The sequence below is a fragment of the Acinetobacter sp. UBA1297 genome (assembly GCF_002307755.1).
Classification (GTDB): Bacteria; Pseudomonadota; Gammaproteobacteria; order Pseudomonadales; family Moraxellaceae; genus Acinetobacter; species Acinetobacter radioresistens.
The window spans coordinates 230,687-288,357 of the sequence record NZ_DBUF01000028.1; the positions used below are offsets into that span (position 1 = coordinate 230,687).

The 57,671-nt window shown below is 42.4% G+C and carries 55 protein-coding genes and 1 pseudogene (2 of these 56 running past the window's edge); 38 read left to right on the top strand and 18 right to left on the bottom strand.

What is annotated here, in order from left to right:
• On the bottom strand, positions 1-2,340 hold the 5' portion of the coding sequence (gene ponA, locus B3R63_RS13055; RefSeq protein WP_286731753.1) for a penicillin-binding protein PBP1a. 207 nt of this gene lie to the left of the window's left edge; the window shows 2,340 of its 2,547 coding nt (coding positions 1-2,340); the start codon lies at positions 2,338-2,340; its stop codon lies beyond the left edge, outside the window.
• Between the two features lie 161 nt (positions 2,341-2,501).
• Here ponA and B3R63_RS13060 point away from each other — a divergent pair, with 161 nt between their 5' ends.
• From B3R63_RS13060 to tfpZ, 17 genes and pseudogenes are all read left to right on the top strand, one after another.
• Positions 2,502-3,560, top strand: a complete 1,059-nt coding sequence (locus tag B3R63_RS13060; protein ID WP_286731756.1) for a pilus assembly protein PilM — start codon at positions 2,502-2,504, stop codon at positions 3,558-3,560.
• On the top strand, positions 3,560-4,219 hold the full coding sequence (locus B3R63_RS13065) for a PilN domain-containing protein (RefSeq protein WP_005018044.1): 660 nt from the start codon (positions 3,560-3,562) through the stop codon (positions 4,217-4,219). The genes B3R63_RS13060 and B3R63_RS13065 overlap by 1 nt, the downstream gene beginning before the upstream one ends.
• Entirely contained in the window at positions 4,216-4,926 is a 711-nt protein-coding gene (locus tag B3R63_RS13070; RefSeq protein WP_111282513.1) for a type 4a pilus biogenesis protein PilO, read from the top strand. The genes B3R63_RS13065 and B3R63_RS13070 overlap by 4 nt, the downstream gene beginning before the upstream one ends.
• Positions 4,923-5,450 carry a pilus assembly protein PilP gene (locus B3R63_RS13075; protein WP_005018049.1) on the top strand — a complete coding sequence of 176 codons (528 nt, stop codon included), beginning with the start codon at positions 4,923-4,925 and terminating at the stop codon, positions 5,448-5,450. Before B3R63_RS13070 ends, B3R63_RS13075 begins: the two co-directional genes overlap by 4 nt.
• 17 nt (positions 5,451-5,467) lie before the next feature.
• Positions 5,468-7,648, top strand: a complete 2,181-nt coding sequence (locus B3R63_RS13080; protein ID WP_286731761.1) for a type IV pilus secretin PilQ — start codon at positions 5,468-5,470, stop codon at positions 7,646-7,648.
• Positions 7,649-7,684: 36 nt separating this feature from the next.
• Positions 7,685-8,236 carry a shikimate kinase AroK gene (gene aroK, locus B3R63_RS13085; protein WP_286731763.1) on the top strand — a complete coding sequence of 184 codons (552 nt, stop codon included), beginning with the start codon at positions 7,685-7,687 and terminating at the stop codon, positions 8,234-8,236.
• An 18-nt stretch (positions 8,237-8,254) separates the two neighbouring features.
• A complete protein-coding gene (gene aroB, locus B3R63_RS13090; RefSeq protein ID WP_286731765.1) occupies positions 8,255-9,340 on the top strand; it encodes a 3-dehydroquinate synthase in 1,086 nt (361 codons plus the stop codon).
• A 7-nt stretch (positions 9,341-9,347) separates the two neighbouring features.
• Positions 9,348-10,211 (top strand): hypothetical protein, encoded by an 864-nt coding sequence (locus B3R63_RS13095; protein ID WP_286731767.1) that lies wholly within the window; start codon positions 9,348-9,350, stop codon positions 10,209-10,211.
• Positions 10,212-10,679: 468 nt separating this feature from the next.
• Positions 10,680-15,149, top strand: coding sequence for a glutamate synthase large subunit (gltB, locus tag B3R63_RS13100; protein ID WP_005405250.1), 4,470 nt, complete (start codon positions 10,680-10,682; stop codon positions 15,147-15,149).
• Between the two features lie 72 nt (positions 15,150-15,221).
• Entirely contained in the window at positions 15,222-16,643 is a 1,422-nt protein-coding gene (locus B3R63_RS13105; RefSeq protein WP_119879663.1) for an FAD-dependent oxidoreductase, read from the top strand.
• Positions 16,644-17,013: 370 nt separating this feature from the next.
• Positions 17,014-17,877 carry a metal-dependent hydrolase gene (locus B3R63_RS13110; RefSeq protein WP_286731967.1) on the top strand — a complete coding sequence of 288 codons (864 nt, stop codon included), beginning with the start codon at positions 17,014-17,016 and terminating at the stop codon, positions 17,875-17,877.
• Positions 17,878-18,097: 220 nt separating this feature from the next.
• Positions 18,098-18,688 (top strand): LemA family protein, encoded by a 591-nt coding sequence (locus tag B3R63_RS13115; RefSeq protein ID WP_005018078.1) that lies wholly within the window; start codon positions 18,098-18,100, stop codon positions 18,686-18,688.
• A 21-nt stretch (positions 18,689-18,709) separates the two neighbouring features.
• Complete coding sequence (locus B3R63_RS13120) at positions 18,710-19,774, top strand: TPM domain-containing protein (protein ID WP_286731775.1); 1,065 nt, start codon at positions 18,710-18,712, stop codon at positions 19,772-19,774.
• On the top strand, positions 19,768-20,328 hold the full coding sequence (locus B3R63_RS13125) for a TPM domain-containing protein (protein WP_286731777.1): 561 nt from the start codon (positions 19,768-19,770) through the stop codon (positions 20,326-20,328). The genes B3R63_RS13120 and B3R63_RS13125 overlap by 7 nt, the downstream gene beginning before the upstream one ends.
• Positions 20,329-20,528: 200 nt before the next feature.
• Positions 20,529-21,050 (top strand): pilin, encoded by a 522-nt coding sequence (locus tag B3R63_RS13130; protein ID WP_101159781.1) that lies wholly within the window; start codon positions 20,529-20,531, stop codon positions 21,048-21,050.
• Between the two features lie 190 nt (positions 21,051-21,240).
• Positions 21,241-21,600, top strand: a pseudogene (locus B3R63_RS13135) (pilin); the annotation flags it as partial.
• Positions 21,601-22,049: 449 nt separating this feature from the next.
• A complete protein-coding gene (gene tfpZ, locus B3R63_RS13140; protein ID WP_101159787.1) occupies positions 22,050-22,784 on the top strand; it encodes a TfpX/TfpZ family type IV pilin accessory protein in 735 nt (244 codons plus the stop codon).
• Between the two features lie 43 nt (positions 22,785-22,827).
• Here tfpZ and bfr read toward each other — a convergent pair whose 3' ends face one another.
• The 6 genes from bfr to gmk form a co-directional block, all read right to left on the bottom strand.
• Positions 22,828-23,292: a heteropolymeric bacterioferritin subunit Bfr gene (gene bfr / locus B3R63_RS13145; RefSeq protein ID WP_286731780.1), complete on the bottom strand. Its 465-nt coding sequence runs from the start codon at positions 23,290-23,292 to the stop codon at positions 22,828-22,830.
• A gap of 306 nt (positions 23,293-23,598) precedes the next feature.
• Complete coding sequence (locus B3R63_RS13150; protein WP_005018142.1) at positions 23,599-23,793, bottom strand: bacterioferritin-associated ferredoxin; 195 nt, start codon at positions 23,791-23,793, stop codon at positions 23,599-23,601.
• A gap of 222 nt (positions 23,794-24,015) precedes the next feature.
• On the bottom strand, positions 24,016-24,399 hold the full coding sequence (locus B3R63_RS13155) for a RidA family protein (protein WP_286731784.1): 384 nt from the start codon (positions 24,397-24,399) through the stop codon (positions 24,016-24,018).
• Positions 24,400-24,487: 88 nt separating this feature from the next.
• Positions 24,488-26,587, bottom strand: coding sequence for a RelA/SpoT family protein (locus B3R63_RS13160; RefSeq protein ID WP_005024275.1), 2,100 nt, complete (start codon positions 26,585-26,587; stop codon positions 24,488-24,490).
• A 204-nt stretch (positions 26,588-26,791) separates the two neighbouring features.
• The gene (rpoZ, locus tag B3R63_RS13165; protein WP_005024277.1) at positions 26,792-27,073 is read right to left on the bottom strand and encodes a DNA-directed RNA polymerase subunit omega; all 282 of its coding nucleotides are present in this window, start codon (positions 27,071-27,073) and stop codon (positions 26,792-26,794) included.
• Between the two features lie 76 nt (positions 27,074-27,149).
• Complete coding sequence (gmk, locus tag B3R63_RS13170; RefSeq protein WP_005018152.1) at positions 27,150-27,773, bottom strand: guanylate kinase; 624 nt, start codon at positions 27,771-27,773, stop codon at positions 27,150-27,152.
• A 133-nt stretch (positions 27,774-27,906) separates the two neighbouring features.
• Here gmk and ispH point away from each other — a divergent pair, with 133 nt between their 5' ends.
• The 12 genes from ispH to rplS all read left to right on the top strand — a co-directional run bounded on the left by ispH (position 27,907) and on the right by rplS (position 38,809).
• Complete coding sequence (gene ispH / locus B3R63_RS13175) at positions 27,907-28,857, top strand: 4-hydroxy-3-methylbut-2-enyl diphosphate reductase (RefSeq protein WP_119879648.1); 951 nt, start codon at positions 27,907-27,909, stop codon at positions 28,855-28,857.
• 152 nt (positions 28,858-29,009) lie between these two features.
• Positions 29,010-29,468, top strand: coding sequence for a GspH/FimT family pseudopilin (locus B3R63_RS13180; protein ID WP_265768541.1), 459 nt, complete (start codon positions 29,010-29,012; stop codon positions 29,466-29,468).
• Positions 29,465-29,962, top strand: a complete 498-nt coding sequence (pilV, locus tag B3R63_RS13185) for a type IV pilus modification protein PilV (protein ID WP_265768542.1) — start codon at positions 29,465-29,467, stop codon at positions 29,960-29,962. The genes B3R63_RS13180 and pilV overlap by 4 nt, the downstream gene beginning before the upstream one ends.
• Before the next feature lie 2 nt (positions 29,963-29,964).
• A complete protein-coding gene (locus B3R63_RS13190; protein ID WP_286731789.1) occupies positions 29,965-30,957 on the top strand; it encodes a PilW family protein in 993 nt (330 codons plus the stop codon).
• A complete protein-coding gene (locus B3R63_RS13195; RefSeq protein WP_286731790.1) occupies positions 30,954-31,724 on the top strand; it encodes a pilus assembly PilX family protein in 771 nt (256 codons plus the stop codon). Before B3R63_RS13190 ends, B3R63_RS13195 begins: the two co-directional genes overlap by 4 nt.
• Before the next feature lie 12 nt (positions 31,725-31,736).
• A complete protein-coding gene (locus B3R63_RS13200) occupies positions 31,737-35,546 on the top strand; it encodes a pilus assembly protein (RefSeq protein ID WP_286731792.1) in 3,810 nt (1,269 codons plus the stop codon).
• Between the two features lie 10 nt (positions 35,547-35,556).
• Entirely contained in the window at positions 35,557-36,042 is a 486-nt protein-coding gene (locus B3R63_RS13205) for a type IV pilin protein (protein WP_265768546.1), read from the top strand.
• Entirely contained in the window at positions 36,036-36,497 is a 462-nt protein-coding gene (locus B3R63_RS13210) for a type IV pilin protein (protein WP_286731797.1), read from the top strand. Before B3R63_RS13205 ends, B3R63_RS13210 begins: the two co-directional genes overlap by 7 nt.
• Positions 36,498-36,640: 143 nt before the next feature.
• On the top strand, positions 36,641-36,898 hold the full coding sequence (gene rpsP, locus B3R63_RS13215) for a 30S ribosomal protein S16 (protein WP_005018185.1): 258 nt from the start codon (positions 36,641-36,643) through the stop codon (positions 36,896-36,898).
• 20 nt (positions 36,899-36,918) lie between these two features.
• Positions 36,919-37,467 carry a ribosome maturation factor RimM gene (gene rimM / locus B3R63_RS13220; RefSeq protein ID WP_005404607.1) on the top strand — a complete coding sequence of 183 codons (549 nt, stop codon included), beginning with the start codon at positions 36,919-36,921 and terminating at the stop codon, positions 37,465-37,467.
• A gap of 43 nt (positions 37,468-37,510) precedes the next feature.
• Positions 37,511-38,260 carry a tRNA (guanosine(37)-N1)-methyltransferase TrmD gene (gene trmD / locus B3R63_RS13225; protein ID WP_248085130.1) on the top strand — a complete coding sequence of 250 codons (750 nt, stop codon included), beginning with the start codon at positions 37,511-37,513 and terminating at the stop codon, positions 38,258-38,260.
• Between the two features lie 174 nt (positions 38,261-38,434).
• Positions 38,435-38,809, top strand: a complete 375-nt coding sequence (rplS, locus tag B3R63_RS13230; protein ID WP_005024307.1) for a 50S ribosomal protein L19 — start codon at positions 38,435-38,437, stop codon at positions 38,807-38,809.
• A 59-nt stretch (positions 38,810-38,868) separates the two neighbouring features.
• Here rplS and B3R63_RS13235 read toward each other — a convergent pair whose 3' ends face one another.
• The 3 genes from B3R63_RS13235 to B3R63_RS13245 all read right to left on the bottom strand — a co-directional run bounded on the left by B3R63_RS13235 (position 38,869) and on the right by B3R63_RS13245 (position 42,385).
• Positions 38,869-39,840 (bottom strand): lipase family alpha/beta hydrolase, encoded by a 972-nt coding sequence (locus tag B3R63_RS13235; protein ID WP_286731804.1) that lies wholly within the window; start codon positions 39,838-39,840, stop codon positions 38,869-38,871.
• Positions 39,841-39,941: 101 nt separating this feature from the next.
• The gene (locus B3R63_RS13240) at positions 39,942-40,886 is read right to left on the bottom strand and encodes an esterase/lipase family protein (RefSeq protein WP_422652248.1); all 945 of its coding nucleotides are present in this window, start codon (positions 40,884-40,886) and stop codon (positions 39,942-39,944) included.
• A 470-nt stretch (positions 40,887-41,356) separates the two neighbouring features.
• Positions 41,357-42,385, bottom strand: a complete 1,029-nt coding sequence (locus B3R63_RS13245; RefSeq protein ID WP_286731810.1) for a lipase secretion chaperone — start codon at positions 42,383-42,385, stop codon at positions 41,357-41,359.
• Positions 42,386-42,534: 149 nt separating this feature from the next.
• Here B3R63_RS13245 and truB point away from each other — a divergent pair, with 149 nt between their 5' ends.
• From truB to B3R63_RS13260, 3 genes are all read left to right on the top strand, one after another.
• Positions 42,535-43,440 carry a tRNA pseudouridine(55) synthase TruB gene (gene truB / locus B3R63_RS13250; RefSeq protein WP_026056638.1) on the top strand — a complete coding sequence of 302 codons (906 nt, stop codon included), beginning with the start codon at positions 42,535-42,537 and terminating at the stop codon, positions 43,438-43,440.
• 37 nt (positions 43,441-43,477) lie between these two features.
• Positions 43,478-44,254: a sulfite exporter TauE/SafE family protein gene (locus B3R63_RS13255; protein WP_286731811.1), complete on the top strand. Its 777-nt coding sequence runs from the start codon at positions 43,478-43,480 to the stop codon at positions 44,252-44,254.
• Positions 44,255-44,446: 192 nt separating this feature from the next.
• Positions 44,447-44,902: a hemerythrin domain-containing protein gene (locus B3R63_RS13260; protein WP_151984571.1), complete on the top strand. Its 456-nt coding sequence runs from the start codon at positions 44,447-44,449 to the stop codon at positions 44,900-44,902.
• 47 nt (positions 44,903-44,949) lie between these two features.
• Here B3R63_RS13260 and B3R63_RS13265 read toward each other — a convergent pair whose 3' ends face one another.
• The 3 genes from B3R63_RS13265 to serA all read right to left on the bottom strand — a co-directional run bounded on the left by B3R63_RS13265 (position 44,950) and on the right by serA (position 48,172).
• Positions 44,950-45,831 carry an EamA family transporter gene (locus tag B3R63_RS13265; protein ID WP_026056639.1) on the bottom strand — a complete coding sequence of 294 codons (882 nt, stop codon included), beginning with the start codon at positions 45,829-45,831 and terminating at the stop codon, positions 44,950-44,952.
• Positions 45,832-45,926: 95 nt separating this feature from the next.
• A complete protein-coding gene (locus B3R63_RS13270; RefSeq protein WP_111282459.1) occupies positions 45,927-46,832 on the bottom strand; it encodes an EamA family transporter in 906 nt (301 codons plus the stop codon).
• 107 nt (positions 46,833-46,939) lie between these two features.
• Positions 46,940-48,172 (bottom strand): phosphoglycerate dehydrogenase, encoded by a 1,233-nt coding sequence (gene serA, locus B3R63_RS13275; protein WP_286731816.1) that lies wholly within the window; start codon positions 48,170-48,172, stop codon positions 46,940-46,942.
• Between the two features lie 400 nt (positions 48,173-48,572).
• Here serA and B3R63_RS13280 point away from each other — a divergent pair, with 400 nt between their 5' ends.
• The 3 genes from B3R63_RS13280 (at position 48,573) to B3R63_RS13290 (ending at position 52,064) form a co-directional block, all read left to right on the top strand.
• Positions 48,573-49,982 carry an FAD-binding oxidoreductase gene (locus tag B3R63_RS13280; RefSeq protein WP_075040494.1) on the top strand — a complete coding sequence of 470 codons (1,410 nt, stop codon included), beginning with the start codon at positions 48,573-48,575 and terminating at the stop codon, positions 49,980-49,982.
• A 78-nt stretch (positions 49,983-50,060) separates the two neighbouring features.
• Entirely contained in the window at positions 50,061-50,426 is a 366-nt protein-coding gene (locus B3R63_RS13285; RefSeq protein ID WP_286731820.1) for a hypothetical protein, read from the top strand.
• A gap of 408 nt (positions 50,427-50,834) precedes the next feature.
• Positions 50,835-52,064: an MFS transporter gene (locus tag B3R63_RS13290; protein ID WP_034669866.1), complete on the top strand. Its 1,230-nt coding sequence runs from the start codon at positions 50,835-50,837 to the stop codon at positions 52,062-52,064.
• A gap of 74 nt (positions 52,065-52,138) precedes the next feature.
• On the opposite strand, the gene sodC is transcribed toward B3R63_RS13290, so the two are convergent.
• The 3 genes from sodC to B3R63_RS13305 all read right to left on the bottom strand — a co-directional run bounded on the left by sodC (position 52,139) and on the right by B3R63_RS13305 (position 54,687).
• A complete protein-coding gene (sodC, locus tag B3R63_RS13295) occupies positions 52,139-52,687 on the bottom strand; it encodes a superoxide dismutase family protein (RefSeq protein WP_005018214.1) in 549 nt (182 codons plus the stop codon).
• 109 nt (positions 52,688-52,796) lie between these two features.
• Entirely contained in the window at positions 52,797-53,915 is a 1,119-nt protein-coding gene (locus B3R63_RS13300; protein ID WP_005024339.1) for an AI-2E family transporter, read from the bottom strand.
• Between the two features lie 127 nt (positions 53,916-54,042).
• Positions 54,043-54,687: a ParA family protein gene (locus tag B3R63_RS13305; RefSeq protein WP_034671866.1), complete on the bottom strand. Its 645-nt coding sequence runs from the start codon at positions 54,685-54,687 to the stop codon at positions 54,043-54,045.
• Between the two features lie 123 nt (positions 54,688-54,810).
• On the opposite strand from B3R63_RS13305, the gene B3R63_RS13310 reads away from it, so the two are divergent.
• Positions 54,811-55,281: a Holliday junction resolvase-like protein gene (locus tag B3R63_RS13310; protein ID WP_286731826.1), complete on the top strand. Its 471-nt coding sequence runs from the start codon at positions 54,811-54,813 to the stop codon at positions 55,279-55,281.
• Positions 55,282-55,424: 143 nt separating this feature from the next.
• On the top strand, positions 55,425-55,985 hold the full coding sequence (locus tag B3R63_RS13315) for a hypothetical protein (RefSeq protein WP_005018223.1): 561 nt from the start codon (positions 55,425-55,427) through the stop codon (positions 55,983-55,985).
• A gap of 139 nt (positions 55,986-56,124) precedes the next feature.
• Here B3R63_RS13315 and B3R63_RS13320 read toward each other — a convergent pair whose 3' ends face one another.
• Together B3R63_RS13320 and B3R63_RS13325 are read right to left on the bottom strand one after the other, a co-directional pair.
• Positions 56,125-56,706 (bottom strand): hypothetical protein, encoded by a 582-nt coding sequence (locus B3R63_RS13320; RefSeq protein WP_286731829.1) that lies wholly within the window; start codon positions 56,704-56,706, stop codon positions 56,125-56,127.
• Positions 56,707-56,740: 34 nt separating this feature from the next.
• Complete coding sequence (locus B3R63_RS13325) at positions 56,741-57,523, bottom strand: class I SAM-dependent methyltransferase (protein WP_286731831.1); 783 nt, start codon at positions 57,521-57,523, stop codon at positions 56,741-56,743.
• A 125-nt stretch (positions 57,524-57,648) separates the two neighbouring features.
• Between B3R63_RS13325 and B3R63_RS13330 the strand changes: the two genes are divergently transcribed.
• On the top strand, positions 57,649-57,671 hold the 5' end (the start) of the coding sequence (locus tag B3R63_RS13330; protein WP_286731833.1) for a hypothetical protein. Its footprint extends 1,246 nt past the window's final position; 23 of the gene's 1,269 nt are visible here — the first part of the coding sequence; it begins with the start codon at positions 57,649-57,651; its stop codon lies beyond the right edge, outside the window.

Below are 57,671 nucleotides of genomic sequence, written 5' to 3' on the forward strand. Positions count from 1 at the left end.
AGGAGGGGAAGCACGATCAACCTTAGGTTCTACTTGGCCCGCTGTTTCTTGTAGTCGGGGAGCTTTGGCATTTTTGTCTAGCTGTACCCAGGATGCTGGAGTACCCTTGAGCGCATTACCCATGAAGTTAATCCAAATCGGTAAAGCTGCTACCCCGCCATATTCACGACGGCCCAGAGTTGTTGGCTGGTCAAAGCCAACCCAGGCCACAGTCACTAGTTTGCCGTTAAAGCCCGCAAACCACGCATCTTTAGCATCATTTGTAGTACCGGTTTTGCCTCCAATATCACCACGGCCAATTTTTAAAGCAGCGCGTCCTGTACCATGCTGGATCACATCCCGAAGAATATTGGCCATATCATAAGCTGAGCTCGATTTTAAAATGCGCTGCGCCTGACGATAATCTGATTCCGGTTCTTTCTGCTCGCTAATATTATTCTTTGATTGCTCTAAAGACTGATTAGTCACTTCAATGACTTCATCATCAGGCGTCTGTGGAGTGTCTTCTTCAGTATCATCTTTGGCATTAATGCAAGGAATACAAGCATATTCCGGGTCAGCCTCAAAAATCACTTTGCCATAGGCATCTTCAATTCGACTAATAAAATGAGGCTGTATTCGGTAGCCTCCATTGGCAAAGGTGGCATAACCGGTTGCCATCTGTACAGGTAGAACCTGTGGTGTTCCTAAAGCAATCGTATAGTTACGTGGAATCTGGTCATCACGTAAACCAAAGTCCATAAGTAACTGTCGCGCACGCTCAATTCCTACATTTTGTAGTAAACGTACAGAGACCGTATTACGTGATAAATAGAGTGCACGGCGTAAAGGAATCATTCCCAGATATCGACCATCCGAGTTTCTGGGTGTCCATTTGCCGATCGTAATCGGACTGTCATTTACCATCGTATAGGGGGTCATTCCACGCTCTAAAGCCAGAGCATAAATAAAAGGTTTAATCGTGGAGCCAGGTTGACGCCAGCCTTGTAAGGCCCGGTTAAACTTGGACTGATAAAAACTGTAGCCCCCTACAACTGCTTCAATCGCTCCATTATTTGGATTAATTGCGATCAGCTGGCCCTGTACTTTTGGTAACTGGACCAGTGCCCATGAAGTTTTACTTTCATTCGGGCGCAACCGGATAATATCTTTAACTTTCACAATCTGAGAGGCACGACTTGGCGCTCCCCCTACACTGTTAGCATTGCGGTAAGGCCTTGCCCAAGACATGCCAGACCATGGTACTGTCACTGTAGAACCATCCTGCATCAGTGCTTCAAATGAGTTGGAATTGACCTTGACTACCTGTGCAGGGTAAGTATTTGCAAATGCCCGAAATTTGTTTAAAGGCTCATCATGTGCCTCGGCCCCGCGCCAGCCATGGCGACGGTCATAATCTTCCAGACCATTCTGCACTGCCTGTTCGGCATAGGCCTGACGTTTACTGTCAATGGTGGTGTACACCTTATAGCCTGAATCAATGGCCAGATCACCAAAGCGTTCTACCAGTTCAGAGCGAACCATCTCACCTACATAGGGAAAGCGGTTACTGATTCCACGATCAGGCATGTCCAAGTTGATCGGCTCAGCCACGGCAGCCTGATATTGTGACTGGCTGATATATCCAAGCTGTAACATACGGCCCAGAATCCAGTTGCGACGTTCCAATGCCCGTTCAGGGTTAGCAACCGGATTATATTTTGATGGAGCTTTAGGCAGGCCGGCCAGCATTGCCATTTGTGCCAGACTTAGCTCATCCAGACTTTTGTTATAATAAATTTTGGCAGCTGCGGCGATACCATAGGCATTTTTACCCAAGAAAATCTTATTGACATATAAGGTCAGAATTTCTTCTTTACTCAGGTTTTGCTCGATTTTTCGTGCCAGAAAAATCTCTGTCAATTTACGTTTTAAAGTACGCTCCGGGCTTAAATAATAGTTCTTGGCCACCTGCATAGTAATAGTTGAACCGCCAGTCTGCACGTCAGATCCGGTAACACTCTCTGTAACAGCACGCCCCAAGCCTTTAAAGCTGATGCCACTATGCTCAAAAAATGAGGAGTCTTCTGCGGCAAGAAAAGCATGAATAAAGGCTGGCGGAATCTGTTTATATTCAACCGGTACAGACAATTTTCCACCGTACTCAGCCACCAGCTCGTTATCGGCAGTATAGACCTGTAACGGCTTAAGTAAAGGTGCTTTTTTGAGCGAACTCATTTCAGGCAGTGAAGGGGCAATATAAAGATAAATACCATAAAACCCTATTGGTATTGAGACTAGAATGATAATTAAAATAGAAAAAAAGGGGTGAACACGGCCTGAACTGGATAGCTTTTTCATAACAAGTAAGTTTTAATAAGAGCTAATGGCAAACTAATTGATGGTCAGTATAGCCGTTAGATAAACGGATTGTTAGATTAGATATTGTATCCGTGCAAAATTATACGCTGACTATTAGTTCGTTATTTTTTTTGGGGATAAAAAAATAATAGGAAAGCATTGTGCTCAGGTTATATCGTAAACCAAATAAAGGATTAGTCGGAATAGATGTAAGTTCTACTTCGGTTAAATTGTTAGAGCTCTCTGTAAAAGGTGGCAGATACTGGGTTGAAAGTTACGGGCTTTATCCGCTTTCCGATGGAAGTGTCGTTGAAAAAAATATTCTGAATCCTGAAGCGGTTGCCGATGCTTTAGAGCGCGTAATTGACATTGCTAACCCTCAGGCGGCTAGTGCGGCTTTTGCAGTACCTACTTCGGCGGTGATTAATAAAGTCATCGAGATGGATGCAGACATGAACGATGATGAACGTGAAGTTCAGATCCGTATGGATGCAGAGCAATATATTCCTTTTCCTTTAGACGAAGTCAGTCTTGATTTTGAAGTGTTGCCAGATATACTGGCAAATCCTGATCGAGTAAATGTACTGCTGGTGGCCACCCGTACTGAAAATGTAGATGCACGTGTCGAAGTGCTGGAAATGGCCGGTCTAACCGCGAAAATTGCTGATGTAGAAAGTTATGCGCTAGAACGTGCGTTTAAAGTGTTCGCTGATACATTGCCTATAGGGGTGAATACTGTAGGTATTCTAGATATCGGCCACACCATGACAACTTTGTCTGTCATGCAGCATGGCAAGATTATCTATACTCGCGAGCAGGTTTTTGGTGGAAAGCAGCTGACTCAGGACATCCAGAATCGTTATGGCCTTTCCTATGAAGAAGCTGGCCGGGCCAAAAAAGAGCGTAATTTGCCAGATGATTATGATATTGAAATACTCGAGCCTTTCTTAGAGGCCTTAGTGCAACAGGCTGCTCGTTCTTTGCAGTTTTTTTTCTCGTCTTCACAGTTTAATGAGATTGATCATATTTTATTGGCAGGTGGAAATGCCAACATACCGGGACTGGCCAAACTACTCCAACAAAAGCTGGGCTACCGGGTAACAATTGCCAATCCATTTTTACAGATGGGTTTTGCGCCGCAGGTTGATGTACAAAAAGTTGAAAAAGATGCATCTTCACTCATGGTGGCTTGTGGTTTGGCGCTGAGGAGTTTTGATTAATGACAACAATTAACCTGCTCCCTTGGCGTGATGAGCTAAGGGAACAACGGAAAAAGCAATTTATTATTATTTGTATTGGGGTGGCATTACTAGGTTTAGCCGGAGTGGTACTGACCTGGATGTACTATGACCGCAAGCTGGATGATCAGGAACAAGCTAATCAACTGATTATCAGTACTAACCAGAACCTGGATATACAGCTTAAATCTCTAGATGGCCTGCAAGAACAGCGTGATGCCATTATTGAGCGCATGAACCTGATTCAGGGCTTACAGGGTAAACGTCCGGTTACTGTTCGTTTGGTGGATGAGCTGGCACGTGTAATCCCAGCCAATATGTATCTGACCAAATTTGCACGGACTGGTGATAAATTCACTCTCGAAGGGAAGGCAGAAAGCCCGAACACTGTAGCTGAGCTTTTGCGTGGTCTAGAAGCTTCACCTTGGTATCGTAATGCCTTTATGAACTCATTCCTTGCCGCGGAAGAAAAGAAAGAGCAGACCCCAACTTCGCTGATACCCCGACCAGAAGAAAACTATGGCAGTTTTGTTGTAACTGTAGACGCAGGTGAGATTGCTGCTGATAGTCCGCCATCGGCTGATCCCAATGCACCAACCAATACAGCAGCAACGGGTCCTGCAGCGGGAGCAGCACAATGAGTCGTGAAGAATTTGATGATTTAAACCAGGAAGATGCTAAACCTGCTAAAAGAAAAATGACGCTAGAAGCCTTCCTGCAACAGTTTAATACTCTGGATACACATAATTACGGCAGCTGGCCTTTTTCAGTCAAACTGACCTGCTGGGTATTTCTGTTTCTGCTGGTTTGTGCAATTGGCTATTTTTTAGCAATTCGCCCCAAACTTGAAGCTATTTCTAATGCGCAGGCACAAGAACAGAATCTGTTAAACGAGTTTCGTGAAAAGGACTCTAAACTGCGTAACTTGCAGCAATACCAGGCACAACTACAGGAAATGGAAGCGAATTTCAATGAGCAACTGGAACAGTTGCCTAAAGAAACCGAGATTCCTGGACTGGTTGAAGATATTAACGTTGCAGGAGTAAGTTCTGGCCTGAAATTTAAAAATATTCGTCTGGAAAGTGAAATCCGGCAGGAATTCTTTATTGAACAGCCAATTGATATTCAGGCAACAGGTGATTATCATGCCTTTGGTTCTTTTGTGAGCACTATTGCGGCGCTTCCACGAATTGTAACCCTGCATGACTTTGAAATTACCAGTACACAGGCGCAGAACTCAGATATTCCAGAAGTAAATTATGCGGTGAAAGCTAAAACATACCGATATGTCGGTAATAATGAGCAGCCAAATACTACGGATACCCCAGCAGGAGGGCAGCCACAATGACTTGGAATAAGATCATTTTAGGCCTGTGCTGCGGCATGATTCTGGTAGGCTGTGATTCACGTATAGATGCAGTAAATGAAGAGATGGCAGTCATTCGTAACCAGCCACCTCTACCGATTGAACCGGCACCTGTGTTCAGTCCTGTACCTACATTTGCTTATGCAGCACATCAGTTCAGAAGTCCATTTTTACCTAGCTCGCTTGCAGCTGAGTTAAAAGTTATGGCCGGGAAGCGGGTTTATCCGAATTTTTCACGCCAACCCCAACCTCTTGAGAGCTATGCCCTTGAATCTTTAAATATGAAAGGCAGTATGCGTAATTCAAGAGGGCAGATTATTGCACTAATCCAGACGCCTGATGGCCAGATTGAACAAGTGCAGCGCGGGAACTATATGGGTATGCATCATGGGCGTATTGTTCAGATTACACCTACCCAGATTGACCTGGTTGAGATCATCCCGGATGGGCGAGAAGGCTATGTGGAACGTCCCCGCAGTCTAGTACTGATTGGGCCACAGCCTTAAGGATGAAAGGAATAAAAATGAAAAAGAGTTTTCAAGAATTTTTGATGGGGGATGGCAACAGCATGATTCATTTATATCGTCAATTTGCGATGGGAGCAGTTGCTGCAGCAATGATGCAGGTGGCAAGTGCAGCGGTCAATATTACCAATATTGTACCTATGCAGATTCCGGGACAAGGGACAGAAATTCGAGTCATGTTTAATGGATTGCCACCCCAGCCCCAGGCTTATCAGCTTGAACAGCCTTCGCGACTGATCTTAGACTTTGATCAGGCCAAGCAAAATCTTAAACAGCCTAGTATTCCGGTTGCTACCAATGAAGCAAGCGCAATTCATGTGGCCTCTGATGAACAACGTTCCCGAATTATTGTAAGTTTAAAAGATGCGGGTGCCTTTACCACCCGTGTAGAAGGCAATACTTTTATTTTAAAGATTAATCCGGTAACAGGCGCGCCTACAGTATTGCCACAGCCAGTTGCTGTAGCACAGCAGCCTGCTCAGGGTATCTCGAACATTGGTTTCCAGCGTGGAAGTCAGGGCGAGGGACAGGTTTTAATTGATTTTCTGAACCCGAATACTCCTGCTGATGTACAGCAGCAGGGAAGTAAAGTCATAGTCAGGATGCTGGGAAATAAAATCCCTTCCCATCTGATCCGCCGCTTGAATATGAATGATTTTGCCACGCCGGTCTCGACTGTGGATGCCTATAATGAAGGCGGTAATGGCATTATTACTATTCAATCAACTGGCAGTTATGAGTATATGGCGTATCAGACTGAGAACCGCTTAACAGTCAGTTTAAAGCGCCCGGAAGAAAAGAGTACGGTCAAAACCCGTTCTGCACCTAATTATAGCGGTAAAAAGGTTTCACTCGACTTTCAGGATATTGAGGTTCGTCGGGTATTACAGTTGTTAGCAGATTTCACTGGTATCAACCTAGTTGCAGCCGACTCTGTTCAGGGAAATATTACGTTGCGCCTGAAAGATGTACCATGGGACCAGGCTTTAGACATTATTTTAAAAACCAAAAACCTGGATAAACGTCGTAATGGTGATGTAATCTGGATTGCTCCGGTTGCAGAGCTGATTAAAGCAGAAGAGGAAGAGGCTAAGGCGATTGCGCAAAGTACCAGACTTATGCCTTTACAAACTGAATATATCCAGCTGAATTATGCAAAAGCTGTCGATATCGAAAAACTGATTACCCAAGGCAGAAATAGTGGTAATGGTAGTGCTAACGGTGCTTCAAACAATACGGAAGCACTGGGTGATAGCGTGGGAAGCCTGCTGAGTCCAAGAGGAACCATTTCAATAGATCCACGTACCAATACCTTAATCATTAATGATACTGCTCAGAAACTTGACCAGATCCGCCGTATGATTGATCTTCTGGATGTAGCTGTAAAACAGGTGATGGTTGAAGCCCGTATTGTCAGGGCTAGTACTGACTTCACCAAAGAAATGGGCGTGAAGTGGGGAATTCTTTCACAGGGTATTACCCGTAATAACAGCCTGCTGGTCGGCGGCAGTGAAACTACCTTATGGAATCTGCGTGATCCTGATGATGATGGTAAATACACCATAGAGCGTCCACAAAACCTGAATGTGGATTTAGGCGTTACAGCATCGGGTGCAAGCCGTATTGCCTTCGGTTTAATTAGTCTTTCTGATTTTATGCTGGATCTCGAATTGTCAGCCTTGCAGGCTGATGGTTATGGTGAAGTCATTTCTACGCCGAAAGTACTAACAGCTGACAAGCAGCAGGCCCGAGTTGCTTCTGGTGCCCAAATTCCCTACCAGTCTTCAGAAGGTGGTGGTGCCAATGCAGTCTCTACCACTGAATTTGTGGATGCCACTTTAAGTCTGAATGTAACACCAAGTATTACCCCTGATGGTAAAATCCAGATGTTGCTGAATATTACCAGCGATACTCCGGGGAACCCGACACCAACCGGACAGATTGCGATTAACAAGAATGAAATTAATACCAATGTGCTGGTTAACAATGGTGAAACTGTAGTCCTTGGCGGTATTTTTGAACAGGAAACCAGGAATACGCAAACGAAAGTACCTGTTCTCGGAGACCTGCCGGGTGTAGGCCGTTTATTCCGCCGTGATGCTAAAAGTGATAACAAGCGTGAGTTACTGATTTTTGTCACACCACGAATTGTTAATGACAGTGCGACTGGAAATCATTAATATATTTTTAATTCAAGTAATTCAATAGGTGACTCCTTGCCAAGCAAAGAGTTTGACACCCTGCCAAATATCTATTTGGTAGGGCCGATGGGAGCTGGAAAAACCACTGTGGGGCGACATCTGGCAGAGTTACTGGGCCGGGAATTTCTGGACAGTGATCATGAACTGGAGCGTAAAACAGGAGCAAATATCCCCTGGATTTTTGAAAAAGAGGGAGAAGCTGGTTTTCGGAGTCGGGAGACCGCCGTTATTGACCAGCTAACACTTCGGCAAAAGCTGGTGCTAGCTACAGGTGGTGGGGCTGTAACGCAGGCGCCTAACCGTGAATTCCTCAAGCAGCGCGGCATCGTAGTATATCTCTATACACCAGTAGAAATTCAGCTTCAACGTACCTATCGTGATAAAAACCGGCCATTATTACAAGTAGAAAACCCGGAACAGAAGCTTCGAGACCTGTTGACTGCCCGTGACCCGCTCTACCGGGAAGTGGCACATTATATTATCGAGACCAATCAAGGGGCAGCACGAGATCTAGCCCAAAAAATCTTGAAGATTATTAGCTCTGAAGAGTTACACTCCGCACCATGATTACGGGTTCCAGACTGTATGCAAACCTTATATGTTGAATTAGGCGATCGCCGTTATCCTATTTTTATTGGTAGTGATCTGAGTCCTCAGACTTTGCTTGAACCTTATATTCTGGGCAAGCAGGTTATGATTGTAACCAATACTACCCTCGAAAAACTTTACTTGAACCATTATGTAAGAGCGGTTAAATCTCTGGATAAAGTAGTCGCTACGTGTGTATTGCCCGACGGTGAACAGTATAAAAATATTCAGCATCTTAATCTGATTTTCGATGCACTTCTGCAAGCTGGCTTTAACCGGGACTGTACCGTTCTGGCGCTTGGAGGTGGTGTAATTGGAGATATGGCCGGATTTGCATCTGCCAGCTTTCAGCGTGGAGTTTATTTTATTCAGGTGCCAACAACCTTGCTTTCGCAAGTGGATTCCAGTGTCGGGGGGAAAACAGGAATTAATCACCCGCTGGGTAAAAATATGATTGGTGCTTTCCAGCAGCCACAGGTAGTTATGGCAGACATGTCACAGTTAAAGACTTTGCCTGACCGTGAATTATCGGCTGGCCTTGCTGAAGTAATCAAATATGCCTTACTGGAAGACCGTGATTTTCTGGAATGGCTAGAGCAGCATATGGATCAGCTGGTTGCTCGTGATTCTGAGCTTCTGGCCGAAGCAGTGTATCGCTCCTGTGCGCATAAAGCCCGTATTGTGGCGCGTGATGAAAAAGAGCACGGCGACCGTGCGTTATTAAATCTTGGCCATACTTTTGGCCATGCGATTGAATCTTATCTGGGCTATGGAGTGTGGTTGCATGGAGAGGCAGTTGCCACCGGTATGGTCATGGCAGCAGATTTGTCTCAACGTATGGGCTGGATTTCAGCAGACGACTTGCAACGTACAAAAAATATTATTCAACGTGCAAATTTACCGATAGTATGTCCGCACATTCCGCTTGAGCAGTTTCTGGAATACATGGCACATGATAAAAAAGTTCTGAATGGACAACTGCGTCTGGTCCTCCTGAAACAGTTGGGACAAGCTATAATTACCAGAGAATTTGACTTAAAGCTGATGAAGCAGGCAATTCTTGCAAATCAACAAGGAGCATAGGCAAAATATGGCAGCAGTTCGTATGCAACGGGACAATATTCAGCGGTATATCTGGCTGATGAGCGGATTGCTGTGCCTGTTACTTGCTTTTATCTTTTGGCTGATGACAGATAAAGAGCAATTGGTCGAAGTGAAAAAAACGCCTGAGAGTGAAGCCCAAACTCAGATCCAGCCTGAGAAGGTTGGTTCAATGACCCATCTTGGTGCATTGCTGGAAGAAGTTCGGCCACTTGAACTGACTACTCGAATAGTGGCCTCAGGCATTCATGAGCCTGAGTTTCGTGGTACTAAATTTATGCTGGAGAATAAGAAACTCTGGACCAATGAACTATTTCGCTCTTCTGAAGAAGATATTATTAAAAGCTTTCTGAAGAAACAGCCTCAACGTAATAATTTTATTTATTTCCGACTCAGTGGCGAAGAACAGACAGAACAGTATGTGCTGGCTTATGGCAAGTATAAGACAGCTCAGGAAGCTGAACAGTCATTGGATCAATTAAATCTTGTACTTCCACCTTCGCTTAAGCCGCATACACAAAAGTTTGAAGATTATGCAGCTTTTGTAAATGATTTAGGTTCAGAGGAGATGAGCGGAAGTGCAAAAGTACGTGAAATTGTCTTGAAACCGGCTGCCTTACCTAAAATTGATGAGAGCTTACTTAGCCGACCAAACCCGGCAGCTAATACAGCGCAAACCAATAATGCGCCTTCCACTGTAAAAACGACAATTACCAGAAGAGATCAAGAGGGTAATGTAGTTGATGTACAGCGTTCACAATCTAATATTCCTGTTTCGCAGCCATCACGTGCTGGTACCTCAGCTGATGCCTCTAAACCTGTTGAAAATGAAATTAGTGATCCTTTTAATTAATATTAAAATTCAGGACCTGTATAAAACTCTTCGCAATGATGCAAAATAGAGCATATTTTTTATATTTAAAATAATTTTGCACCATATTGGGTCGTAAATTGGTCTTAAAAATAAACTTACTATGCTTTTAAGTAGCTTAGATTTATGTTTTTTAAGTAATTAGTAATATTTTTAAAAGTTGGCATCTTTTTTGCTTTATTAAAAGGCTATTTGAATCTGATTTATCCGGTTGACACCAAAACTGCTCAGTTAAACTGCTAGATACTTCTCTTGCATGCTTTAAAAGAGTTCGTAGAAAGAAAAACAGAAGCCATAACCATATACCTTTCTTACAGAGTAAGCGTATATTTAGGCCGGTGACTGAGCTTTTTACATCTGCTGCTGGTTAAGAGAGCAAATTGCAAATTATAGAGAGAAAAATTGTTCGATGCCCATTAGGGGCCATGTTAAGAAGGGTACGCTATGCACATGCCATCGCCTAATACTGTAGCTCCCGCTCAAGGTTTATATCAACCCGATGAGTTTAAAGATAACTGTGGTTTTGGCCTGATCGCCCACATGCAGGGTGAAGCCAGCCATCATTTGGTCGAGACTGCAATTCATAGTTTAAGTTGCATGACTCACCGTGGCGGTATTGCTGCAGATGGTAAAACCGGTGATGGTTGTGGCTTGTTACTGGCGATGCCTAAACAGTTTTTCCGTGAAGAAGCACAAAAACTTGGCGTCAACCTGACTGAAATATTTGCTGCTGGAACCGTATTTCTAAATACTGATCCAGCCTTAGCTCACCATGCTAAACAGATTTTAAATAAAGAAATAGAAGCAGAAGGCTTAAAAGTTGCAACTTGGCGCGTAGTCCCAACAAAAACTGAAGTGTTGGGTGAAATTGCTTTGCGTTCTCTACCTGCGTTTGAACAGATTTTAGTGAACTGCCCGATGGGAGTTACTGAAGTCGAATTTAACCGCAAGCTTTTCCTGGCACGTCGTCGTGCCGAACAGCAGGTCAATGATCCACTGTTCTATGTTACCACGCTGGCTACTACTGTCATTAGCTATAAAGGTCTGATGATGCCAGAAGCGATTGCAGATTTTTATACAGATCTGGCCGATGAGCGCCTACACTCACATATCGTGGTGTTCCATCAGCGTTTCTCGACTAATACACTGCCACGTTGGCCACTGGCTCAGCCATTCCGCTATCTGGCACATAATGGTGAAATTAATACCATTACAGCTAACCGTAACTGGGCAATGGCGCGCACACCAAAATTTGAAAATCCGCTATTACCCGGCTTGACTGAGATGACGCCAATTGTGAACCGTACCGGTTCAGATTCATCAAGTTTAGATAATATGCTAGAAATTCTGGTGGGTGGTGGTATGGATCTGTTCCGTGCTTTGCGTATGCTGGTTCCACCAGCATGGCAAAATGTGGAAACACTCGATGCAGACTTGCGCGCATTTTATGAATTTAATTCTAAGCATATGGAAGCTTGGGATGGTCCTGCAGGTCTGGTTATTCAGGATGGCCGCCATGCGATCTGTATGCTAGACCGTAACGGACTGCGTCCGGCTCGTTGGGTAATTACCAAAAATGGCTATATTACCTTGGCATCAGAAATTGGGGTGTGGGGTTATGAGCCAGAAGACGTAATTTCTAAAGGTCGTGTTGGTCCTGGACAGATTCTCGTGATCGATACCCTGACCGGTAAGTTGCTAGACACTCAGGATGTCAACAAGCACTTGAAAAATATGCGTCCTTATCGTGCCTGGTTGCGTGACCATGCTATCCGGTTGCAAGGCAGTCCGGAGCTTGAAGAGCACCTGTGTGAAAAAGGTCTGAAAAATGAGCAGTTAAAAGCTGCACAAAAAATGTTCATGGTCAGCTTTGAAGAGCGGGACCAGCTATTGCGTCCGATTGCTGAAAGTGGACAGGAAGCTGTCGGTTCAATGGGTGATGATACTCCTATGGCCGTCTTGTCACACCAGGTTCGTCATGTATCTGATTATTTCCGTCAGCAGTTTGCGCAGGTGACCAATCCGCCAATTGATCCTTTGCGTGAATCAATCGTGATGTCACTGGAAACCTGTCTGGGTCGTGAACAGAATGTATTTGAGCAGGGACCAGAACATGCAGACCGTCTGATTATTTCAAGTCCAGTATTGTCTAACTCAAAAATGCATCAGATCCGTACATTGGGTCGCACAGGTTATGAGATTGCCGAGATTGACCTGAACTATGTTGCAGAAGAAGGTTTACAGGCTGCAATCGCGCGGATCTGTGCCGAGTCTGCTCAGGCCATTCGTGATGGTAAAACTATTCTGGTCTTATCGGACAAAAAGATTCGTGAAGGCTATCTGCCGGCAAATGCGGTCATGGTGACAGGTGCTGTCCATCATTACCTGATTCAGGCTGGCTTGCGTACCGATGCCAATATTGTGGTCGAGAGCGGCTTTGCACGTGATCCACATCAATTTGCAGTACTGTTAGGTTTTGGTGCAACAGCTATCTACCCTTATCTTGCTTATGATGTCATCAATGATCTGATTGCCAAAGGCGAACTGCTGGGTGATCCGATTCATGCGCAAGCAAACTTCCGTAAAGGTATTGAAAAAGGCCTGCTGAAAGTCCTGTCAAAAATGGGCATTTCTACCGTTGCATCTTATCGTGGCGGTCAGCTGTTTGAAGCTGTGGGTTTATCAAGTGAAGTGGTAGATACCTGCTTTGTTGGTGTACCAAGCCGTATTCAGGGCGCAACTTTTGTTGACCTTGAAAATGATCAGAAGAAACTGGCTGACTTAGCTTGGAAAGCGCGTAAGCCGATTGATCAGGGTGGTATGCTAAAATTCGTGTTCGGTAAGGAATATCATGCCTTTAATCCGGATGTGATTAATGCGCTGCATAAAGCTGTGCGTTCTGGTCAGTATCAGGACTTTAAAGAATATGCACAGCTGGTTAACCAGCGTCCAATTGCCACTATTCGTGATCTATTTAAGCTGAAAACAGATAATCCGATTGCACTTGATCAGGTTGAGTCTGTAGAGTCGATTCTTCCACGTTTTGATTCTGCGGGGATGTCATTGGGTGCGTTATCTCCAGAAGCGCATGAAGCGATTGCTGTAGCAATGAATACCATTGGTGGTCGTTCAAACTCTGGTGAAGGTGGTGAAGATCCGGCACGTTACGGTACCATTCGTAACTCAAAAATCAAGCAGATTGCTTCTGGACGTTTTGGTGTAACACCTGCTTATCTGACCTCGGCAGAAGTTTTGCAGATTAAGGTAGCTCAAGGGGCGAAACCGGGTGAAGGCGGACAGCTACCAGGTGGTAAGGTCAATAGTCTGATTGCACGCTTACGTTACTCGGTACCAGGCGTTACCCTGATTTCTCCTCCACCGCATCATGATATTTATTCAATTGAAGATTTGTCTCAGCTGATTTTTGATTTGAAACAGGTTAATCCGCAGGCTATGGTTTCAGTCAAACTGGTGTCTGAGCCAGGGGTGGGAACTATTGCAGCGGGTGTAGCCAAAGCATATGCGGACTTTATCACCATCTCTGGATATGATGGTGGTACAGCGGCCTCACCATTATCATCAATTCATCATGCCGGCTCTCCATGGGAGCTGGGCCTGGCAGAAGCGCATCAGGCCCTGCGTGTAAATGATTTGCGTGGCAAGGTGCGAGTACAGACTGATGGTGGCCTGAAGACCGGTCTGGATGTTATTAAAGCTGCAATTCTGGGTGCGGAAAGTTTCGGTTTTGGTTCTACACCAATGATTGCATTAGGCTGTAAATATCTGCGGATCTGCCACTTGAATAACTGTGCAACCGGTGTTGCAACTCAGCAGGACCATCTGCGTCATGAGCACTACATTGGTGAGCCAGAAATGCTAATCAATTTCTTCCATTTTATTGCGGAAGAAACTCGTGAATGGCTGGCTGCGCTTGGGGTCGCTTCACTCAAAGATCTGATTGGCCGTGTAGACCTGCTTGAAGTATTGCCTGGTGAAACTGACAAACATGCCCATCTGGATTTAAGTGCATTACTGACTTCACATCCGGCAGCAGAAGGCAAGGCGCAGTATTGTGAGGTGCAGGGCAATGAGCCATTTGATAAAGGTCTGCTGGCTGAACGTATGGTTGAAGAGATGCTACCAGCAATTGAAGCAGGTACTACAGGGACCTTTAACTATAAAGTGGTGAATTGTGACCGTTCGATTGGAGCACGTATCTCTGGTGAGATTGCCCGTCGCTATGGAAACCTCAGTATGGAAGCCCATCCAGTAGTCATGAACCTAAATGGTACAGCAGGTCAGTCACTAGGGGTGTGGAATGCGGGTGGCCTGCATATTCGCCTTGAAGGTGATGCCAATGACTACGTTGGTAAAGGCATGGCGGGTGGCCGGATTTCGATCTTCCCGCCAAAAGGTTCGCCGTTCCAGACTCAGAATACCGCAATTATTGGTAACACCTGCCTATATGGTGCAACTGGTGGTAAACTGTTCGCGGCTGGTACAGCTGGCGAGCGTTTTGCGGTACGTAACTCTGGTGCCTTTGCAGTAATTGAAGGCGCAGGTGATCACTGCTGTGAATATATGACTGGTGGCGTGGTCACTGTCCTGGGTAAAGTTGGACATAACTTTGGCGCGGGCATGACCGGTGGTTTCGCTTATGTGCTTGACCTCGACAATGATTTTGTTGACCACTATAACCATGAGTTAATTGATCTAAACCGTATTTCGACTGAAGCGATGGAAGATCATAAAGAGTTTCTGCTGCGAATTATTGATGAGCACATTGCCGAGACAGGTAGTGCCTGGGCCTACAAGATCCGCAATGAGTTTGATTACTACAGCCGTAAATTCTGGCTGGTGAAACCAAAAGCGGCGAACCTGTTGACGTTGTTAAAAACGACTCAGGCTGATCCTCAATAATTCCACGACTGCAAATAAACAGGCAGGTACAGACTCCTGAACACGGAGCTGTGCCCACCTACGGAGAGAGACATGGCAGAACGCCTCAATAATGACTTTCAATTTCTGGATGTAGCACGTCAGGATCCAGAAAAAAAAGATATTGCTGTCCGCAAAGCAGAGTTTGTGGAGATTTATAAACCGTTTAGTCAGGATGTTGCATCTAACCAGACTCATCGCTGTTTAGGCTGTGGTAATCCATACTGTGAATGGAAGTGTCCGGTACATAACTACATTCCAAACTGGTTAAAACTGATCGCTGAAGGTCGCGTATTCCAGGCGGCGGAACTGTGCCATCAGACCAATACCCTGCCAGAAGTCTGTGGGCGTGTTTGTCCGCAAGACCGTTTATGTGAAGGTGCATGTACCCTAAATGACGGATTTGGTGCCGTAACTATTGGTAATGCTGAAAAATATATTAATGATACCGCCTTTGCACTGGGCTGGCGTCCAGATATGTCTAATGTCCAGTGGACCAGCAAAAAAGTTGCCATTATCGGTGCTGGGCCGGCGGGTCTTGGCTGTGCAGATATTCTGGTCCGTAATGGGGTAAAACCGGTAGTTTTTGATAAACGCCCGGAAATCGGTGGCCTGCTGACATTTGGTATTCCTGAATTTAAGATGGAAAAAGATGTCATGAAACGCCGCCGTGAAATCTTCACCGGTATGGGGATTGAATTCCGTCTGAACACTGAAATTGGTACAGATATCACGATTGATCAGCTACTGAATGACTTTGATGCAGTGTTCATGGGAATGGGGACTTATACCTACATGAAAGGTGGCTTTGCAGGTGAGGAATATGAAGGTGTATATGATGCTCTTGATTTCCTGATTGCCAATGTTAACCGTTGTCAGGGCTGGGAAAAAGATCCATCTGAATACATTAGTATGGAAGGAAAAAAGGTGATTGTCCTAGGTGGTGGTGATACTGCCATGGACTGTAACCGTACATCAATCCGGCAGGGCGCAGCAGAAGTAACCTGTGCTTATCGCCGTGATGAAGCTAACATGCCAGGTTCACGTCGTGAAGTACAAAATGCCCGTGAAGAAGGGGTGAACTTCTTGTTTAACCGCCAGCCTGTCGAGATTGTAGGTGAAAATGGTAAGGTGACAGGTGTTAAAGTGGTGACGACTCAACTGGGTGAACCTGATAGTCGCGGCCGTCGTAGCCCAGAGCCAATACCGGGTTCGGAAGAGATATTACCCGCAGATGCCGTGTTGCTTGCTTTTGGTTTCCGTGCTAGCCCTGCTGACTGGTTTAAGGAGGTCAATATTGGACTGGATGGTTCAGGTCGTGTAGTTGCTCCAGAACTTCAAACATACAAATTCCAGACATCGAACCCGAAAATCTTTGCAGGTGGTGATATGGTTCGTGGCTCTGATCTGGTAGTCACTGCAATCTGGGAAGGCCGCCAAGCTGCTGAGGGTATTCTGGACTACCTGGACGTTTAAGTTATTGTTTTAATGCATCACCTCGGGCCAGTCTTGGGGTGATTTTTATATGTCTGGTTTTTTGATCAATCAGAAAACTAGAAGAAATACTTATAATAAATCATCTTATAAGTATTTGTATTTAAATATAAAATAAATATTTGGTCTTAAAGTAACCGTCTTAATGATTTTTCAAACCAGCTATGTTATGAGTCATAGGTACTATATATTTTCATCATAAATATTCTTTTCAATGCATAAAAAATCTTGTATGCCATCTATTTAATTTATCAATTTGATAGTTTTGGCTAACTAAAGCAAGCAGTTTAGCCATGTGCGTTATAGTTTTCTAAACTCATACTAATGGTATCTCCGTTAGGCAGCCATTATGATGAATGATTTAATGACAGCAAATCCACTGTACCGGAATCGGCCAAAGGCATCAGGAATTACTGTACGTAAGTTAGACTTCAATCCGGAAAAAATTTCGCGTTATTATTTTGCTCACTCACCTTTGATGTCACATTTTCTTACAGCATTATCTTCTACCTTTCCGGTAGGTGAACAGTTTTTTGTACATAGTGTCCGGAATGTAAGGGATCAGATTACAGATCCGGTTTTACAAACACAGATTGCTGCTTTTATTGGACAGGAGGCTATGCACTCCAAGGCTCATACTGAATTTAATCAGGCTTGGCGTAAAGATGACTATCAGCTGGATAATTTTCAGGCATGGCTGGAACGCCAGAATAAACATGTGCGCAATTTACCGCCTAAGGTACAGCTCGCCATTACCAGTGCTTTTGAGCACTTCACAGCTTTACTTGGTGGATATATCCTCAAACATCCTGAGGTATTAAGTATACTGGATGAGGATGCCATGAAGCTTTGGGTATGGCATGCCATTGAAGAGATTGAACACCGTTCTGTTGCATTTGATGTTTATCAGCAGTTGTATGCTGACCAGCGCTTGCGTCGTCGCATGATGAAACGGGTAACTGGTGGGTTTTTTAGTCTTGCAGTCTACTCAACCGGACGTTTATTTATGCAGGATAAATGGAAGAGCCTACCTCAAATTAAGGGTAATCTATTTGGTGCTTATCTGCTAGTTAAAATGCTGGTTCAGCTGTTTCCAGAATATTTGTCATATTATAAAAAAGACTTTCATCCTGAACAGAATGATTATTCTATTGAACTCGAATACTGGAAAAAGCATCTGGCACAAGATTATCAGATGACCGACTTTCAGTATTAACTCTCAGTTTAATATTGAAAGAATAGTAGGGTTTCATCTACCGTCTCTTATAAATTTTTACTAATAATTTTAATAAATTAAAGCTTTTTTAGGCTTTCCTAGACTGTTCCTTCCTTGAGTTTCCTTGCTCATCTTTAAAATAAAGCAACACAAATAGCTTAAATTATATTTACAATGGCTTTAAATAAACAAATACAAATAAATATTAGAGGATAGCTGCATGAAAATGCTGAGTAAAAGCCTAATCGCTCTCATTCTGGCTAGTACATTAAGCCTTTCAGGCTGTGGTTATAACACTTTACAGGTGAAAGATGAGGCAGTAACTGCTGCTTGGTCTGAAGTACAAAACCAGTACCAGCGCCGCGCTGATCTTGTACCGAATCTGGTCAATGTTGTTAAAGGCTATGCCAAACACGAAGAACAGGTACTCACTGAAGTAACTCAAGCGCGTGCCAATGTGGCCGGGCTAAAAGTAGATCGTGAAGTATTGGAAGATCCTGAATTATTTCAACGCTATCAGCAGGCGCAAAGCCAGTTGACCGGTGCGTTATCACGCCTGATTGCAGTTTCAGAAAATTACCCTGACCTGAAAGCAAATGAACAGTTTCGTGATTTACAGGTCCAGCTTGAAGGTACCGAGAACCGTATTGCTGTAGCACGTAACCGCTACATTAGCAGCGTGCAGGACTTTAACTCTTATGCCCGTCAGTTCCCGCAGGTTATGACAGCAAAAGTCATTGGTATGGAACCTAAACCAAACTTTACTGCTGAAGCTGGTGCACAAAAAGCTCCAACCGTATCTTTTGAATAAGCTTAAAAAAGGGGGATGATAATGCAGAATAAATTTGCAGCTCAAGCGACCATCCCTTTTTGTATTATACGGCTGTGTTTGCTCAGTGTAGTCCTGCTAGGCGGTCAAGCAGTTTGGAGTGAACCTGTAGAAAATGACACAACTGAAGCTGTGGTGTTAGGTAAGGTTTTACAAAATCAGCAACAGGCCAGCCATACCGCGACAGACCCCGTGTCTACGACTGCACGAACTAAAATACCTGAAGTTAATAATGATATGGCGGAAGGTGAGTCTATTCGTGGGTTACCGACTTTAAATCAACCAGTAATAGATCAGGCGGGCCTTCTTACTGCTGCTGAAAAGCAGGCAATTGACCAGAAAATTTTAAATCTGTATCAGCAGGGTAAGGCACAGGTTGGAATAATTATTGTACCCACTACAGGACAAGAAGATATTTTTGACTTTGCTATGCGTGCCGCAAACCAGTGGAAACTGGGTTCAGCCGAACAGGATAATGGAGTGTTAATGGCTATAGCAGTAAATGACCATCGCATTCAAATTCTTTCAGGATATGGCCTTGAGAGCGTATTACCTGATATTGTGCTGAGTCGGATTATCCGTAATCAGATTACACCCTTTTTTAAACAGGGGCAGTATGTACAGGGAATTAATGCCGGTTTAAATGAGATTGAGCGTATTTTAAACCTTGATCCCGAAATTGCACAGCGGGCGGCCGAGCAGCTGAAATTACAACAAGAACAGGCACTGCATGAGCAGCAAGCTAAAGAGCGCACCTTTAACATGGGGATGTTTATTTTAATTGCCGGTATTTTCGGTTCATTTATTGTCGGTAATCGTTTAAGTGCTTCCACTGCTGGTGTAGCTGCAGTGGCTGCAGGTCTGGTAAATGGTGCAGGTATAATTACCAGTTTATTACTCGGTTTTGGGATTTTCTTTTTACTAATTACTTCAACTGCCCAGACCATACTACATCTTTTTATTGCTTCACGTGGTGGAGGCGGTGGTGGCAGAGGCGGATTTGGTGGAGGTGGCTTTAGTGGTGGAGGTGGTGGCTTTGGCGGGGGAGGAGCATCAGGCTCATGGTAACTAAAACAGATACGACAGAGATTGTCACACAGCCAAAATTAGAGGAGAAAACTTCCCATAGTTTAAAACGCTGGTTTAAACACTTCTTTTATATGCCAGCCAGCAAGCGGTATTTCAGTCGTGAAGACCAGAATGCGATTGCCCAAGCAGTACAACAAGCTGAACAGGGACATGTCGGTGAAATTCAGGTAGTGATTGAAGGCCATATTCCCTGTCAGCAGGCCTATAGTCAAGATACCTGTTTGCGCGCCCGGCAGCTTTTTGCAGAGTTAGGCGTCTGGGATACCGAATATAATAGTGGCGTTCTTTTATATCTGAACCTGTGTGAACATACTGTTGAGATCGTAATTGATCGTGGCATAAAGCAGGCTACTGAGCAGCATACCTGGAATGAAATTTGTCAGCAGATTATTGCCGGTTTAAAACAGCAGCAGTACCGTGAGGCAGTAGTAGGAGGTGTATTAAGTATTGGACAGGTTTTAAACAGCTTTTATGTGAACCAAGTTATTGATGATAACAATGAAATAGAAAACCGTCCTATTATATTAAATTAATGAGACGTATTTTTAAACCAATAGTGACATTTTTTGTCAATTTATGACAATTAAATTAGAAATATCTTAAAGTAAAAAATTTTATTTATATAAGTGACTGTTTTTGTAGCAAAAACAATTATAATATGCCTTGGCACAGTTAGTGCTATATATAAATTAGCTGTACAGCTATATAAAAATCACATGTGGTGGAGAATGTTATGAATACACAAAAAGGTTTTACCTTAATCGAACTCATGATCGTGGTAGCGATCATTGGTATTTTGGCGGCAGTAGCGATTCCAGCTTATCAAAATTATACCGTACGTGCAAAAGTTACCGAAATGGTAACAGCTGGTTCTGCTGCTAAAGCTGAAATTAGTGAAGGCTTCCAAAGTGGTGGTATTGTTGGGATGAATGGCGCTGTTAGTAGTATTAATAAGGGCACTGTAAATAGTAAGTATGTTAAAAGTGTGGGTGCAACTGCTGATACTGGTGTTATTACAGTAACCTCAACCAAGGATGGAAGTTTACCTACTGAAGCTCAAGAGAAAACTATTACTTTAGTTCCTTATATTGATGTGGCGGGTAAGGCAACTCCGTTAACTAGTAAAACTGTTAGTAATGGTGAATCATTACAGTGGGCATGTGTTTCTGCTGGTACAGCTACCGCTACTGGACGAGGTTTAACTGTTAAAGCAGCTTCTATGCCTGCTAAATATGTTCCTTCTGAATGTAAATAAATCAATTTTTATAAGAAAGAGTGTGCTAAGCACTCTTTTTTATTTGTATAAATATAAAGGTTTATGGTTTTACTTTAGTATAATTAATAATTATATTAGCTATTATTGGACTATTAGTTGTTATAGGGATTCATGCCTATTAGGTTTATACTACACGCGCAAAGATTAGTGAGACTTTAATCAGGCTAGCCCTGTAAAAGCTATGATTAGTGGAGTATTTTCTTCAAGTGGTATCTCCGCCTTAAAGAATACTGTACAAGATTATAATACAAGGCTTTTAGGTGAAAAAAGGACACGTTACGTATTAAATATTCAAATAGACGATAATGGTGTAATTACAATTACTTCAACCAATCAAATAGAGGTAGGTTTGCCAACTGATGCCTTGAGAAAAACACTCGTTTTAACCCCAAATATTAACAATGCAATCTTGTCCACTGCTGTCGAAAGTATTGACTGGACATGCGCTTCAGCAACTTCAACCGTAAAAAATTTGGTAATAGGCTTAGGAACTTTATTCACCAAATATGCAACGGCTGAGTGCCGATAATTTTAAGCTAACTATAAATAGAAATAGTAAATGATGAGTTTAAAAAGAGTATTTCGAAAAAGAGCAGATGGAAAAAAATGATAAACAAGTAATTAATATATTTAAAATTTCAGATTCACAGAATAGTCTATTAAAATATTAAACTTATAAGCCAATTTTAGGAACAAAACAATCATTTTGTGAAGATAATGCTAATACTCAGCAACATGTACATGTATATGCCCAATAAAAGGGAAAAGGAAAAGAGTTATACTCTATAAATAAAGACGGTACAGGGCATGATGGAAATCATGGAGAGAAAATACCATCGAAGCATGCAGATTTTCTTGAGGGAAAGATTATGCGATTAGAGTAAATAATATTATAGAGAGTGAAGGCTTGAATATTGAGAAAATTTTTATTTTATTGGACTAATCCATTATTTTTAAAATCAGGTTAGTGATTACTTTATGCCTAAACGTTTTAAATTTTTCTTTGGACATTTATTTATTTCATTAGTTATTGCTTTATTAGTAATGGGACTAGTTTTTTATAGTTGGTATCCAGCACCCCTCGCTCAAGCAGTCGGTGTCATGTATATCTTCTTAATGCTTTTGACTATAGATGTCATCATTGGGCCAGTGCTAGGTTTTATGGTCTATAAAGAAGGTAAAAAAACCTTAAAAATGGACTTAAGTATTGTTATTCTCCTGCAAGCCTTGGCACTAGGGTATGGCGTCTATAGTATTTTTGAAGGCCGACCAGCTTGGCTGGCCTACAATGTCGACCGTTTTGAACTGGTCAGAAACAATGAAATCATTACAGAGCATATAGAACAGGCTCAGCCGCAATATCAGCATCCGTCTTGGTTAAAACCACAATTAGTGGCGGTAGAGTTTGCTCAAGACCACCAAACACGACAAAATGAAATGTTTGCAGAGGTGTTAGGCGGTATTTCAATTGCCCAGCGTCCAGAGCGTTATGTGCCATTCTCTCAAGAGAAAAATCAGCTACAGCAACGTGCCCAGCCTTTCAGCACTTTAAGGCAGTTAAATGATCCGGCCAGAGTAGACCAGATTCTGAAACAATATCCCGAGGCGACCGCATGGGTGCCGTTAAAAGCTAGTACAGTCGATATGGTGGTTCTGGTCAATCCAGAAAAAGCACAAGTAGTGAAAATTGTCGATCTGAGGCCATGGAAATAAACAGTGGAGATAGTAAAAAGCCAGCTTAATGCTGGCTGTATTTTTATATCTGACTCTGAATATAGTTCTCAATTCCTACACTTTGAATTAAATCCTGCTGGGTTTCTAACCAGTCCCAATACTCTTCTTCAGATTCTAGAATTTCTTGTACCATATCACGGGTTACATAATCCATAAGCTGTTCAGATAACGAGACAGCTTTTTGTAAGGCTTCAATATTCTCTTTTACCTTACGCACATCACAAGAGAGAACCTCTTCAGTATGCTGACCAATATACAGCTTGCCAAGGTGCTGCAAATTCGGCAGTCCTTCTAAAAATAAAATCCGTTCAATGACTTTATCGGCATGCTTCATCTGATGAATAGACTCTTTGTACTCGGCCGAACCCAGCTTTTCAATCCCCCAATCATTGAACATACGGGAATGTAAAAAGTACTGGTTAATAGCGGTCAGTTGATGATAAAGCACTTGGTTGAGCTGATTGATTACATCACGATTGCCTTTCATTGTAAGTTCTCCATAAACAATTTCTGCCTTATGAAAGATATAAGGCAATCTATAGAGTTATCTTAGCGAACCCATCCATGAATGGCGAGTAATTTATAGAACAGCAAATGAAAATCGCAATCAGAAACACAGCAGCTTTTATGGTAGAGAATAAAAACCCGCTTGAAATTACAAGCGGGGAGGAGAAGATGATCGATTGATCATGAGAGAGTTCTTGCATACATCTTTTAATTCTCTTCACAAGAAACTTGAAGCTGAACCTAAATTTATGCAAGAAGAATCTTTATTATCATTATATTTCGGGGCTTAAGCTGCTACAGAAATACGTGCTGCAATTTCGGACAGTTCATCACTAATAATACTACGTGCTTCTGGAGCACAGCGACCACAGCAAGTTCCTAGGTCAAGTAAATCACGAATTTCACGATAGCTTTCTGCACCATTGGCGACAGCATCTTTGATATCTTGATCAGTAATTCCACGGCACAGGCAAACGTACATATCGGCGCTAACCACAGTAATATAAACGGGATAAGTGATATTATTGATAATTATTATCGTTTGTCAATGAAATTCATTTAAAAAAGCCATTTTTTTAATTGGCTTTTTGAATAAAAAAATATCACCTGAGCGGAAATCTGGGTATTACATCGATTGCCGCACAAAGTGATTCATGATTTAGATTTAATTGCTTAAGATTAAAGTGCTGATGAATTTTATAAATTATTGATTAATAATAACGATACCGTCCATCTCAACCAGAGCTCCTTTAGGTAGACTTGCTACACCTAAAGCAGCACGCGCCGGATAGGGCTGAGCAAAATATTCACCCATAATCTGGTTAACCAGCTGAAAATGGGAAAGATCAGTCAGGTAAATATTGAGTTTGGCAATATCAGCCAATGTACCGCCAGCAGCTTCACACACAGCTTTTAAATTATCAAAGACCCGGCGAACCTGTGCTTCGATGCCATTAACCAGCTCCATACTGTAAGGGTCTAAACCAATCTGACCAGACAGGTAAAGTGTTTCACCAACCAAAATAGCCTGAGAGTAGGTACCAATAGCAGCTGGAGCGTTTTCAGTATGAATCACTTGGCGGGACATCGATTTCTCCTTGATTTTTAACCTGTCTGATCATAAACCATGCCAGGCAGTGACAAAAGTACTAATCGATATAACTGATCAACTTGATTTAACTGGCATTCTGGACCAAAGCAACTGGCATAGACAAACGGCTAATACGTGGAAAGCCAAAATGCATGCGTAAATCGCGAATGATTTGGGCAATCTGACGACGGTTATTGACTACGATGTTGACATAAGTCCGGTCATCCTGCGATTGAACCATTTCCACTCCGGTCTTGGCTTTACGACATTGATAGATCAAGTCAGAAATCTGCTCGTCATCCATTGCCATGTCGATACACAGATAAGCAGTGAAACTGACTTCTTCCTCACTTTCTGAATTCCAGTGTAGCGGCATGATTGTTTCTGGATGCAGATGCTGTTCATGCATTAAATTATTACAGCGGGCCCGATGTACAATTAAGCCACGGCGTGACAGATGGCCCTGAATCGGATCACCTAAGACCGGGTTGCAACAGTGCGCATATTTCACATCTACGCCATCTGTGCCCTGAATCAGGCGTTGTGAATTATATTCTTCATCAGCCTGTTCCTGAGCATAAAGATGATTAGCAACCAGTTGCGGCAGCAGGTCACCTACTGCAATTTGTTCAAACAGACTTTCTTTATGTTCAATATGGCGCCATTGCAAAAGATCAACCCAATCAGCATCAGACAAATCTTTTATTGAGCGATTGAACATCTTCAATGCCCGATTCAAAGCTTGCTGACCTACTAAACGCTGCTCATCAATATCCTGATCTTTTAAAATATTCTGTAAAGCACGACGTGCTTTTTGTGTGTTGATAAAGCTGAGCCAGTCTGGATTTGGAGTTGCCAATACATCTGTAATAATCTCAACCACCTGTCCACTGACCAGAGGCGTAGAAAGCGGTCGTATTTCTCCATTGATTTTGGCACCAACGGCATGGTTACCTAAAAACAGGCTGGCTGCATAGGCAAAATCAACCACGGTAGCACCTTGAGGAAGTTCATGCAGATGACCGTGTGGGGTATACACCCAGATTTTTTCCTGATGCAGATAATCCAGCAAATCATTAAAAGTGGTTTTGGCACATTCGCCATCAATCAGCGTATTCAGATTTTGCATAGAAGCCTGAATAGCCGAGCGGCAAGCTTGTGGTGCACTTTCACCTAATACCACACCAAAGCGCGCGGCCTTACGCATCAGTTCAGTCTGAATAGTTAAAGACAAGGTAGTCTGTTCGCCCTTAAGTTTCATCAGAAGCGATTGATTACCACCGGGCAGGGGACGACGGATATGGTCTTCAAACTGTAAAACCTGAAAATTCTGCTCTAAAGCCTCGACCAGGCGATCACAGTCAGCAATACTTTGCAAAATAATCTCGAATGCATGGCTATGGGTTAGCTCTTGCAGATTCATCTCATTTTTAACAAAATGTCGTAATAGTTCAATGTTGTTATCTTTCTTCTTAATTCGCCCTTCAAGATGATAAGCTTTTAACAGCTCTCCAAGCTTCTGTTCCCATATTGCCTGAAACTGGCAACGTTTTGGCTTGGTCTGTTTGAGTGCTTCCTGAACATTATCAAACATATCAAGGTCAAGATTCTGATAACACAAATGCTCGAGGTTATCAGCCATCTCGTTCATACCCACAATACGCGCCATAGGTACAAATATATCAAAGGTTTCTTGGGCAATACGCGCACGCTTGTCAGGGCGTAAGGCATCCAGTGTAGTCATATTATGGTAGCGGTCAGCCAGTTTAATAATAATGACACGCGGATCTTGTAAAGTTGCCTGCAAAATTTTGCGGAAGGACGCAGCCTTATTATATTGTTTGTCACTGGAATGTGTTAGCTTGGTAACACCATCTACCAGCTCGGCAACTACAGGACCAAATTTTTCTTTAATATCTTCTTTCGAAAAATCGGTATCTTCTACCACGTCGTGCATCAAGGCAGCCATCAGTGTTTCACTGTCAAGACGCATATGTGCCAGAATACAGGTCACAGCAATCGGATGCAGTATATAGGGCTCGCCACTTTTACGGGTAATGCCGGTGTGTGCAAGATCAGCAAAATCACAGGCCGCAAGTACACGCTCGACGTCGTCTGGACTTAAATACGCATCGATAATCATTTTGAGCTGTAATCTGGCTTGGCTGACCTCTTCGCCTGGCATAAATCACCCTTTACTGATAGTTTTCAGTTAAATTTAACAATCTTCTAATGAAAATCATATTGCTTCACTTGTCAATTTTTTACAGGCAAAAAATAGCAATTTTTTTCAATCAGACCTATTGTTTTTGCCGATTTTTAAAACATTCAATTCCCTTGGAATAAAAAGGCCTAGTATTGAACTAGGCCTTTTTAGAGAAGCTTGGTCTTATTGAAAAGAGAAACCTTCAAGATTCAGATTATTTGCAGACAGGGCCAAGTCAAGGCTAGAAGTCTGGTAATCCTGATCACGCTGTTTCAGGATGTCTTTAGAAACGTGACCAGCTGCAATTTCACGTAAAGCAACTACAGTCGGTTTGTCATTGTCCCATTCAACAGTAGGCTCAATGCCTTGTCGTGCAAGTTGACGCGCGCGCTTGCTTGCCACTAGTACAAGCTCAAAGCGGTTGTCTACATGGTCTAAACAATCTTCAACGGTTACGCGTGCCATAAGAGTTCTCGTTTATTTCAATATAAAATCTGGGCTAGACTGCACAGTATAAAATGCTTTTAGGCTTGACTCAAGTTTATTCACTTACCGGGCTGATGAGTTTTTCGATCAGGCCTTGATGACGATTAGCTTGCTGGACCATGGTAAGGCGGTTAGCATTGATTACAGACTCAAGATCGTGCAATGCTTTATTGAAATCATCATTAATGATTAAATAATCAAAATTGACATACTGCTGCATGTCTTCAACCGCACAGCTCAGGCGGTGTTCAATTACCTCAACGCTGTCAGTACCGCGGTTAGATAAGCGTTGACGCAAGTCAAACTGACTTGGTGGCAGAATAAAGATCTGTCTGGAGTCAGGAAAAATCTTGCGAACCTGCTCGGCACCTTGCCAGTCAATCTCAAGTAAAACATCATGTCCTTTAGCCAGCTGTTCTTTTACAGTGGCCTGTGATGTCCCATAATAATTACCAAAAACTTCTGCATATTCTACAAAACCGCCCTCTTCAACTTGGGCCAGAAATTCTTCTTTACTGGTAAAATGATAGTGTACACCGTTCAGCTCGCCGGGACGCTGACCACGAGTTGTATGGGAAACAGATACATGCAAATTGCTGACACGTTCAAGAAGGGCTTTAACAAGAGATGTTTTGCCTGTTCCTGACGCAGCAGAAACGACAAACAATAGACCCGACATGATATTTTTCCTGATATGATAAAATATCTTCTCTATTTTAGAGCAGAGCGCGCCTAAACTAAATAGTTGAGCTGAAATAGTTGGCTAGTTCTGACAAAAATATTCAGCCGTTTAAGTGAACATTGAGGATCTTATGGAAATTGTATTGGCCAATCCACGCGGGTTCTGTGCAGGTGTAGACCGAGCCATTGCGATCGTCAACCGTGCACTTGAATGTTTTAATCCGCCCATTTATGTTCGTCACGAGGTGGTACATAACAAATTTGTAGTAGATGATCTGCGGCAGCGTGGTGCCATCTTTGTTGATGAACTGGATGAAGTACCAGACGATAATATTGTTATTTTTAGTGCTCATGGAGTTTCCAAGGCAGTCCAGCTGGAAGCTGAACGTCGTGGTCTGAAAGTATTTGATGCAACTTGTCCCTTGGTGACTAAAGTTCATATTGAGGTAACCAAGTATGCACGTGAAGGTATAGAAGCAATTCTGATCGGGCATCAAGGTCATCCGGAAGTTGAGGGAACCATGGGGCAGTACGATAAAAGCCAAGGCGGTGATATTTATCTGGTTGAAGATGAACAGGATGTTGAGGCCTTAACTGTGCGTAATCCTGAAAAAGTTGCTTTTGTTACCCAGACAACCTTATCTATTGATGATACGGCTAAAGTGATTGATGCATTGCGTAAGAAATTTCCTCATATTCAGGGACCACGCAAAGATGATATTTGTTATGCCACACAGAACCGCCAAGATGCAGTGCGTGATCTCTCGAAGCAGTGTGATGTTGTACTAGTAGTGGGTTCCCCCAATTCTTCTAATTCTAACCGATTACGTGAATTGGCAGAACGTATGGGTAAGACAGCCTATTTGGTAGATAATGCTGATCAGCTGGAACATGGCTGGTTTAGACAAACTACTAAAATTGGTGTAACCGCTGGAGCATCTGCGCCAGAAATTTTAATTAAACAGGTAATTCAGCGCCTGCAGGATTGGGGAGCCCAAGCACCGCAGGAACTTTCAGGCTGCGAAGAAAATATTACTTTTAGCCTGCCTAAAGAATTGAGAATTCCTGTAACGCAGGCTTAAATATAAATTTTTATTAGCTTTTAAAGTTTTAAAACAGATAGTTGTTAAATAACGGTTATCTGTTTTTTTATACCCTTTATCTGTTCTGTATATGTTCTGTTAATGTAAACTGTATTATTTAAGACACGTCAAAATTTTGACAGGAGGCGATCATGCAACTCAAGCGCGGTTTTACGTTGGTTGAATTGATGGTCACTATTGCGGTAGTTGCTATTATTACAACTATAGCTATTCCTTCTTTTCAAAATATGATTTTAAGACAAAATTTAAATAAGAGCACACGAGAGCTGGTGTCAGTATTAAATAATGCACGTGCTCAGGCTGCCTTACAGCGTAGAGATGTAGAAGTAGTTCTGGAAACTGAAATTAATAATGCTGGTGTGGCACCAGATACATCAGTCTTATTTCACTGGATGCCCTCTGGACAGGCTGTTTTGAAAGCAGGCTCTCCAACAACTATTACTTTCCAATTAAATGGTTTAGTTAAAGACTCGGCAGGAAATACAAGTTTTGTAATCTGTGATCAGATAAATAATGCCAAACTGTCAAGAACAGTAAGCATTTCCAAAATGGGGGTTATCCAACAGCCGGTAGAAGGGAGCTGTTCATGAATAATTATCAAAAAGGGATTGGTCTAGTTGAAATTATGGTGGCATTACTGATTTTGGCTATTGGAATTTTGGGTTTTATTGCTCTGCAATACAGAGCACTAGAAGCCACTTCAGAAGGTTCATATAGAATTCAGGCTATCAATTTGGCTCGAGATCTGGCTGAAAGAATACGAATAAACCGTGATGCTTTTTCAACCTATCAACAACAGGTTCAGCTTCCATCAAATCAAAAAGCCTTTAAAACAAACTGTTTTTCTAACAACTGTTCAGCTATAGATTTGGCAGATTTTGATGTTGCTCAGGTGGCTAATCGGGCAGCTTCATTTGGTATGACCATTAATATTATGAACTGTCAGGGAAATAATAATAATCGTAATTGCATTTATGTTGCATGGGGTGATTCTAGTGCAACTGATGGGACCGGAACAGGTGATTGTACAAATGGTACGGCCTATAACCCGGCATCGACCTGCATTATTATGGAGGCATATTAGAAATGTTGAAATATAGGGCAGGTTTCACCTTAATTGAACTGATGATTGCTTTAGCATTAGGGCTTGTCATTACAGCTGCTGCGATTATGCTGTTTATTACAGGCCAAAGAAGTTATTCGATGCAGCAAGGCGTAGCGGATCTACAAGATAATGCAAATTTTGGTTTAAATTATATTGTCAGAGATATTCGGTTGGCGAATTTAAATAGCACACGGGCTGATATAAATGACCAGGTCTCTTTTGGAGGAATTGTTTTAACATCTGCTATTAATGCGCAAAAAGATGCCTCTGTACCTCCGTTACCTTTAAGTAATCTCTCCAGCACTATTACAGGCAATACCGCCGCAGTCTCTCTACTTTCTAGAAGTAGCGGGACTGGAATGTCGGCGGGAACAGCACCAGCATGGACAGGTATATCTAATGTTAATGAGGCAGGTACAGCATTATTAAGTGATCAGTTAGTCATTCAGTATAGACCAGTGGAAATAGGTGGCTTTGATTGTGAAGGACAGGAAATCACCTCTACAGATATATATATTGTCCAGCGCTACTTCTTGAGGGCCGACACTAATGTATCAGCAAATGAGCCTAACCAAGCTCTAGCATTAGCTTGTGATGCTGGTTTTTACCCGGTTACAGGTAGTCCTACTGCTATTACCAATTATGGTGATGCAGGGGAAATTATTATGAAACGTGTAGATTATTTCAGAGTTCTACTTGGTATACAAAATGGGGATAACTACCGCTATATCTCTATTGCAGACTATATGGCAATGGCTTCACCCCGACCTCGTATTTTATCTCTCCAGCTTGGAATTTTGACCCGTTCAAGTCAATCTACCGGAACAAATAGCAATGCTGGAAATAACACAGCATTTACCGTATTAGATAAAAATATAGTTGTGGAATCATCTACAACTACAAATAATTATATACGGCAGGTTGTATCTCAAACAGTTGCGTTAAGAAATGGTTTTGGGGAGCGTGGCCTATGAGAGCTCGGCAGAAAGGTGCAACGTTAATCGTTGTACTTATTTTACTTGTTGCTATCACGATTATAGGTACATTGGCCATACGCCAAAGTATGGTAGCCCTCAATATTGCAACTAATGGTCAGGCCCAACAGCTTTTAATGCAAAACTCAGATTCTGTATTTTTTAATACTGAGGATGTAAATAACTTTATTCAAAGTCTTGGCACAAATGGAATGTTTGGATATATCAGTAATGATCTTAATAAAGATGTAGAACTGGTTTTTTGTTATCGTGGAGACCAAACTAATTTCTTTGATCTTAATCGGGCCAGCCTAATCGAGTGGGAACGTGGTAAGACTGCGCCCACAAATAATAAATTAGGTTTGGATGGTTATTGTGATGTATCCGCTACCGATACGAATTTTTTTACTAGTGGACGTCGAGCAGTCGTAACCCAAGTTGCAGTTAAGTTTCCATCCTCCAGTAATTCAGAAATTTTAAGTGACCTGCCGGAAGGGGGAGACCCTGAACTTAATAAAACGCAAAAGATAAAAAGAGTAAGTATTTATGCAGTGTCACTTATGCCCACTCTCTCTACACGGACTGATACTGAAATAAATACCTGTTTAAACTCTAGAATGAATCAGGTCACAATTCCAAATGATGTAGCAGCAAGCATACCCGCAAATGCTGCAGTAAGGCAGAGTGTAACTTCTTGTTTATCTAGTATAAATGTACCATTTACCACACTTGTCACTGATTACACGATTGAGCAGAGCTTTAAATAACTGGGGATTGATATGAAATTGATTAAAAAGATTAAGCAAATAAAAGAATATCATGAACACGTTATTGCAATAGTTATAACAATATTGTGTACCACTTTAATAGCCAGCAGTGTAACTCGTGCCAGTGATATTGACATCTATCAGCAAGCAAGGTCGGGTGATATCACACTTATGCTGATGTTAGATATTTCAGGAAGTATGGATACACGCTCTATCTATGCAGACTATGGTATAAATAATTCTTGTTATACAGATATAGCTCCAGGAGGATATTCGCGTAATTATTGTTCAGTTGAAGCAAAATCTGCTTCAACAAAAGTAAAAAATACAAAAACAGGCTGCACGCTGGTTAATTCCTATTATCGTTGTTATGACCGAATTTCAAGATTAAAAGATGGAGTATTTGATTTACTTCAAGGTAATACATCTAAGGGAATTACTCAACTTGACGATCAAAAAATTATTGGATTATCAACTTTAGGTGTATTGACTGATAATAATACTTATAATACAGGTCGTATTTTAGTGCCTGCTCGTGCTCTAGGTGCAGCAGTTGGAACACAAACACAAAGGGATATATTGTTAAACTATGTGCGAGACTTAAGAGCTGTAACTAATACTCCCACTGCACGTTCATATGCGGAAACTGCAGCTTATTTACTAGGTACTAGTACTGCTTTACATAAACGAGTAGTTAGTGATATGCCTTATTTTTTGTCTTATGATGAATATCAGGACAGAGGACGTGAATGGGTTTCTAAAAGAGCAAAATGTATAACTTGGAATTCTGATTATTCTTCATGTCTTAATTGGATTAATACAAGTGAAGCTGTGCCTTCTAATAATATTAAGACTTATAGCTGTAATATTTCATCCTATTATCGTAATCAGTATTGTCATTATTATACAGGTGTAGTTGAAGTTGCAAATAGTAATAGCGGCTTTCAGTATTCTTTAGATTCTACAAAAAATTCTGATAGAACTTTATATAGTGCACCATCTTCATTAGCACAAACGGCTGAAGTTAAACAGTGTAGTGGGCAAGGTGTATATGTACTCACAGATGGTGAGCCAACACAAGATACCGGTTCATTACCTTTGATTCAGGGAGCCTTGGGCTCAAAAGGACAAAGTTTCAGTTGTGATGATAGCGGCAGTTGGGACTGTTTAAATAAATTAGCCTTAACTTTATTAGACCCGGGAAGTAACCCTGCTAATTTAAAGTTTAAAACAGCAGTAGTAGGATTTGGTAGCAGTTTTAATAATGTGCCTTCATATAGTAAAAACCTAACTCAGGAAGAAAATATCGCAAATCTAGGAGATATTAATACTAATGTAAAAAGGGCTGCACGTTGGGGCATTATAGGTGAAGGCGGCTGGTATTCTGGTTCAAGCTCACAAGATGTCGTGAACAGTGTAAATGCATTTATTAATAGTTTATCAACAGATATTCCTGCTGTTACTACAGGTTCACCTACTATTCCAAGAGATGCTCTTAATCCTTCTCAGCTACAGAATTATGCATATTATCCACAATTTCAGCCAACGCCTGATAGGAGTTATCAACTCTGGGCAGGTAATTTAAAGAAATATAAAATTGATTCAACCGGTAAACTGGTGGATAAAAATGGTAATCCAATTGTTAATGAGCTAGGCCGTATTATAGATAATTATGATTTATGGGCACCTAGCGTAAATGAAGGTCTAAAAGATGCAGACGAAACTACTTATGGAAGTAGAAAATTTGCACTAATGGGTGGTGTTAAGTCTCAGCTTTTGCTAAAAGCTACTACAGCAGACACAGCTAATCGTAAATTATTTACTAATCGTATTGCTACGGGTACAGGAACTTCTGCTACATTTACAGGCAGCAATACCAGTTTAAGAGCTGTAGACTTAAATTATTTGACTGATACTACCTATAAAAATGATCCAAACCGAGGCTATTTAATCTCTCTACTAGGATATGCAGTAGATGCAACACAGCCGAATACTATTACCAGTGCAACTTTAGAAAGTGCAGAAGAACTTCGGCAGGTAGGTGCAGTAATGCATTCTTCCCCGCTATTGATTACTAATAAAGGCAAATTGACATATACCAATAATACTCTAGGTTCAACCAATCGTGAGGACTATGTATTATTCGGTACAACCCAAGGCTTACTTCATGTGGTAGATGCAGCTACAGGAAAAGAAAAATTTGCTTTTGTACCAAATGAAATGGTTGAAAATCAAAAAGAGGCTTTTCTTAAATATACAACCACAGATGGGGGTACAAATAAATTATTCTACGGTGTTGATGGGCCATGGACTGCTTATACTGAATATGTTCCTGATTCATCTAGTAACTTGACAGTAAATACCGGAAAGGCTTCTCAACAGGGTAAACAGTATGTATATGGTGGCTTACGTATGGGAGGTAGAAGCTACTATGCTTTAGATCTTCGAGATATTAATAATCCTAAGCTTCAATTTCATATTGATCCTGCCACTCAGAAGGTCTATTTCAACGGTAGTAGCACTACATTTAACGAATTGGGTTTTATGGGGCAAAGCTGGTCAAAACCAACAGTGACTTGGGTGAACTGGGGCGGAACACGTAAGATGGTCATGTTTGTAGGTGGGGGGTATGATGCTGGTGGTATAGATGGAGATGCACGTAATTCGAATGGTGTAAAAGGTGTTTATAGTGGTTTTGAAAGTGATACTTATAACCAGTCGAATAGCCGTGGTGCTGGTGTTTATATGTTTGATGCGATCAATGGAAATTTATTGTGGTGGGCCAGCAAAAATGCTACTCAAAGTAGCGCTACCACCACAAGTGGAGTTGTTGGGTTAAGAGATGATAACCTCAAATATAGTATTGTTAGCGAAATTAGAACGATAGACCGTGATGCTGATGGTTTAGCTGATCATTTGTATTTTGGTGATTTGGGAGGCCAGGTATTCCGTATTGATATCAATAATCAAGCTAGTACAATCGGTTCTTTTGCAAAAACTCCTAGACGATTATTAAACCTTAATGCAGCAGAGAAAAGTCCCCGTTTTTATGATCCTCCATCTTTCTCTGTATATAATTATAATGGTACAAAATTTGCTGTGATTTCAATTGGTAGTGGAAACCGTAGTCAGCCTCTGAAAGACTATACAGTAGGCAGTTCAGGTTATGATTATGATGCAATTTATAATATTTATGATAAGGATGTAGGCCGAAAAGATTTATATACCACGAATACTTTTAATACAGAAAATATTACGACTGTACCCACAGTAACAAATAATTTAAAAGAAATTACTGATGCAACGCGCAACAATAATACAACATTGGTGGCGCCTTATAGCACAAACGGCTGGTTCTATCGCTTTAAATCACAGAAATTGCAAAGTGAAAAAGTTATGGGGACACCTGTAGCAATGAATTATAAGCTTTATGTCTCTACCTTTGATGGTAGTAAAGATGGTTTATCTGGTGACTGTGGCGCAGGCGTAAAAGGAGAGAGCTTTATTAGCGGCTTTTGTTTACCTTATGGCCAGTGTGCTATGGGAACTGTGAATAGATGGAATTTAGGTGCGGGAATCCAGACAGTTACGATTGGTGATCAATGTGTAGGAGCCAGCTGTGGTAGCACGGGCGGAGGTGTAGACGGAGGTGGTCCTGGCGGAGGCGGCGGTGGAAGCGGTGGAGGCGGAAATAATAATCCTGCTAAAAACTCCTGTATTGCTACAGGTGGCCGTATACTTATATTACCAAGTGGAAATGGGCCTGAAGAAGAAACTCAAATCTGTCTGGTACCGCAGCGCTGGTATGAAAAATTTAGATAGAGAATAAGTGATGCAGAAGAAATCCTTGAGGTTTATAAAAGGTTTTACACTTGTTGAGCTTATGGTTGTAGTTGCAATTGTGGCAATCTTCGCAGCAGTTGCTCTACCAAGCTATCAAGAGTATACACGTCGCGCTGTCGCATCTCAGGCCCAACAGGAAATACAACGTCTTGCCACCCAGCTGGAAAGAAATAGAGCCAGAAACTTTAATTATAAAGGTTTTTCTACTACGCCAGATCCTGTGGTTATACCAGTCGGTGCCACAGATGCTGCTATAAAGTATACTATTACAGTCCGTGATGGAGCAGACCCTTCTTTGGCTCTTACTAATATTGGAGCAGCTGGCCAGAGCTGGGCTATACGTGCAGTATCAAATGACAGTAAAAACTATAATTTTTTGCAAACAAGCACCGGGTTGAAATGTAAAAATAAAGCAGCAAATTTAGTCACTTTTACTACATGTGGAACAGAAGTAACAGGAAGTGAAGCATGGTAAATAAAATAAAAGGCTTTTCTCTTATTGAGCTTATGATTGTGGTAACTATAATAGCGATCTTGGCCGCTATAGCTTATCCCTCATACCAAGAGTATATAAGAAAAACTAAAAGGGTTGAAACTCAAAGCGAAATGTTGGCGATAGGGAATTTATTACAGCGCTATAAAATTGCTAACTTTACTTTTTTAAAATCAGATGGTACGCCTATTTCTCTAGCAGACTTGGGTCGAAGCTCAGTAAGTCCTGAACAAGGGCAAGCTCTTTATAATCTGGCTTTATCAAATGTAACAGCGGGGACATGGACCTTAACAGCTATTCCTATAAGCGATACCACCCAGTTTGGTGATGGTCACTTGGTTCTAAATCATCGCGGAGAAAAATGCTGGACTAAAGGAAGTGACAAAGGAGGAAGTGCTTGTGTTCCTTCTATCACTTCCAACTGGGACGGCCGCTAACTTAAATTCAAAATTGCGGATAAATAGTTTTTGATCTTTCATTCAGGGTAAACTTCGCGTAAAATATTGCCCTCTATGAAAGGGGTTTGAAACGTATCGATGGTCGGTACAGGGATAATCCGTAAAAACTATAAGGTTCTATCATGGTTGTTATTCGTCTTGCACGCGGTGGTGCTAAAAAACGTCCGTTCTATCAAATCATTGTGACTGATAGCCGTAATGCACGTGACGGTCGTTTCATCGAACGTATCGGTTTCTTCAACCCTACAGCTCAAGGTAAAGCAGAAAAACTTCGTTTAGATGCTGACCGTTTTGCTCACTGGGTTTCTCAAGGTGCTCAACCTTCTGAACGTGTTGCTTCTTTGGCTGCTCAAGCTAAAAAAGCTGCAACTGCTGCTTAATTTCAGGTAGTAGTTAGCCCATGACACCAACACAGAATGTTCCCGAAGATCGTATTCAGATTGGACAGTTACGTTCAGCATATGGATTAAATGGGTGGCTCTGGGTCTATTCCAATACAGAACCCATGAGTAATATATTTGACTATCTGCCTTGGTACATTGAAACCAAAGCAGGTTGGCAAATTGTCGATGTAAAACGTTGGAAACCGCATGGCAAAGGCTTGGTTGTAAGCTTAAAAGGTGTGAGTGATCGTACCGCAGCAGACAATCTGGTTGGCGCAAATATCTGGATTTCAAAATCGCAACTGCCACAACCAGGTGTGGATGAGTATTACTGGTCAGATTTAAAAGGACTCACTGTGCTGGGTCTGGATGAAGAAGAGCAGGAAGTTAATCTCGGACAAATTCATGAGCTGTTTGAAACAGGTGCCAATGACGTGATGGTGGTACGCGCGACCACTGACAGTGTTGACGGCGAAGAGCGAATGATTCCATGGCATAAAGATGTGGTACAGCGGGTTGATCTCGAAACTGGTCGTATTTACGTGAATTGGGGCGTAGATTTTTAATTCTGTTTAGGATTAACGCAGCAGGAAAATAGAGGAGTCTGTGATGTTTTTTGCAGTCATTACGATTTTTCCTGAAATGTTTGAAGCGATTACAAGTTTTGGGATTAGCAGGCGTGCAGCAAAACGCGATTTAATGCAAATTCATTGTATTAATCCACGCGAATTTGCTGAAGGGAATTACAAACGGGTGGATGAACGTCCATTTGGTGGAGGTCCCGGTATGGTGATGATGGCTGAGCCTCTGGCAAAAGCAATTCATCATGCCAAAGAGCTTGCTGTGCAGTCAGGTGCAGTTCATGTTCCTGTGGTATATATGTCGCCACAGGGAAAAACCCTAAATGAGACTGCGGTACAGGATTTCGTTCAATATGACGGACTGATTGTACTGTGTGGCCGTTATGAAGGGGTTGATGAACGTCTGATCCAGAAATATGTTGATCAGGAATGGTCAATTGGTGATTACGTGTTATCGGGTGGTGAACTGCCGGCGATGGTTTTATTAGACAGTATTATCCGGAGGCTTCCGGGTGCGATGTCTGATGAGCAATCTCATGTGCAAGACTCTTTTGTGGATGGTCTGTTAGACTGCCCGCAATATACCAAGCCAGACCATTTTGAGGGAATGGATGTTCCAGAGATTTTAAAATCGGGACATCATGCCAATATTGAAAAATGGCGGTTTTTGCAGCGCTATCAACGTACTTTAGAACGCCGGCCCGAGCTGGTAGAAAAAGTTGAATTGACCAAGCAGCAAAAGAAATGGCTACAAGATTCGCAAAGACAGGCCAAATAACAGGTATTGTCCAAGCATATATACTACAGGCAGTTTGCCTGAAGTATTTCAATAGGCTCTTTATGCATTGAAGCGGTCAAGCATAAAGGGAAAGTCAATCGGGTTTATGCGTTTTAGCCTCTATACCCAGCGATGATCAGACCTCTTCTGACTCGCGCATATTGGAGATACCCCATGAGCGGTAAGCATCCTTTAGTACAAGCTGTAGAAAATGCTCAGCTTAAACAAGACATCCCGGCTTTTGCACCAGGTGACACAGTAGTTGTCCAGGTAAAAGTAAAAGAGGGCGACCGTGAACGTCTACAGGCATTCGAAGGCGTAGTAATTGCTAAGAAAAACCGTGGTCTGAACTCTGCGTTCACAGTACGTAAAATTTCTAGCGGTGTTGGTGTTGAGCGTGTATTCCAAACTCACTCTCCAATCGTTGCTCGTATTGATGTGAAACGTCGCGGTGCTGTACGTCGTGCTAAACTTTACTACCTGCGCGATCTGTCTGGTAAAGCTGCACGTATCCGTGAAAAACTTCCAGCTCGTAAAACTGAAGCTTAATCAGTTTTGTACAGCTAAAAAATGCGCCTTCTGGCGCATTTTTTATAATTAATAATATATTATAATCCCTGAAGTTTTAGGCGATTGGCATGCTGCCGGTAAACATCTACAGGGTCAGGTGCAAATACATCTCTTAAACCTAAAACCTGATTCACTTCATCTAAATGATTCCAGTGATAGTTATCACGGATTGTTTTACCAAAACGGGCGCTACAGCGTGAAACCAGCCCATCATTATCTTTACCCTGGTCAATCAGTAGACTGGTGGCCTTTAATGCCGAGTCTGGATCAAGGGCATTGGTAATAGCTCCTACGCCTGTAAATGAATAAAAATAGATGCCTTTTTGCTGATACGGGCCCTCACCACAGCTCGTGGTAGGCATACCAAGTGGAAATTTGCTGTTAAATTGGGCTGAGCCTTTCAGGCTTAAGCTGTTGCCACCTGCCAAGGCATCATGTGGATAACTATTGGGATCAAGTCCTTGAGCCCAGGTAATCATTTTTGAAACCAGATTGACTACGCCCACCAGGGGTGCCTCCACGACTGTACCTTCAGCCTTTAAAATCAGGTCAGCTACCGGTGAACCTTTATTAGGTGCCCCGACTGCTGTCAATGAGGCCACACGTTCAGGTAATACTCCGGCAACATAACGGATGGTAGGACCACCATGAGAGTGTCCGACCAAATTCACCTTTTGTGCGCCTGTCAGAGCCAGAATTTCTTCGACCTGCTGCGCAAGCTGCTCTCCCCGTACTTCAGTAGAGTTTAAAGGTGACACCCGGGTTGCCCACGTATTTGCTCCATTACGTGCCAGATCTGGCAAAATCTGATAAAAATAGTCGAGACCGAACTGGTCTGTACCAATACTGATAAAACCTGCCATACCATGATTGAATACGATTGGATATTTAGTTTTAGCATAGTTTGAAACGATCAGTCTGGTCGTAGCCTGTTCAGCGCTGGTTGCCGCTTGTGCTGTTAAAGCTACTGAGACAAAAAATATAGCAAGAATGAATCGTCCGTATTTCATAATAATCCTCAATTTTTTTATTTTGATACTGATTTGATTCTTAATGGGTCATCCATCTGATGATGTAACTGACCAGAGAGAAAGTGCTGTTCAGTCAGCTTTTATAAACCCTCAAGTTTTAAACGATTGGCATGCTGACGAAACAGTGCTACTGGATCAGGCGCAAAGCGACCTGTTAAGCCAAACATTATATTGGCAAGGTCTGTATGATTCAGGTTGTAGTTATCCCGAACCACAAGGCCAATATGGGTGCTACAGCGTGCAACCATTCCGTCATTGTCTTTGTTGCCATAGGACAGTGGTCCTAATTGCATCAGGATGCTGTCAATATCCAGTAAATTAGTTGTTTGTGCTGTACCGGTCCAGGAATAGTAATGAATTCCTCGATCTACTTTAGTACCTTGCCGGTTACAGTCAGAGGCTAAGGCAGAGGTTGGGAAGCGCCGGTTGAAATCGGCCGATCCTGTTTCAGTAAGGGATTTCATTGAGCCATCAAAATCAATGGGCAAGTCAAACTGCAACTGTGCCAATGAAATCAGAGGCGCGATTAGATAGTCACCGACAATATTAAATACGGTCCGGGTTGCTGTATTATTCTGGATATCATCTGCTACCTTTGAACCACGAAATGTTCCACCTACGCCAGTAACCGAGGCAACATATTGTGGTTTGATGGCGGCTACATAACGTGCCGTAGGTCCGCCATGCGAGTGACCAATCAGATTGACTTTATGCTGGCCAGTAATGGCCAATACATCTTCGACCTGACTCAGCAGCTGTTCGCCACGTATTTCAGTAGTGTTGGCCGGCGAGAGTTGAGCGGCAAATACAGTTGAGCCATTACGCGCCATATCTGGCAGAATCTGATACCAGTAATCAATATTAAAGCTTGAGTTGCCAATTCTAGACCAGCCTAACCAGCCATGAGTCATCACAATTGGATATCTGGTCTTGGCATAATCTGATAATGCTTTTTCCTGAACCTGTAATATCGCAGGTTTGGTATGCGCTATTGTGGTCAGGGACGTGATGCTAGCTAATAGCATAGCAGCACTGAGTATTTTTATTTTTTTACTCGTATAATCCATAATCTATCCTTAATTTTGTTTCTTTTTTTATTTATGACTTAGCAACACCTGTTTTAGTTTTTCCTCCCTGATGTGATGAAATAATAAAGTCCAATTTAGATATAGCTATCTACCTCCCTGATGAACTGGTTTTTCTATTTTTCAGTTATCTCATGCAAATAAGCAGAGTATTTAAAGTGCCGAGTAATTACTGATCTTCTTTAAATGGCTGTTGAATTAATATACATTTTCTGGAATTTTAGGATAAAAGTTTTGGTTAATTTTTGTACTCTGATATTTATGCCTGAACATTGTATTTGGCCTGTTGCGCATAAAAATTTTCCTGTTTATAAAATGCTGGACTAAATTGCTCAACTCACTGTTTACCTTGTTCATCAAGCAGAACTGTTGTTGAGCTATACTGATAGATGAGTAATCCATACATTAGATTAGTTGGCAAAAGGCAGCTTGCCACCCTGGTCATGTACAGTTTCAAAGGTTTCAACCCGTAACTGCTCTTGTGCATTATTAAAATATTGCTGGCGCAGCTGCTGTATTGCCTGGTCTTTCGCTGCCTCGCCCATCCCGCCTGTCTTAATATGATCGCGTGCGCTCAGATACTGGTTCACCCGGCTTTTCCAGTCGTCACGTTCAGTGTCCAGTCTTTCCAGACGCTGAGTTGCCTCTGGTCCCACCAGATTTAACCGCATCTGGCGTATCTCATCATTTGAACCACCGCGTGCCTGAATATCTGCGGTAAGTTTTCTTAAATCTTCGAGTTTATTAAGCTGCTCAAGATTATCCTGCCAGTCTTGTGGAAGCTGTTTGAACAGTTCTTTAAGTTTCTGTGCTTTCTCACTTTCAGACAGGTTTTTATCATCCAGAATATCCATGCGGTCCAGTGTATATTGATGATAAATATTTTCGGTTCCAAACAGGCCTTCTATTTCATAAGCCGAGAAAAACTGCTGACGTAAATTTTTCATCTTGTTAAAAATAGCGCGATAGTATTGTGTGCTGTCTCTGTCAGTACTTGAAGCCTGCAAGTCACCTAGAGCAATACGGTAGTCAATATAGCGGTTCCACAGGTCCAGAATCTGTGACTGTGCGGGGTCTTTATTAACTGACTGAATATAGGACTTAAAATCGAGTTTGATCTGCTCAATATTTTTCTCACCATATTGTGTAATAAAATATTCAAAACAGTTACGGGTCTGTTCATTAATAATGAGGCGATTAGAAGAATCTAGCCGGAGCTGGCAGTTTATTTCAGTATCCTTTTGGCTTGGACTCAGGTAGGGAATACCTGCTTTAACCTGCGCCTGAGTTAGTGCGGTTTGTTGCGGTAACAGCCCGGAAGCCGCTGCTGGTCCAACTGGCTGTTTTATGTTTTTATCCTGAGGCATAAGCCAGAAAATCAGGCCTGCTACACAAATGATAACAATAGATAAAACCATCCATATTTTATATTTCTGCATTCCTATGCACCTGTAATGCTGTTCTATTTATTTTAATTTTTAGAATCGGGTTCAATATGCCATAAAATATTCTGGAACCTATAGAAAAGTTGTAAAAGGTGGGAACAGATTGATAACATGACGGCACTTACTCTAATCTGATTTTTCTCATGAAACGATCCTCATCCAAGATTCAGCGCCGCCCGGTTAACGGGGTTTTTTTATTGAATAAACCGCTGGGGATCAGTTCAAATGCAGCATTGCAAAAGGTACGTTGGCTGTATCGTGCTGAAAAAGCCGGGCACACTGGGGCACTCGACCCTTTGGCTTCAGGCCTGTTACCCATTTGTCTGGGTGAAGCCACCAAGTTTTCGCATTACCTGCTTGATTCAACCAAACGTTATCAGACCACTATACAGCTTGGGCACAGTACGACTACTGGTGATGTCGAAGGTGAAATACTTTTACAGGCCGAGATACCCGAACTGGACGAAGAGAGAATCCGGCAGGTACTGGCCCAGTTTAAAGGTAATATCGAGCAGGTGCCGCCGATGTATTCGGCTTTAAAAAAAGAGGGTCGTCCCTTATATGAGCTGGCACGTAAAGGTATTGAAATTGAACGTGAAGCACGGCCAGTGAGTATTTATGCGATTGAATTACTGTCATTTACGGCGCAGAGTATTACGCTGGATATAACCTGCTCTAAAGGAACTTATATTCGTGTACTGGGGGAAGATATTGCTCAGGCGCTCGGGAGTTATGGCCATCTGACTTATCTGCACCGTATAAAAACAGGGCCTTTCGACCTGATTCCTAGCTATACCATCGAATATTTGGAAAGTCTGAATGAAGCTGAACGTGAGGCACTATTATTACCAGTTTATGCGCCGGTTGACCATTTTCCTAAAATACAGGTACCAGAAGGACGAAGCGAGTATTTTAGCCGGGGTATGGAAAGTAATATCGAGCATATAGCAGAGACCCAAGTGCTGGTATTTGACGGTGAAAAATGTCTGGGTCTGGCAGAAATTACTGATAAGAAACGGCTGGTACCAAAAAGGGTGCTGAATCTCTGATTTACTGCAATATTAAACATTAAGGATAGATCTGGATATGGATATCGAAATTATTATCAGTCTGGTTTTTTTTGCCTTTTGTGCTGGCCTGATTGATGCTGCTGTTGGAGGCGGTGGCCTGATCCAGATTCCAGCACTGATGGGAACTTTCCCGCATTTGCCCCCAGCAACAATTTTCGGGACTAACAAGCTGGCGTCAATCGCAGGTACTGCTTCAGCTGCATTTTCCTACGCCAGACGGGTGCGTTTTGTCTGGAAGTTACTGGTGGTCATTGCCAGCTGTGCATTTGTCAGCAGTTTTATCGGGGCCGCCTGTGTATCGATGATTCCGGTTTCTGTATTACGTCCACTGGTACTACTTATGCTGATCATCATGGCGGTATATACTTTCATGAAAAAGCAGTTCGGCCAGGTGCATACTGAACGTCCGGTTAACTCCAGTTTCTTGTTAATGGCGGCACTCGGCAGTATTTTAATCGGATTCTATGATGGTATTTTTGGCCCTGGTACGGGTAGCTTCTTTATCTTCTTCTTCATCCGGTTTTTAAGCGTTGATTTTTTACATGCTTCTGCACTGTCTAAAATTGGTAATTTAATGACCAATCTGGCAGCTTTAAGTTTTTTTATTCCAACTGGTCATGTTCTGTTTGGTATTGGTTTAGGTATGACATTGGCCAATATTTTCGGGTCTTTAATGGGGGTTCGGTTGGCTTTAAAGTATGGAAGTGGCCTTATCCGGATTTTATTTTTAATTCTGGTGAGCATTCTGATTATACGCCTGACCTATCAGATGGTAACAGCAGGCTTCATGTAAAATAAAAAAGCACAGCGAATACAAGCTGATACAAAAACACGGTTTTTTAAAGACAAAGTGAAGCCTGCAAAAAAGCTAATATAAACAAACATTAAAGATAAGACTCTAATAAAATTATATCCAACTGGAAATATTTTGTACGGGTTGCATCATCACCTTAGCCAATGAATATTTTAGTGAAAGGGGAGCAGTATGAATATATTTGAAGCATTGCGCGAGAGCCATGAACGCCAGCGCGATCTTGCTGACCAGCTTTTAAAAACCCATGGAGACTCTCCAGAGCGCCGTAGTATATTTCAAGCACTTAAAAACGAGCTGTTCGCTCATGAAGTGGCTGAAGACCGCTTTTTTTATATTCCCTTAATGATGACTGATTCCGGTCTGGGTATTACTCGCCATGCTTTGGCTGAACATCATGAAATGGATGAAATGGTTGAAGAGCTCACCGAGCTGGATATGAGTAATACAGGCTGGCTGGCACTGGCAAAAAAACTGACTGAGACGGTTCATCACCATCTGACTGAAGAAGAACACCGTTTTTTTCAGCAGGCCGGTAAAATTCTGGATGAGCAGCAAAAAACTGTATTGGCAAAACAATATCTGAACGAATATGAACACTATAAGGAAATCAGTAAAACCATGCTGTAGTATCAGAAAAAGATGGCAAGAGCCATCTTTTTTAGTTTATTGGGCTTTTAGAAATCGGTGACCGGTTGGCGTGAACGTTTGCTGGTTCCTACCGTTACACCAACTGAGGCAAGCATAATGCAGCCAAGCGCGACCCACTGCCAGGTATTAATCTGTTCTTTTAACAGGACCATGCCAGCCAGCGCAGCCAGTGCAGGCGAGAGACTGGAGAGGGTACCATAGCTAAGTTTACTCAGGCTTTTCAGTGCCAGCAGATCCAGTGCATAAGGTATAGCGGTAGCCAATAAGGCAACCATAAGTACTTTACCCCAATGCTGGGTTTGCACTAGTGCAGGAGCATCCTGATATAATCCGATAGGCAAGAGTGCCAGTGCCGAGATAATAATGGCAATCGTCAATGCATGCATTCCAATATTTTGCTGTACTACTTTTTGACCAAAATAAATATAAATTGCCCAGCAGAAGCCGGCCCCCAGTGCACAGGCAGCTCCAAATACTGAAAAATTCTCGGCATTGGCACTGCCCCAAGGCACCATCAGTACAATTCCAATAATAGCCAGTAATACCCAGATGTAGTCGCTACGGTATTTGACCGACAATAAAGCCAAGCCTAGCGGTCCTGCAAACTCCAGCCCAACTGCAATACCTTGAGGAAGTTTATCTAGTGACAGATAAAACAGAATATTCATCAGGCCAAGTGATGCGCTATAGCAGAGCAGATCACGCCACCGTAAATAAGGCAGTCTTGAAATGATGCGCCAGGAACGAAACATGAGAGTTACGAGTACAGCGGCAAAACATAGCCTTAAAATAGTTACAGTCAGCGGATCCAGAACTGAAAAAAGCTGTTTGGCAAAGGATGCACTGATCTGATAGGAAATCATGGATAAAACCATGAATAGCACAGCAAGCAAAGATGAGTTTGACATAGGCGCGCGTGATCAGAGCATTTACCCAGATCATAAAGAAAGAGATAGAGTCTATTATAACCAAAGCCCGGATAAATAGAGCTGAGAAAAAATACCTAGTTTGAAGAAGCCGAAGAATCTTTAGCTTGGGCGCGCAGGCGCGCGCGTTGAGTTGTTACTGTACAGCCAATTGAAGCAGCAATAATAGTTGCCAATGCGAGCCACTGGCTCCAGAGCAGCTGTTCACCCAGAAATAAAAAACCTGAAAATGCAGCAATCGCAGGTTCCAGACTCATTAAAGTACCAAAGCTAAGTGCAGTCAGATTACGTAGTGCAATCATTTCTAGAGAAAAAGGCAAGGCACTGGCCAGTATGGCAAGGACAATAAAAGAACCTATATGAGGTAATTCAAATGCGCTAAGAGTGGCGGGTGTAAACAGTAAAGCGGCTGGAAGCAAACAGCATGTGCCGACCATCATGCCCAGGCAGACCGTATGATTCCCTGAAATACCCGAAGGTTTTTGCCCGGCAATAATATAGACAGCCCAACAGGCGCCGGCTCCTAATGCATAAGCTACACCTAACAGATCAAGTGACTGCTGCGTTTCATTTAAGGGTAGAAGTAATAAAAGGCCTAATACCGCAAGGCCGATCCAGATAAAATCATAGCGCTGACGGGCAAAAAACAGAGCTACACTCAAAGGGCCAATAAACTCAAAAGCGACTGCAATCCCTAATGGTAACCGGGCTATAGATAAATAAAACAGCAAGTTCATGCCAGCTAGTGCCAGTCCATAACTCAAGATGGCTTTCCAGCGGATATTCCTGAGATTAATTTTCCAGATTTGAAACACTGCAGCCAGAATGAGTGCACTAAACATTAAACGCAGTGCTGCTACAGTAATGACCGGAAACTCACTGATCAGTACTTTGGCAAATGATCCGCTACCCTGTACTGAAAGCATTGCCAGTATAAGAAGCAAAAGAGCTTGTAAATGCGGTGCCTGTTTTATATTAAGCATGAAAAAAGATTGGATTAATCAAAAGGATAATATCAGGTTCACTATAGGACTGGCACAAAGAAAAAGCCACAACCTCACGGTTGTGGCTTTGTCAGTATTTGTACGGATCAGAACAGTACACGAACGCGGATTGTACCTTCTACTTGATGCAGAGTATCGAGTGCTTCTTGAGATGCGGAAGCATCTACATCCATCACCAGATAACCTACGTCACCTTTAGTCATTAATGACTGGCCCGAGATATTAATATTATGCTCGGCAAACAAAGTATTGATTTTTGAAAGTACGCCAGGCATGTTCTTGTGAATGTGTAGCAGACGGTGTTTGCCTTCGGTCAGCGGTAAGGCAATTTCCGGGAAATTAACTGCAGAAAGTGTCATACCTTTATCAGAATAGGCCACAAATTTTTCAGCTACTTCCAAACCGATATTTGCCTGTGCTTCCATGGTAGAGCCACCAACATGTGGTGTCAGGATCACATTATCAAGACCACGCAGTGGAGAGACGAACTCTTCCCCATTTGCTTTTGGCTCTTTCGGGAATACGTCCACAGCAGCGCCAGCAATATGGCCAGATTTAATAGCATCGGCTAGATCTTCAATCACTACACAGGTACCGCGTGCTGCATTTAAGAAGATTGAACCCGGCTTCATTTTTGCAAGCTGTTCTTTTGTAAAGAAATTACGGGTAGATGGAACGTCTGGTACATGTAGAGACACTACATCAGCAGTTGCAAGCAACTCATCTAAAGAGCCTATCTGACGGGCATTACCCATAGGCAGTTTAGTTACTACATCATAATAAATAACTTGCATGCCCAGGCTTTCAGCCAGAACAGAGAGCTGTGAACCAATTGAGCCGTAACCCACAATACCTAAAGTTTTGCCACGTGTTTCAAATGAACCGTTGGCAGATTTATTCCAGCCACCACGATGACAGGAAGCAGATTTCTCAGGCACACCACGAAGCAGCAGAATGGTTTCTGCCAGTACCAGCTCTGCTACAGAACGGGTATTTGAATAAGGTGCATTAAATACCGGAATACCACGTTCCATTGCTGCTTTTAGGTCAACCTGGTTGGTACCGATACAAAAACAGCCAACCGCGATAAGCTTGTTGGCTGCTTGGAAAATCTCTTCGGTCAACTGCGTGCGAGAACGTATACCGATAAAGTGGGCATCTCTGATCGCTTCCTTGAGCGCTTCGCCTTCAAGCGCAGTCTTGCGATAGTCAATGTTGGTATAACCTGCAGCATTTAAAGTGTCGATCGCGTTTTGGTGAACGCCTTCTAGCAACAAGAAACGAATTTTATCTTTAGGAAGTGAAAGGTGTTGGCTCATTACCGCTCCGCTACAAAGGCCAAATTTAGTGGCAGTATGATAACATATTGGTCGCCCTATAGACATTTGCTTTATGACTGCCTCAGTGGATATTTTCCTGCTTTATGGTCGCTAGGCTGGTTTTATAAAACGCCAGCATGCCAAACATAACCTGAAAACCTGCTGTATTTATATATATGGTGTTGTGACAGTATATTTTTAGCATGCTTTATCCCGACCTGACTTAGGGGTAAAATGTAAGCGCTTTTAATACCGAAATGAAAAAATTTCACGGTTTTTTCATCTTGTCCAAAGCAGTGCTTCTATTTCATGATTAGATTGGTTTTCTTTAAATTCTATTGGAAATGAAGCTTCTATAGTGCCGCACTTCTAATCTATTTCTTGCTAGGTCCGCAAAACGATGAATGCTCCAGTTACTTTAGCACCTGAATTATTGACCCAACTTTCTGCAATTGTTGGGGAAAACCGTATTAAAACCGATGCTGCCAGTCTGGATGCCTGGGGCAGGGACTATACCAAGCATTTTGAACCTAACCCGTCAGTCATCGTTTTTCCATCCAGTACAGAGCAGGTTCAGCAAGTCGTCAAGCTGGCCAATCAGTTTAATATTGCGATTACCCCTTCAGGGGGGCGTACCGGGCTCTCTGCTGGAGCAGTAGCAGCCAATGGTGAAATCGTGGTGAGCTTGGATAAAATGAACCAGGTACTGGAATTTTTTCCGGCAGACCGGATGGTACGGGTACAGGCGGGTATTGTAACCGAGCAGTTGCAGTCTTATGCAGAAGAACAGGGGATGTACTATCCGGTTGATTTTGCTTCTTCAGGTTCATCTCAAATTGGCGGCAATATCGGTACCAATGCAGGCGGTATTAAGGTTATTAAATATGGCATGACTCGTAACTGGGTGTTGGGCCTGACTGTAGTAACTGGTAAAGGTGATATTTTACGCCTGAACAAAGGTATGATTAAAAATGCAACCGGGTATGCCTTGCAACATCTGTTTATTGGTGGAGAAGGTACATTGGGGCTGGTAACTGAAGCTGAAATCAAGCTGGAACGTCAGCCACAAGACTTACAGGTCATGGTACTGGGTGTGCCAGATTTTGATGCGATCATGCCTATTCTGCATGCGTTCCAGAGCAAGATCGATCTGACAGCATTTGAGTTCTTTGGTGAACTGGCAATGCAGAAAGTGCTAGCCCATGGTCATGTACAGCGTCCATTTGAAAGCCAGTGCCCATTTTATGTTCTGCTTGAGTTTGAAGCACCTTATGAGCCAATCATGGATAAGGCAATGGAAATCTTTGAACATTGCATGGAGCAGGGCTGGGTACTTGATGGTGTGATGAGTCAGACTCTGGACCAGGCACAAAATCTATGGCGTCTGCGTGAAGATATTTCCGAGTCAATTGCTCCATTTACTCCCTATAAAAATGATATTTCAGTATTGATCACGCATGTACCGGCGTTTATTAAGGAAATTGATGCAATTGTTCAGGCCAATTATCCAGATTTTGAAATCTGCTGGTTTGGGCATATTGGCGATGGCAATCTGCACCTGAATATTTTAAAACCTGAAAATCTGAGTAAAGACGAGTTCTTTGCCAAATGCCAAGTCGTTAACAAATATGTATTTGAGACCGTGAAAAAATATGATGGCTCAATTTCTGCCGAGCATGGGGTTGGAATGACCAAAAAGCCTTATCTCGACTATAGCCGTTCTGCTGAAGAGATTGAATATATGAAGGCACTTAAAAAAGTATTTGATCCGAATGGTATTATGAATCCGGGCAAACTGTTTGATCTTTAAGGCTACATAGCTTTAATAGTGTAAACAAAAAAAGCGTAGCACAATGGCTACGCTTTTTTTGCTGAAGGGGAATATGCAATGTTAAGAGTTTTTATTTTATCTTCGCTGTTACTGGGCGTGATGAGTGGCTGCGCTACAACCAGCAAGCTCATGAACTTTAAGTCTGATACACCTATACAGCAAGTTTTACAGGAGCGTCCCGAGCTGCTCAAAGATCTTGCTACAGTAGAAATACGCCAGTTTTTTAATAATATTGAGCGTCCAACAGCAGCTCAGGTAAAGGTTACTGAAACTGGCTTAAAAGATGATTCGGTCCGTTCTGTTCGTACTATTTATAGTTTCAAACATATTGAAAATAACTGGAAACTGGTAAATACCCAACGCTCATACCAGTGCAGGCGTGGTAAAAATACCAAGTCTTTTCAGGCTGCTCAGTGTCCCTGAAAATATATAACTGATGTATAGGGATAATTCGGCTAAAAGTGGATCTGCTCGATATAGCCTTATTTTCTGTAATGGGTGGATCACTGTAAAAAATATAATTATTTCTTTTTCTTAAAAGAAGACTGCTACACATAAATTCTGCGGCTGTAAAATTCACAGTATTTAAGATTATTCTCTGTTAGACTATACTGACTTGACCAAGTGGGTGTACTTGGTGAAGTCATAAAATCTCACATCATTATTTTTATCTTGCTAGACACTTTGTGAATACAGTGTTCTAAGTCGCTGCTCTCAAGCGCATTTTCTAAAACTTAATTTTTGAATACTTAGTGCTTGTCATTGGGCTGACGTTTATCTCCCTAAAAATGATACTCAGCCTTACAAGCCGATAAAGATATGTAGATAACAATGCAAAATATTCAAACCACCACATTGAGCCGCGCTACGCTCATGTTCCCATTGGCTTTGGTCCTGTTCGAATTTTCAGTGTATATCGGCAATGATCTGGTCCAGCCGGCAATGCTTGCTATTACTAGAGACTTCGGAGTCAGCAGTAGCTGGGCACCTTCTTCAATGTCATTTTATCTATTGGGTGGCGCCTGTGTTGCATGGCTTTTAGGGCCACTTTCAGACCGTCTTGGCCGCAAAAAAGTTCTACTCTCTGGAGTATTATTCTTTGTAGTGTGCTGCCTGCTGATTTTATTGACGCAACGTATTGAAACTTTCCTGGCCCTGCGTTTTTTACAGGGCATTGGCCTGACGGTAATTACCGCAGTAGGCTATGCTGCTATTCAGGAAACTTTTGAAGAGCGTGACGCGATTAAGGTCATGGCACTCATGGCCAATATCTCCTTGCTGGCACCTTTGCTTGGCCCTATTTTAGGTGCTTTTTTAATTGACCATGTTTCTTGGCACTGGGGTTTTATCGGTATTGCCCTGCTGGCATTTTTAAGCTGGTTTGGTCTGAAAGCTAAAATGCCGGAGTATAAGCAGAGTATTCCTAAACAGCCGATCAGCTATATTCTTTATGATTTCAAAAAGGTTTATCAGGATAAACATTTTTTAGGCTTGACACTCGCTTTACCAATGGTCAGCATGCCGCTGATGTTATGGATTGCACTCTCTCCAGTCATGCTGGTCGAAGAACTTGGACTCAGCAGTCTGCAATATGGCATGGCACAGTTTCCGGTACTTGGCGGTCTGATCCTGGGCAATATTGTACTGATTAAAGTGATCGACAAGCTGGCATTAGGAAAAACAGTAATTATAGGTCTGCCTATTATGCTATTCGGTACTTTTATCCTGCTTCTGGGCGTGATCTGGCCAGCATATTTTTTGTGGAGTCTGATCATTGGAATGACCTTGATCAGCTTTGGAGAGGGACTCAGCTTTTCTGTCCTTTACCGGTTTGCCCTGATGTCATCACAGGTTTCTAAGGGAACAGTTGCAGCCGCAGTATCAATGCTATTGATGTTCAGTTTTTTCATTATTATCGAGCTGGTTCGTATGCTTTACGAGCAGTTTCATTTATTGGGATACAGTCTGGCATGTCTTGTACTGATTGCGCTCTGGTTTACATTTCCACGGATGCTTTTAAATAAAGTGATGCAGCAGCGTCAGCAGCAGGATCTGAATTAAATACCCATTAAGTAGGCAATAAAAAATGTGGACATCTGTTGAGATGTCCACATTTTTTTTATAGGAGCTATATTCTATTTAATTACACCACAGGCAATGCGCTCACCACCACCACCAAGCGGTTTAGGGTGATCTGAATAGTTATCACCACCTGCATGTACCATGACCGAAAGTCCCTGGATCTGGCTCAAGGTCAGACGCGGTGCTAGCAAGGTCTGGTTAGCTTTCCCGTTGGAATCTACCGTAAGAGCGGGCAGGTCCCCCAGATGACCAGTGGTTGGAGTACCATGACCTGTACCTGTCGGGTTAAAATGTCCGCCAGCAGCCTGGGCGGCAGTCATTTTTCCGTCTTTCATCGCTGGTTCGCATGAGCCACGTTCATGGATATGGAAGCCATGCTGACCTGAAGGCAGACTAGACAGATTGGTCATGACTATAAGCCCCTGAGGACTGTCATGAAAGGTAACTGTACCGATTTTACTACCTACACCTTCAGGTGAAACAGCATGCACAGTAACGGTCTGCTGTTTGGCTGAATTGTGATGATCCATGGTAGTACAACCTACCGATACCGCCGCAGTCAGTGCACAAAGCGCGCTAACTTTAAATAGGGAGGGAAACATACAGTGCATCCTGATTGTGATTATTGTGCAGTCCAATTCAAGCAAAGCACTGTTCAATACACAATCAGCATTAAGTATGGTCTTGTATAAGTTTATTAACTTTAATCATTTACGGTGATTTCGGCGGCTCTTCATCATTTAAGATTTCATAGGCCAAAGAAGCATCCGGTACAGGCTCGGGTTCAGTGGTTTCATGCAGCCATTCACGCCAGATTGCCAGTATTACGGCTAAGATTACCGGACCAATGAATAGACCGACCAGGCCAAAACTGGCGACTCCACCTAGAACCCCAAACATGATAAGCAGGAAAGGAATTTGAGTCGCACCAGAGATTACCAGTGGTCGAATAACATTATCTGATGTACTGACAATACAGACACCCCATGCAAATACACCAATGGCTTCTACCGTCTGCCCCTGTGAAAATAGCCAGAGAGCAACCGAGCCATAGGCGACCGGTGTACCAAATGGAATTAATGCCAGCAAGAAAGTTGCAATAGTCAGGACCATCGGATTAGGCACCCCCGCCACTACATAACTTAAGCCAGCTAGGATTGCCTGAGCAATTGCAGTTAGACCTACACCATAAACTACGGCACGGGTAGTTTCTGAAATAGTGTCCATATAATGATGGATACGTGGCCCAATCACTTTTTCCATGGCTGTGCTGACCTGTCTTAGAATAGTCTGTCCGTCACGGTAAAAAAAGAATAAGGACATGATCGCAAAACAGAGTTTAATAATATTTTTGCTAATTTCATTCAGGACGAAACGGCCATAACCTAAATGACCTTGGATCCAGGCAGCTACATTTTGGGTAATGGACTGCGGGTCAGTATTTAGCTCTTTTAAGGTCCGGGTAACTTCTTTGCCAATGATAGGTAACTCGCGTATAAAATCAGGTACAGAAACATGACCGGAAAAAATCTGGCGTTGCAGCTCGTAATACAGGTTACGGCCTTCGTGCTGCAAAATGAAAATAGCAAAGGTCAGGGGAATACCAATGACCAGAATAATCAGAACAATCATGACAGACGCACTGATACTTGAACGCTGGCCGCACATCCGCTGGATAGACAGATAAAGTGGCCAGGTCATATAGGCGATAATTGCTGCCCAAAGGACCGGTACAATAAAGTATTTGAGCACATGGAAGCCCAAAAATACCAATATAAAAAACAGTCCAAATAACAAAACCCGCTGTAGGGTTGGAGCATATTGTTGCACTGATTTCTCTGATCTTTGATAGCCGATTAATCATATTAACCGAAAATACTCACCGGGGAAATGAATGCCGGGTGTAGGTCCGTGAATAAATTACACGATATAAAAAGAGCGGATAGCAGCTCAAAAATCAGAACCACTCGGTTGGATCTTCAATAATACTATCCAGAACCGGTTGCCACTGAGCTTGTAAAACCAGCAGATTTTTCTGATATTTATCAAATATAGCCAACCCCTGCATGGCCTGTTGGGCATAAGCTGAACGTTCTGCGATCCAGGCTACAGGTTCCTGTCCAACTTTTTGAAAAAAGCTCTGCATATCCTGCTGATTACTTTTTGGTGACTTGATCCGGTTTGCCAGCAGCAGAATTTTTACCTTGCCTTTTTGTATCCGCCTGATCTCTTGGAGATGTTTTAAAAAACGCCGGGTACTGTCAATATCAAAAAAAGAAGGTTGAAGCGGAACAATAATATGCTGGCTTTCACGGATCAGCTGTTCAGCATGTTCTCCACGTAATGCACCGGGCGCATCAATAATTAAATAGTCCAGGTCTGCGGGAGCTTCACCGATCTGTTTTTCTTTTCGCCAGTCTAGAGCAATAATTGGCGTGGCTGTTCCAGGTCGTAGCTTCAACCATTGTAAGGCTGACTTCTGGTGATCTGCATCTGCCAGCCCGACCCGATAACCTTTTTGGGAGAGTGCCGTGGCTAAAGTGATTGCTGCAATGGTTTTTCCACAGCCCCCTTTCTGGTTGGCAATCAATATTGTTTTCATTCACTTTAGTATAATGATCTATCTCTACCCTAGCTTAGCAGCTTTTTATGTGAGAAATGTGACACATGACAAAAGTTGTAGGACTCTATACATTACTATGCACATGAAATATGAGGAATATATATGTCAATCTGGATGGCCATGCTGATTGGTGCCTGCATCGGTGTGGTACTTGCCTCTTTCATTTTGTCAAATACACGTAATGGACGAATCAAGGCAGAATATGAACAGTATATTGCCGAGCTAGAACGTGAACACCAGAAGGCACTGACTCATGCACAAAAGCGCAGTGTAAACACTAGCCGTGCAGTCCTTAAGGGCAAAATGGCCGAACAGCTGGCTCCAATCCTGCCTGAGTTCCAGTATTTGCCGAGCGATGCCAAATTTTTAGGGGACCCGGTGGATTATGTAGTATTTGATGGCTATACCGACTTTCGTGATGGCGAAGGCCGAGCAGATGAAATTGAAGTAGTGCTGATTGATATTAAAAGTGGAAATGCACGCTTAACCAAAGGCCAGCAGGCAATTGCTCAGGCAATCCGTGACGGGCGGGTACGTTTTGAGACCGTGCGTATTGATTTTGATGAAGTATAGCGCTTAGACCCGCGTTTAAACAAATAGAGTCAAGACAAAATCAAACCTAAACCATGCTGATTGTTACTAAAATTTGATACTCTTTTCATATTTTCTTCTTCTAATATAGAGTTAAGAAACACGCTGATTACAGGGGGAAATTGATGTCAAAACGCTTAATATGTAGTGTATTACTGGGCTTATGGGTAGGACAGGCCAGTGCATCGACCTCTGCTGAATATAATATTGCTAAAGGATTGGCACCTGCTGTAAAAGATCAGTCTATTGCAGTACTTAAACCTTTCGCTGGTGATTTCCGTATATTAGGTTCAAAAATCTATACTCATGATGAACAAGCCAAATTTTCCCCAATTGATTATGCAGTCAGTTGGGGAATGTTTGCCGAGCCGGAAATTGCCCGGCGTATCAGTGTGAACCAGTATGACCGTTTCCTGAACTGGAAAATAGACAAGCTCCCGGTACCACCGAAACAGGCCATGCAAATGGTATCAAATATGCATATTATTCCAGCTAATCCTAAAATTGCCCAAGAAATTAAGAAAGTGAAACGGGGTGATCTGGTCCGTTTACATGGCGAGTTGGTTGAAGTGAAGGATAAAGATTTGGTCTGGACCTCATCACTTACTCCAACTGATTTGGGAGAAGGGGCTTGTGAGTTATTTCGAGTAAACTCGATTCAATGGATCGAGAAAGTCAGAAGTTAAATTTAAAGTTGTTACGAAATTAAATAAAAGAAGTTTAATCTAGGCAACATATACCCGACTTCAGAATAATGCAGCTGGGTATATGTTTTCGAGTTTCAAAGGTATAATTACCAAGAATTATATATTTTAGCTCTGCCTTTTACTGCTGTTTTGCAGGTTCAGAAAATGGTGGCTGTGATTGTTTGCTGGCAGTTTGCTGCTGGTTTTTCCAGTGCTTCAATTGCTCTTGCGCATGTAAATAATCGCCTAAGCCCTGTACCTGATTGTTATTACCTTTCTGTTCAGGTTGCTGTTCAAGTAATTTAGCCTGATTATCCCAGTATTCTGCATGTAATCCCTGAATATAGCGACCCTGCTCAGTTTTTAAGTCCAGTTCACGCAACATATTACGTGCTGACTGAATATGCTCGCGTTTGCGCTGCTGCTCAAATTCTTCAGTGAGCGAGTCTTCCTGACGCATTTTACCAAGTTCTTCCTCCAGTTCGTCACTCATGGCTAAAAAACGGCTTTCATAGTCTTCCAGTAGCTGAATATCGTGAGCATCATTCGGAGTAGCCGGAAATTGTTTAACTGGAGGCGTTTCCAGCTGTTTCATGACTTCTGCATCTTCCTGCTGTTGCTGCGAAAGATCACCAGTTTCCTGGTTTTCCTTTTGGCAGCCGCCCAGTAAGAGGCCTGAACAGAACATCAGAGGTAAAGCGAGACGGGCTGTTTTATTCATATGTACTCCCTCATTTTAAACATGATTTTTTCAGTTATTTATAACTGACTTTTTTAAAGCTATAAGCATAAGTTACATATGGAAATTCAATTTCATCCTGAGGTTGCTTGTTAGTATAGTGCCGGACGGTTTCTTCAAACTGCTGTTTTAGGGTCCGCTGTTGAGACTCTGACATGGCTGCAATAAAGCTGGTCGACAGTAAACGTTTGGATACCACCTGTTCTACCGTACCTTTTTGTACTTGTGATAAAACCTTGACCTTTTCCAGCTGAAACAGAAACTGGTTATCAAAAACTTCTTTCCAGTGACCACTATGATAGCGTGGAGTAGTTCCTTCAAATGGTGCAATCAGCTCAGCTAAGGCATGCACCCATTCAACTTCAATATCACGCTGGTTCCAGACCAGTCCCAGATAACCTGCCGGTTTAAGCACCTCATAAATTTCATTCAGGCTCTGAATATCAGCAAACCAGTGAAAAGATTGTGCACAAAGTACGGCATCCTGACTCTCATTCCCTAAAGGTAAATGCTGTGCGGTGCCCGGTAATGCGACAACGCCCGGATAACGTTTTTCCAGTTCTGCGAGCATTTCTGCAACAGGTTCAACCGCAGTAATATGAGAAGTTAAAGCCTGTAAATATGGTAAAAATTTGCCTGTACCTGCGCCCAGATCGACAACATACGACGATTGACTTAAATTCAGGTCATTCCTTAGCCAATCAATTACCTGTTTAGGATAGCTGGGCCGTACCTCCTGATAAAGTCGGGCAGCCTGACTAAAGCCTTTTTGTGCGGCAGGATGTAGTGAATGTGTCATATTTTGCGCTTTTTAATTTGAGTGACCTCGATAAAATAAGATACTGAGCAAATTGGCTCAGGCAAAGGCCTTATTGTTTTCATTTTTATAGGAGAAGTGTAGGCGCTACGGTGCCTCATAGGCGAATGGACAAGCAGATAGTTTTTGA

Excerpts from the sequence above, each read along its gene's own strand:
- B3R63_RS13065 (WP_005018044.1), top strand. The coding sequence starts at position 3,560 with ATGACAACAATTAACCTGCTCCCTTGGCGTGATGAGCTAAGGGAACAA.
- B3R63_RS13070 (WP_111282513.1), top strand. The coding sequence starts at position 4,216 with ATGAGTCGTGAAGAATTTGATGATTTAAACCAGGAAGATGCTAAACCT.
- B3R63_RS13075 (WP_005018049.1), top strand. The coding sequence starts at position 4,923 with ATGACTTGGAATAAGATCATTTTAGGCCTGTGCTGCGGCATGATTCTG.
- B3R63_RS13080 (WP_286731761.1), top strand. The coding sequence starts at position 5,468 with ATGAAAAAGAGTTTTCAAGAATTTTTGATGGGGGATGGCAACAGCATG.
- aroB (WP_286731765.1), top strand. The coding sequence starts at position 8,255 with ATGCAAACCTTATATGTTGAATTAGGCGATCGCCGTTATCCTATTTTT.
- B3R63_RS13095 (WP_286731767.1), top strand. The coding sequence starts at position 9,348 with ATGGCAGCAGTTCGTATGCAACGGGACAATATTCAGCGGTATATCTGG.
- gltB (WP_005405250.1), top strand. The coding sequence starts at position 10,680 with ATGCCATCGCCTAATACTGTAGCTCCCGCTCAAGGTTTATATCAACCC.
- B3R63_RS13105 (WP_119879663.1), top strand. The coding sequence starts at position 15,222 with ATGGCAGAACGCCTCAATAATGACTTTCAATTTCTGGATGTAGCACGT.
- B3R63_RS13110 (WP_286731967.1), top strand. The coding sequence starts at position 17,014 with ATGAATGATTTAATGACAGCAAATCCACTGTACCGGAATCGGCCAAAG.
- B3R63_RS13115 (WP_005018078.1), top strand. The coding sequence starts at position 18,098 with ATGAAAATGCTGAGTAAAAGCCTAATCGCTCTCATTCTGGCTAGTACA.
- B3R63_RS13120 (WP_286731775.1), top strand. The coding sequence starts at position 18,710 with ATGCAGAATAAATTTGCAGCTCAAGCGACCATCCCTTTTTGTATTATA.
- B3R63_RS13125 (WP_286731777.1), top strand. The coding sequence starts at position 19,768 with ATGGTAACTAAAACAGATACGACAGAGATTGTCACACAGCCAAAATTA.
- B3R63_RS13130 (WP_101159781.1), top strand. The coding sequence starts at position 20,529 with ATGAATACACAAAAAGGTTTTACCTTAATCGAACTCATGATCGTGGTA.
- tfpZ (WP_101159787.1), top strand. The coding sequence starts at position 22,050 with ATGCCTAAACGTTTTAAATTTTTCTTTGGACATTTATTTATTTCATTA.
- bfr (WP_286731780.1), bottom strand. The coding sequence starts at position 23,292 with ATGAAAGGCAATCGTGATGTAATCAATCAGCTCAACCAAGTGCTTTAT.
- B3R63_RS13150 (WP_005018142.1), bottom strand. The coding sequence starts at position 23,793 with ATGTACGTTTGCCTGTGCCGTGGAATTACTGATCAAGATATCAAAGAT.
- B3R63_RS13155 (WP_286731784.1), bottom strand. The coding sequence starts at position 24,399 with ATGTCCCGCCAAGTGATTCATACTGAAAACGCTCCAGCTGCTATTGGT.
- B3R63_RS13160 (WP_005024275.1), bottom strand. The coding sequence starts at position 26,587 with ATGCCAGGCGAAGAGGTCAGCCAAGCCAGATTACAGCTCAAAATGATT.
- rpoZ (WP_005024277.1), bottom strand. The coding sequence starts at position 27,073 with ATGGCACGCGTAACCGTTGAAGATTGTTTAGACCATGTAGACAACCGC.
- gmk (WP_005018152.1), bottom strand. The coding sequence starts at position 27,773 with ATGTCGGGTCTATTGTTTGTCGTTTCTGCTGCGTCAGGAACAGGCAAA.
- ispH (WP_119879648.1), top strand. The coding sequence starts at position 27,907 with ATGGAAATTGTATTGGCCAATCCACGCGGGTTCTGTGCAGGTGTAGAC.
- B3R63_RS13180 (WP_265768541.1), top strand. The coding sequence starts at position 29,010 with ATGCAACTCAAGCGCGGTTTTACGTTGGTTGAATTGATGGTCACTATT.
- pilV (WP_265768542.1), top strand. The coding sequence starts at position 29,465 with ATGAATAATTATCAAAAAGGGATTGGTCTAGTTGAAATTATGGTGGCA.
- B3R63_RS13190 (WP_286731789.1), top strand. The coding sequence starts at position 29,965 with ATGTTGAAATATAGGGCAGGTTTCACCTTAATTGAACTGATGATTGCT.
- B3R63_RS13195 (WP_286731790.1), top strand. The coding sequence starts at position 30,954 with ATGAGAGCTCGGCAGAAAGGTGCAACGTTAATCGTTGTACTTATTTTA.
- B3R63_RS13200 (WP_286731792.1), top strand. The coding sequence starts at position 31,737 with ATGAAATTGATTAAAAAGATTAAGCAAATAAAAGAATATCATGAACAC.
- B3R63_RS13205 (WP_265768546.1), top strand. The coding sequence starts at position 35,557 with ATGCAGAAGAAATCCTTGAGGTTTATAAAAGGTTTTACACTTGTTGAG.
- B3R63_RS13210 (WP_286731797.1), top strand. The coding sequence starts at position 36,036 with ATGGTAAATAAAATAAAAGGCTTTTCTCTTATTGAGCTTATGATTGTG.
- rpsP (WP_005018185.1), top strand. The coding sequence starts at position 36,641 with ATGGTTGTTATTCGTCTTGCACGCGGTGGTGCTAAAAAACGTCCGTTC.
- rimM (WP_005404607.1), top strand. The coding sequence starts at position 36,919 with ATGACACCAACACAGAATGTTCCCGAAGATCGTATTCAGATTGGACAG.
- trmD (WP_248085130.1), top strand. The coding sequence starts at position 37,511 with ATGTTTTTTGCAGTCATTACGATTTTTCCTGAAATGTTTGAAGCGATT.
- rplS (WP_005024307.1), top strand. The coding sequence starts at position 38,435 with ATGAGCGGTAAGCATCCTTTAGTACAAGCTGTAGAAAATGCTCAGCTT.
- B3R63_RS13235 (WP_286731804.1), bottom strand. The coding sequence starts at position 39,840 with ATGAAATACGGACGATTCATTCTTGCTATATTTTTTGTCTCAGTAGCT.
- B3R63_RS13240 (WP_422652248.1), bottom strand. The coding sequence starts at position 40,886 with ATGCTATTAGCTAGCATCACGTCCCTGACCACAATAGCGCATACCAAA.
- B3R63_RS13245 (WP_286731810.1), bottom strand. The coding sequence starts at position 42,385 with ATGCAGAAATATAAAATATGGATGGTTTTATCTATTGTTATCATTTGT.
- truB (WP_026056638.1), top strand. The coding sequence starts at position 42,535 with ATGAAACGATCCTCATCCAAGATTCAGCGCCGCCCGGTTAACGGGGTT.
- B3R63_RS13255 (WP_286731811.1), top strand. The coding sequence starts at position 43,478 with ATGGATATCGAAATTATTATCAGTCTGGTTTTTTTTGCCTTTTGTGCT.
- B3R63_RS13260 (WP_151984571.1), top strand. The coding sequence starts at position 44,447 with ATGAATATATTTGAAGCATTGCGCGAGAGCCATGAACGCCAGCGCGAT.
- B3R63_RS13265 (WP_026056639.1), bottom strand. The coding sequence starts at position 45,831 with ATGTCAAACTCATCTTTGCTTGCTGTGCTATTCATGGTTTTATCCATG.
- B3R63_RS13270 (WP_111282459.1), bottom strand. The coding sequence starts at position 46,832 with ATGCTTAATATAAAACAGGCACCGCATTTACAAGCTCTTTTGCTTCTT.
- serA (WP_286731816.1), bottom strand. The coding sequence starts at position 48,172 with ATGAGCCAACACCTTTCACTTCCTAAAGATAAAATTCGTTTCTTGTTG.
- B3R63_RS13280 (WP_075040494.1), top strand. The coding sequence starts at position 48,573 with ATGAATGCTCCAGTTACTTTAGCACCTGAATTATTGACCCAACTTTCT.
- B3R63_RS13285 (WP_286731820.1), top strand. The coding sequence starts at position 50,061 with ATGTTAAGAGTTTTTATTTTATCTTCGCTGTTACTGGGCGTGATGAGT.
- B3R63_RS13290 (WP_034669866.1), top strand. The coding sequence starts at position 50,835 with ATGCAAAATATTCAAACCACCACATTGAGCCGCGCTACGCTCATGTTC.
- sodC (WP_005018214.1), bottom strand. The coding sequence starts at position 52,687 with ATGTTTCCCTCCCTATTTAAAGTTAGCGCGCTTTGTGCACTGACTGCG.
- B3R63_RS13305 (WP_034671866.1), bottom strand. The coding sequence starts at position 54,687 with ATGAAAACAATATTGATTGCCAACCAGAAAGGGGGCTGTGGAAAAACC.
- B3R63_RS13310 (WP_286731826.1), top strand. The coding sequence starts at position 54,811 with ATGTCAATCTGGATGGCCATGCTGATTGGTGCCTGCATCGGTGTGGTA.
- B3R63_RS13315 (WP_005018223.1), top strand. The coding sequence starts at position 55,425 with ATGTCAAAACGCTTAATATGTAGTGTATTACTGGGCTTATGGGTAGGA.
- B3R63_RS13320 (WP_286731829.1), bottom strand. The coding sequence starts at position 56,706 with ATGAATAAAACAGCCCGTCTCGCTTTACCTCTGATGTTCTGTTCAGGC.
- B3R63_RS13325 (WP_286731831.1), bottom strand. The coding sequence starts at position 57,523 with ATGACACATTCACTACATCCTGCCGCACAAAAAGGCTTTAGTCAGGCT.